The organism is Symplocastrum torsivum (genome assembly GCF_059505465.1).
In genome coordinates, this window is sequence record NZ_JCACKQ010000045.1 from 1 (window position 1) to 53,095 (window position 53,095).

38 protein-coding genes are annotated in these 53,095 nt (G+C 46.0%); 6 read left to right on the forward strand and 32 right to left on the reverse strand.

The genetic code is table 11. The features are described 5' to 3' along the window. Nucleotides 1-98: 98 nt before the first annotated feature. The 19 genes from AC5JL3_RS13920 to purE form a co-directional block, all read right to left on the reverse strand. A complete protein-coding gene (locus AC5JL3_RS13920; protein ID WP_496075041.1) occupies nucleotides 99-650 on the reverse strand; it encodes a pilus assembly FimT family protein in 552 nt (183 codons plus the stop codon). Between the two features lie 157 nt (nucleotides 651-807). Beyond that, the gene (locus AC5JL3_RS13925; RefSeq protein WP_496075042.1) at nucleotides 808-1,500 is read right to left on the reverse strand and encodes a pilus assembly FimT family protein; all 693 of its coding nucleotides are present in this window, start codon (nucleotides 1,498-1,500) and stop codon (nucleotides 808-810) included. 56 nt (nucleotides 1,501-1,556) lie between these two features. After that, the gene (gene hpsC, locus AC5JL3_RS13930; RefSeq protein WP_496075043.1) at nucleotides 1,557-2,648 is read right to left on the reverse strand and encodes a hormogonium polysaccharide secretion pseudopilin HpsC; all 1,092 of its coding nucleotides are present in this window, start codon (nucleotides 2,646-2,648) and stop codon (nucleotides 1,557-1,559) included. Between the two features lie 186 nt (nucleotides 2,649-2,834). Then, complete coding sequence (gene hpsB, locus AC5JL3_RS13935; protein WP_496075044.1) at nucleotides 2,835-3,584, reverse strand: hormogonium polysaccharide secretion pseudopilin HpsB; 750 nt, start codon at nucleotides 3,582-3,584, stop codon at nucleotides 2,835-2,837. Nucleotides 3,585-3,609: 25 nt separating this feature from the next. After that, nucleotides 3,610-9,219, reverse strand: a complete 5,610-nt coding sequence (gene hpsA, locus AC5JL3_RS13940; protein WP_496075045.1) for a hormogonium polysaccharide biosynthesis protein HpsA — start codon at nucleotides 9,217-9,219, stop codon at nucleotides 3,610-3,612. Between the two features lie 638 nt (nucleotides 9,220-9,857). Next, nucleotides 9,858-10,094 (reverse strand): 50S ribosomal protein L28, encoded by a 237-nt coding sequence (rpmB, locus tag AC5JL3_RS13945; protein ID WP_348258997.1) that lies wholly within the window; start codon nucleotides 10,092-10,094, stop codon nucleotides 9,858-9,860. Between the two features lie 310 nt (nucleotides 10,095-10,404). After that, on the reverse strand, nucleotides 10,405-12,435 hold the full coding sequence (htpG, locus tag AC5JL3_RS13950) for a molecular chaperone HtpG (RefSeq protein WP_496075046.1): 2,031 nt from the start codon (nucleotides 12,433-12,435) through the stop codon (nucleotides 10,405-10,407). Nucleotides 12,436-12,644: 209 nt separating this feature from the next. Beyond that, nucleotides 12,645-13,850, reverse strand: coding sequence for a hypothetical protein (locus AC5JL3_RS13955; protein WP_496075047.1), 1,206 nt, complete (start codon nucleotides 13,848-13,850; stop codon nucleotides 12,645-12,647). A gap of 128 nt (nucleotides 13,851-13,978) precedes the next feature. Further along, on the reverse strand, nucleotides 13,979-14,947 hold the full coding sequence (locus tag AC5JL3_RS13960; protein ID WP_496075048.1) for a glycosyltransferase: 969 nt from the start codon (nucleotides 14,945-14,947) through the stop codon (nucleotides 13,979-13,981). A 60-nt stretch (nucleotides 14,948-15,007) separates the two neighbouring features. Next, a complete protein-coding gene (locus AC5JL3_RS13965; protein WP_496075049.1) occupies nucleotides 15,008-15,994 on the reverse strand; it encodes a glycosyltransferase in 987 nt (328 codons plus the stop codon). 15 nt (nucleotides 15,995-16,009) lie between these two features. Further along, nucleotides 16,010-17,017, reverse strand: coding sequence for a glycosyltransferase (locus tag AC5JL3_RS13970; RefSeq protein WP_496075050.1), 1,008 nt, complete (start codon nucleotides 17,015-17,017; stop codon nucleotides 16,010-16,012). Nucleotides 17,018-17,051: 34 nt separating this feature from the next. Further along, nucleotides 17,052-18,038 carry a glycosyltransferase gene (locus AC5JL3_RS13975; protein ID WP_496075051.1) on the reverse strand — a complete coding sequence of 329 codons (987 nt, stop codon included), beginning with the start codon at nucleotides 18,036-18,038 and terminating at the stop codon, nucleotides 17,052-17,054. A 29-nt stretch (nucleotides 18,039-18,067) separates the two neighbouring features. Continuing rightward, nucleotides 18,068-19,063 carry a glycosyltransferase gene (locus AC5JL3_RS13980; protein WP_496075052.1) on the reverse strand — a complete coding sequence of 332 codons (996 nt, stop codon included), beginning with the start codon at nucleotides 19,061-19,063 and terminating at the stop codon, nucleotides 18,068-18,070. A gap of 33 nt (nucleotides 19,064-19,096) precedes the next feature. Continuing rightward, nucleotides 19,097-20,233, reverse strand: coding sequence for a polysaccharide pyruvyl transferase family protein (locus AC5JL3_RS13985; RefSeq protein WP_496075053.1), 1,137 nt, complete (start codon nucleotides 20,231-20,233; stop codon nucleotides 19,097-19,099). A gap of 149 nt (nucleotides 20,234-20,382) precedes the next feature. After that, complete coding sequence (gene clpB / locus AC5JL3_RS13990) at nucleotides 20,383-23,025, reverse strand: ATP-dependent chaperone ClpB (RefSeq protein WP_496075054.1); 2,643 nt, start codon at nucleotides 23,023-23,025, stop codon at nucleotides 20,383-20,385. Between the two features lie 161 nt (nucleotides 23,026-23,186). After that, a complete protein-coding gene (locus AC5JL3_RS13995) occupies nucleotides 23,187-24,392 on the reverse strand; it encodes a 4-hydroxy-3-methylbut-2-enyl diphosphate reductase (protein ID WP_496075055.1) in 1,206 nt (401 codons plus the stop codon). A gap of 151 nt (nucleotides 24,393-24,543) precedes the next feature. Then, complete coding sequence (locus AC5JL3_RS14000) at nucleotides 24,544-25,386, reverse strand: SGNH/GDSL hydrolase family protein (protein WP_496075056.1); 843 nt, start codon at nucleotides 25,384-25,386, stop codon at nucleotides 24,544-24,546. 185 nt (nucleotides 25,387-25,571) lie between these two features. Continuing rightward, nucleotides 25,572-27,197 (reverse strand): ammonium transporter, encoded by a 1,626-nt coding sequence (locus AC5JL3_RS14005; RefSeq protein WP_496075344.1) that lies wholly within the window; start codon nucleotides 27,195-27,197, stop codon nucleotides 25,572-25,574. A 725-nt stretch (nucleotides 27,198-27,922) separates the two neighbouring features. Further along, complete coding sequence (purE, locus tag AC5JL3_RS14010; protein WP_496075057.1) at nucleotides 27,923-28,441, reverse strand: 5-(carboxyamino)imidazole ribonucleotide mutase; 519 nt, start codon at nucleotides 28,439-28,441, stop codon at nucleotides 27,923-27,925. A gap of 80 nt (nucleotides 28,442-28,521) precedes the next feature. Between purE and nagA the strand changes: the two genes are divergently transcribed. After that, nucleotides 28,522-29,784 carry an N-acetylglucosamine-6-phosphate deacetylase gene (gene nagA / locus AC5JL3_RS14015; RefSeq protein WP_496075058.1) on the forward strand — a complete coding sequence of 421 codons (1,263 nt, stop codon included), beginning with the start codon at nucleotides 28,522-28,524 and terminating at the stop codon, nucleotides 29,782-29,784. Between the two features lie 17 nt (nucleotides 29,785-29,801). On the opposite strand, the gene AC5JL3_RS14020 is transcribed toward nagA, so the two are convergent. After that, nucleotides 29,802-30,755, reverse strand: coding sequence for a type II secretion system F family protein (locus AC5JL3_RS14020; protein WP_496075059.1), 954 nt, complete (start codon nucleotides 30,753-30,755; stop codon nucleotides 29,802-29,804). Between the two features lie 203 nt (nucleotides 30,756-30,958). Between AC5JL3_RS14020 and AC5JL3_RS14025 the strand changes: the two genes are divergently transcribed. Both AC5JL3_RS14025 and AC5JL3_RS14030 read left to right on the forward strand, forming a co-directional pair. Next, nucleotides 30,959-31,618: a ferritin-like domain-containing protein gene (locus tag AC5JL3_RS14025; protein WP_496075060.1), complete on the forward strand. Its 660-nt coding sequence runs from the start codon at nucleotides 30,959-30,961 to the stop codon at nucleotides 31,616-31,618. A gap of 355 nt (nucleotides 31,619-31,973) precedes the next feature. Then, a complete protein-coding gene (locus AC5JL3_RS14030) occupies nucleotides 31,974-32,843 on the forward strand; it encodes an FAD-binding domain-containing protein (protein ID WP_496075061.1) in 870 nt (289 codons plus the stop codon). A gap of 16 nt (nucleotides 32,844-32,859) precedes the next feature. Here the strand turns inward: AC5JL3_RS14030 and AC5JL3_RS14035 are convergent, their stop codons facing one another. From AC5JL3_RS14035 to AC5JL3_RS14070, 8 genes are all read right to left on the reverse strand, one after another. Then, nucleotides 32,860-33,867 (reverse strand): GNAT family N-acetyltransferase, encoded by a 1,008-nt coding sequence (locus tag AC5JL3_RS14035; protein WP_496075062.1) that lies wholly within the window; start codon nucleotides 33,865-33,867, stop codon nucleotides 32,860-32,862. A gap of 598 nt (nucleotides 33,868-34,465) precedes the next feature. After that, nucleotides 34,466-34,594, reverse strand: coding sequence for a hypothetical protein (locus AC5JL3_RS14040; RefSeq protein WP_496075345.1), 129 nt, complete (start codon nucleotides 34,592-34,594; stop codon nucleotides 34,466-34,468). A gap of 181 nt (nucleotides 34,595-34,775) precedes the next feature. Continuing rightward, on the reverse strand, nucleotides 34,776-35,462 hold the full coding sequence (locus tag AC5JL3_RS14045) for a response regulator transcription factor (protein ID WP_192219616.1): 687 nt from the start codon (nucleotides 35,460-35,462) through the stop codon (nucleotides 34,776-34,778). A 54-nt stretch (nucleotides 35,463-35,516) separates the two neighbouring features. Next, a complete protein-coding gene (locus tag AC5JL3_RS14050; RefSeq protein WP_496075063.1) occupies nucleotides 35,517-36,506 on the reverse strand; it encodes a glycosyltransferase family 2 protein in 990 nt (329 codons plus the stop codon). A 62-nt stretch (nucleotides 36,507-36,568) separates the two neighbouring features. Beyond that, nucleotides 36,569-37,684, reverse strand: a complete 1,116-nt coding sequence (gene mraY, locus AC5JL3_RS14055) for a phospho-N-acetylmuramoyl-pentapeptide-transferase (protein ID WP_496075064.1) — start codon at nucleotides 37,682-37,684, stop codon at nucleotides 36,569-36,571. Between the two features lie 607 nt (nucleotides 37,685-38,291). After that, nucleotides 38,292-39,851 (reverse strand): gluconokinase, encoded by a 1,560-nt coding sequence (gene gntK / locus AC5JL3_RS14060; RefSeq protein WP_496075065.1) that lies wholly within the window; start codon nucleotides 39,849-39,851, stop codon nucleotides 38,292-38,294. Between the two features lie 16 nt (nucleotides 39,852-39,867). After that, nucleotides 39,868-40,527 (reverse strand): DUF1361 domain-containing protein, encoded by a 660-nt coding sequence (locus AC5JL3_RS14065; protein ID WP_496075066.1) that lies wholly within the window; start codon nucleotides 40,525-40,527, stop codon nucleotides 39,868-39,870. Between the two features lie 117 nt (nucleotides 40,528-40,644). Continuing rightward, nucleotides 40,645-41,862, reverse strand: coding sequence for a glycosyltransferase family 61 protein (locus AC5JL3_RS14070; RefSeq protein ID WP_496075067.1), 1,218 nt, complete (start codon nucleotides 41,860-41,862; stop codon nucleotides 40,645-40,647). 309 nt (nucleotides 41,863-42,171) lie between these two features. Between AC5JL3_RS14070 and AC5JL3_RS14075 the strand changes: the two genes are divergently transcribed. Beyond that, the gene (locus AC5JL3_RS14075) at nucleotides 42,172-43,539 is read left to right on the forward strand and encodes a TldD/PmbA family protein (RefSeq protein ID WP_496075346.1); all 1,368 of its coding nucleotides are present in this window, start codon (nucleotides 42,172-42,174) and stop codon (nucleotides 43,537-43,539) included. A gap of 277 nt (nucleotides 43,540-43,816) precedes the next feature. Here AC5JL3_RS14075 and pirA read toward each other — a convergent pair whose 3' ends face one another. From pirA to AC5JL3_RS14090, 3 genes are all read right to left on the reverse strand, one after another. Then, complete coding sequence (pirA, locus tag AC5JL3_RS14080; protein WP_496075068.1) at nucleotides 43,817-43,987, reverse strand: arginine synthesis PII-interacting regulator PirA; 171 nt, start codon at nucleotides 43,985-43,987, stop codon at nucleotides 43,817-43,819. A 146-nt stretch (nucleotides 43,988-44,133) separates the two neighbouring features. After that, nucleotides 44,134-47,547 carry a PAS domain S-box protein gene (locus tag AC5JL3_RS14085; RefSeq protein ID WP_496075069.1) on the reverse strand — a complete coding sequence of 1,138 codons (3,414 nt, stop codon included), beginning with the start codon at nucleotides 47,545-47,547 and terminating at the stop codon, nucleotides 44,134-44,136. Continuing rightward, entirely contained in the window at nucleotides 47,540-51,427 is a 3,888-nt protein-coding gene (locus tag AC5JL3_RS14090) for an ATP-binding protein (RefSeq protein WP_496075347.1), read from the reverse strand. Before AC5JL3_RS14090 ends, AC5JL3_RS14085 begins: the two co-directional genes overlap by 8 nt. A gap of 265 nt (nucleotides 51,428-51,692) precedes the next feature. Here AC5JL3_RS14090 and AC5JL3_RS14095 point away from each other — a divergent pair, with 265 nt between their 5' ends. Further along, on the forward strand, nucleotides 51,693-52,166 hold the full coding sequence (locus tag AC5JL3_RS14095; RefSeq protein WP_496075070.1) for a hypothetical protein: 474 nt from the start codon (nucleotides 51,693-51,695) through the stop codon (nucleotides 52,164-52,166). 26 nt (nucleotides 52,167-52,192) lie between these two features. On the opposite strand, the gene AC5JL3_RS14100 is transcribed toward AC5JL3_RS14095, so the two are convergent. Then, nucleotides 52,193-52,468, reverse strand: coding sequence for a hypothetical protein (locus AC5JL3_RS14100; protein WP_496075071.1), 276 nt, complete (start codon nucleotides 52,466-52,468; stop codon nucleotides 52,193-52,195). A gap of 7 nt (nucleotides 52,469-52,475) precedes the next feature. On the opposite strand from AC5JL3_RS14100, the gene AC5JL3_RS14105 reads away from it, so the two are divergent. Beyond that, nucleotides 52,476-53,021, forward strand: coding sequence for a two-partner secretion domain-containing protein (locus AC5JL3_RS14105; RefSeq protein ID WP_496075072.1), 546 nt, complete (start codon nucleotides 52,476-52,478; stop codon nucleotides 53,019-53,021). The last annotated feature ends 74 nt before the right edge of the window (nucleotides 53,022-53,095 follow it).

Genomic DNA, 53,095 nt, shown 5'->3' on the forward strand with positions numbered 1-53,095 from the left:
GCTCACACCCAACTTATTTGGGGCAGTATTTCCTTAAGTTGACACCAATGACAGCTGTGCGCCCCTACTAGGTATGGGGCTTGTGCGTAAGTCCTAAATTAGTAACAATACTTCTTGTTACTATTTGCTTTAGGATGCTCTTTACCCATTCGCATGGTTCCGATCAGGGTTGAAACATATACGCAGCGTTTTACTTTGTCGCTGTTATTCGCTACTAGGGTTAGCTGTCCTAGTTGTCCGTTGGTGTTGCCGATGTAGTTAAACTGGACTCGCTGGATGCCATTTCTTTTGTCTTTGTGGAACGTCGTCTCTGGGCGATAGAGGCGGATGTGTGAGTCTAGATTCTGCCAAATGGCGTTAGCAGGGCTTACACTTTTGGGATGAACTGCCCACTGAACAACTGGCTTGTCGTCAACTGTTACTTCCCGAACACTAAATTGCCAGGTTACCTTTTCTAGTACTGCTTGGCTTTTTGCTTCCTGCATACCTCGATAAACTTGGTGTTGGGCAGTATTGAGGCGTTGACGGTTAACGAAGCCAATCCAAGTTGGGGAAGCGATCGCACATAATATTCCTATCATTGTTACTGCAATAATGATTTCGAGTAGTGTAAATCCAGCGTTGTTGGAGTAGTGAGCCTTCAGTCGCATCTAAAATCACCCTGATATTCAGCGTTTTACGTGATACCTGATGTATCTGATTTAATTCGATTGGTTAAAGAAAAAAAATCGTAAAAAGGCTGAATAATAAAAAACCCCAACTTCTTAAAGTCAGGGTTTTCTCGGATGTATTTTAAGGATGAATTGTTTATGGATCTGGACAACCTTGAGGATTAGTGCCCCCATTGTCATCTCTTCTCCCTTTTGTTAAATCCCCTAAAAGTGTTGTGATTTTAACGCAACGCTTCGTTGAGGGAATTGGATTTGCACCTTGAGGTGCAGCAACGGTAATCGTTATCGGAGGCTCTGAATCCCTTGGTAGAACCCCCATATAGTCAAACGTAATAATCTTATAATCTTGGTGTAAGGGTAAAGGTCCATTATTTTCACTTGCCAGGTTCGTATAAAGCATAATCTGCCCTGGCTTAATCTCTAAGTCCCCACCCAAATTTTTCCAGCTAATATCATCAAGGTTACCAGGGTTGATATAAGAAGAAGTCCCATTGGCATCTACAGCTTTAGTTGGGTAAACAGCTATCTGCGGAACTGCATTAAGACTTCTAAAGGCGACGCTGTAGCTAACTTTTTTATTCTTCGCCTGACTTTGGGCTTCCTGTATGGATCTCAATAGAACATCACTAGCAGCATTCACCCGGCGCTGACTCACGAAGCCTAACCAACCAGGAGCAGCAATTGTGGCAAGAACACCGATAATCAACACTACAACGAGCATCTCAATCAGGGTATATCCAGCAGCGCCTTTAGGAGAATGTCTTTTGATAGCTATTTTTTTTAAGTCGAGAAACTGTTTAAATTTCAACAATGAATCTAGATTTTCCATAATTCCCCCAGGTTTCTTTCTGCCTTTAGCCGTTGTTAAACTAAAACGTCAAGAACTTACGGACTTGAATTTACATTAAGTAACCCGCTTCCTTGAGCCTGAATACTTGCTCTGGGAAAATAAGAAGATTGGTTGGCAGCATAGACTGGGGGCGGATTTTTGGGTCTAATGCGAGCCAATGCGTTCCCTCTGATAAAGACTTGTGCTACCGTTTGGTCAGTGCTAACACAAGCGTAAAAGCTATCAATTGGGAATCCAGCGCCAACAGTTGCAGGATCAGGAACTTGTCGGTTTAGATAAGGCGTAGTTTCATTTGGTCGTGGGTTTGGTGAACAAGCAGGTTGAGTGGCTATAGAAGAGCCTGGGGTTTGGTCGATATAATCAATCAGTGTCACAAACTGCGTGTCGCCGTAGTTATAGCTAGCTGAGCGTTGAGCCCTTGTCCAATTAATATTCGTCGGCCAGATAGTTAATTGCTCCTCTAATGAACCAGCTTGTTCAAGGAGTTGCTCAATCGGTACAAGACCGTCGCTTGCCTCATAACCAGCAATAAGTGGGGTTCTATTAGTGCTAGGGTTAGGATTATTAACGTTATATAAAGCATCTTTCAGCTCGATTCGACTAATTCGAGTAGTACAAGACCAGGAAGAGTTGATACAGTTAGCGTCTTTGATTAAGTAGTAGCCAACAAGCGAGTAGACAAAGCCATCATCGCAGTTATTACCAGGGTCATTGTTGGCACACTGAGCTATATTGCTACCGCTAAGCGGGACAGAATTTGGTAAAAACTCGCGTTTCCAAAAAACAAGTACTGGTTCGCCCTGAGCACCTGGATTAGCGACTGCAACACTTGGTAGTCGAGCTTCAATTGCACTCAGTCCCGCACCATCATAGATGAAGAATGCCTGATCTAAATCTCTCGCAATGTAGTCAAGGGCAGCTTGGATTTCTTGTTCAGACGTTGCCTTGGCTTGTTCTTTGCGGTCTGTGTCCATCATGTTAATCACTAACCCCAATAAAGGTGTAATGATTAAAGAGGTCATGATTATACCAACTAGCAGTTCAATCAGGGTAAAACCGCCAGTTTTATGATGGGGTGGAGAGTTTTTTAACTTATGAGTTCTAAAAGATTTAAGTAGTCTCATCATAATGTGGTTTACCCTTTAGCTCATAACCCTTGAGCTATTGAAATTAAACTGAATATTGAGTGCATCCCATGTCATGAGGACATTTTAGTCAGTAGGTGATTTGCCATTAGAAGAGTACTCTTGCTGATACTATTCATCTTTGTTACAAGCGGGCAAACATACTGAAGCTTACTGCGAGATTATTTCTTATTGACAACCCCCTAAGCGATCGCAAAAATCCTTATATTGCTTTTCTGGAGGGGCTTCAGGATCAGGTCTAGCCTGAACCTCTGTAGTCATCTCTACTAATGGCGCTCTATACTCACCCGTTCCACCTGTATTTGTCCTTACTTTTCTCCCTACCTCCTGGGTCGTCTGGAAGTCAGTGTTACCATTAAACGCCGCTGCTCTATAAACCCTAACGCCTAGAAGATAGCCCTTACTACCATCATCCGTTGGATCAGTAGTGCGACTGCGGAATGCCTGAACGATCAAGTCGGTGGTACTCCTATTGCTACAGGCACCATCACCATCAAAGTCAGCACAATACAAGCTCAACCGTGGCTGATTTATACAGTAAGGGAAGGCTTGACGTGTTGAGCGGCAGTTTATATCTGTAATCGTTATTCCTTGAGGCGGTGCGGCTGTGCCGGAGAACAAGCCTCTTTTGGGATTGAAGGTCTTATTTCCAAGGGGATCATCTACCTCGTCAAGAACTATCACGCGCTCAGGAGTAGCGACCTTCCCAGAGCGGACTCCATCAATGTAGGTTCTTGCAGCTTGGGTTGCCTGTTCCACCCGACGCGCCTGTAGACGGGTGGCTACTGAGAGGGTAATCACTGGTGCGATGCCAACGAGTAGAGCCGTCACAATCAGAATCGCAAGTAAACCCTCAATAATTGTGAAACCCGATTGCGTTGATGGCGGTGAAAGTCGTTTGAGTTGGTGTTTCAGCATCAGCTATCATCCCCCTGTTGCTTAGTTAATTGTATTCGGGTCCAGGCGCCCCGGCTTGACAAGAGGCGGGGCGTAGTGATTCGTCAGCAAGCGCCCAGCGATAACTACCGTTTCTTTCCTGAGCAGCACACAGCAAGCCTCGAACCCAGGGGTCATCCCGACTAACTTCTCGGAAGAACTCATTCGGAGTTCCAGCTTCAGGGAGCGCAATCCGTCTGGAGAACAAGTCAGGTGTCTGTTTCAAAAGACCAACATCATAACCCCACGCACGGGTTGGTGGTTGGTAGAAAGGTGCTTTAAATCGCGCTGACGCTTCCTTATATTGGTAGCCTACTGGATCTGGATTTACATCAGGTGGGCTGTACTGCATGTAAAGGGGACGAGGAGTACCGTCAAAGAACAGGGAGTTATCTTGATCTACGAGGTCTACTGTATCAAAGGGACCTGTAGCATATTGACTCTTGGTGTACTGAATCAAACTACCCTTAATCGTTGCTGTGAACCCAAACCAATTTTCTATGAAACGTGGGAAGTTGTGCAAACCACCGTTATTCTCACCGCCACCATTGGGGTATGGTCTTACCGGAGTATCACCCATTACTACTACAGCGTTATAGTCAGTATCTGCCGCTCTTTGCAGCCATTGCCTTGCTCCCGGACCATTAGCAACGCTATTGCTCCTAAAAACGGTGTCGAGGTTGTTACTTGGTTCTCCTGAGGGAGAGTGTAGCTGTAAAACAGGTACTAACAGGGGCTGAGCCGTAGTCGTCAGAGCGGTCATCGAGCCGGAGCTTGGCTGTATAAAACTATAACTAGGACGACCAGGCTTACCAAATCCTAGGATACGTCCTCCTTTGATAGATGCTCCCCCTCGTACTCCCCTTATTTTGATATAACCTGCGGTACGACCAATGAAGTTGCCTGCCAATTTTGCAGTGGGAAAAGTGCTTCTGATTTCCATATCCTGTTTGGCAACCCAAAATATATTATTTGGATCAACTCCATCCAGAGTCAGTACCACATTTGTCAATAACATTGGTGTGAATCTTTGACCTCGGATTACAAAGATAGGGTCTGACTGATTGCCTCTCGCGAGGGTAACATTTCCTGTTATTGCATTTAGTCGCACATCAAGAAAATTGACCTTGGCGGTTGCCTCAATAGGAGCAGTAGAATCAAAATCCCTTACCGTTACTTTGAAAACATTAGAATCTAGGGCATCAGGGGTATTCGCTATCGCGTTACTAGTCAGAGCTGCCCACATTTGTTGAATTTTCTGTCTTACTGCTGCTGGGCAAGGAGGACCACTAAATGAAGGAACCGTATAGTTTTTTGAGCTACGACCCTGAATACACACTGAATAGTCTGAAGGGTCTTCGAGGCTGTCGCCGTTTAATACACTCGAACCGCTAAAGGCGCCGGGATTTATAGCTGCTAGCTCTTCTGGGAATTTAGGAGTCCCCGGTAAGAGCATCTGCCTTTCAGTCGCAACTGTTTCTGGATCGTCAGGCAGGTAGTACAGGAGATTGTTCTTGTTGTAGCTCTCGTTGGTAACAGGAGCCGATGGGTTATTAGGGATGCTTGTCGTCCAGAACCAGAGAGCATTGGGTCTATCAGCAGGTGCATTATCAGTACCATACACAAGTGGGGTACCGCCTCGGTCTAGTGGTTTAGCTGTGCGATTAGTCTCAGATGCCAGTACTAATTGCCCAAAATCATCTCTTTCAAATGCAACTCGGCGGGGGTAATCACGATTTGGAATAGTTGGGGGATCTTCTGCGGCTGTAGTTCCAGCTTCCGGACCATTATTCCATTTTGGTCCACACTCAGACACAGGTAACTTCGTGCAGATTTCCATCTTGTACGCAGGGAATCCTACTCGGCGTTGAATCGGTGTTACCCCATTCATTACATAGGAACTTCCTTCCGTCAGTCCGTCCTGTGCTGGGAACTCAGTATCGCTTGCTCCAAGGAGTTTGATTGGATAGGTTTGAACAGTACCTCCCACATCTGTATATAGGTAATTGGTGCCAAAACCATTCCACCAGAAGCCATTCTTCAGACGAGATTCTACAGCCAAGTTGCCTGCATTGTTGTTGAAGTCATAGTTTCCTTCCTCACGGAAGCCATCTCTGAAGTTGTTAGACAGCAGCGTTATGGCATCAGAAAGAACTCTTGCTGCTCTCCACTGATCTCCAGGATTACAGTTGGGGTTTGAACCGTTACGACAAGCAAAGTTGGGGTTTGTTTGAATTCCACCGCCGTTTCCACGGGTATAAAAATTGTCGTAGTTAGGAGTCAACTGAGCATTAAACTCTTCTACAGCGGTTGTTGTGCCAAATCTGTAGTGACGATTAAAGTCTCCTTTGATGTAAACAGGTAGATTTGAAGCGAGAATTAAACCTTTTTCTGCCGCTAAGTTATTATTAACAGCTCCCCGCGATAATCTTCCGCCATTATTTCCACTACTCCAAAGACGGATTCCATTGGGACGGCGGCTTGGGTCTAACTTGAAGTCTGTAGCTGAAGAGCCACCATCTGTTCGCGTAGTGAGATTGCGATCAGTAATATCGGGTAGCGCATCATCTCGACTAGCATAAATAATGCCGCTAAGGGGCAGGAGATACTCAGTTTCGCCATCTGGATTAGTGTTATATGCTGTAGTTCTGAGTTGCTCTAGGTCAATCTCCGTAACCCGAATTTCTAAGGGCTGACGCTCTTCAATCGGCAGACTGTATTCAGCGGGAGTTGGATTTTTAGCAGTATTAACAGGGGAATTTAATGTCGCTTGAGTCGCAATCTTTATTTGTTCTGGATCGGCGATCAGCACTTTGCTAGTTGTGAGGTCTATCCCGATCGTCTTACGAGAAATTTGTGTGTTTGTAGCTTGAAAGGTAAGCCCATTAGGATCAAACTCAACATCTGGTTTATGCAGGGTCTTAACTTGTCTTGCATCTAAGAAAGCTCTTTCTCTGATTGCACCATTTGGAACTATTCCAGGTACAGGACTTTGTGGCGCAGCCAGAATCGCAAAAGCGCAATTCGCGGCATCAATGGCAGCCTTTTGCTCAAGGGAAAGAGCGCCAAGCCCACCTCTGTCAAATGCCTCAATCGCGTCCTTCAACGGTTTGTTCGCCCAGCGCCCATCCGGGAAAACCATATACGCCTGTCTTCTCAGTGCGTCGGTTACATCTCTTGCCGGAACCCCGTAGTTGATTCCATTATTGGACGCTCCTTCAGGTATTCCATTAGTAACATCAACTATGTCGGAATTTGTAGCTGTGGTCGGGTTAGTCGGGTCGTAATAACTGCTAATGCAGGCAATTGGCTCGTCGCCGTCGCCGTTGGTGTAGTGATAAACGACCGTCGCCCTCATTTGCAGATCGCCATTGAATACTTCAGTCGGCTCAATCGTAGTACTTTGATCTACGTCTATCTCCTGGTACATGGGCATCGTATCTGGCCATACTACCGTAACAAGCGTTGGATCTACTATTTCGGCATTAAGGGCTTGTAACTGTGTCGGGGTAACAGGGGGTTCAGGTAAGAATGATCGCGCATTTGCTGGGACTACTTGGTTCTGTATGTCTTGGCTGGTTAGACGCACACCAGTACTAACACCATCTACATAAATTCCTGCACCTGTGACTACGCGCAAGCCACCAGCGAGTTCTTCATCCCCAGGCACATTGTTCGGGTCGGCTGCTGCTTTCTCCCAGAAGCCATTGCGAGAGGTATCACCCAAATCGTCCAGAATTTTCGCTTGGCTTTCCCGTCCACGAGCGCTGCCATCTATGTAGTTCCCAGCTCCAGGCTGTTCCTCTCCTGGCTCGGCATAGGTAGGGGTACCATAGTCCTTCAACCAGCGGACTGGTAAACCATTACCAACTAAAATGCGATCGCCTATTTCGTCCTCTATTTTCTCGCCCGTAACGTTATTCGGGTTAGTTTGCTCCAGCTCGTTAACTTTCAGCGGTAAAGGATCAGTATTGAGGTCACTAACGTCCATCCACGCCTCAGGAGCCTTAATCGTTCCACCTGCAAAAACTGTGTTTGCATCCACTCCATTCAAAGCCAGATCTGGTTGATCAATCGGAACTTCAGCATAAGGAACGCGGCGGATACGTTCTTTAAAATAAACTGTTATTACTTGCTCAAGAAGATTACGGGCTTCAGCATCTGATAGAGCTAGATTCGGATCAGTGGGGTATTTGTCTTGGAACTTCTCAGGAATCTCTGGGGGGAATCCAGCAACGCCTTGAACCCTAGCAACTGTTGGTGCCTGTCCAGAATAGGCTGCATCATAGGCATCCATCGCCGCTGTCACCAACACGCTCAGGCGTTGAGCATAGGCGTTGGTATTATAAGCAACCTCTCTAGGCGGACTGTTTGTTGTTACATTGCCAGTGTTAACAAATCTAGTATTACCTGGTACGTCATAGATTTGTCTCGGTTCTTTAAATAGATGAACATTTACGCTGTTGTTCCCTTGATTTTCTGGATTGCTAGCACCCGCTATACCGTTGGCTGAGACATTACCTCCAACAATAATTTTGGCGTTCTCTGCCTTATAGAAGCATGACCAGGGGCTACTAACCTGGTAAAACGTAATATCACCAAAGCCACTGCCAAGCATTAAGTTGGCATTAGCTTGTACTCGACCATTGAGTTTGAAGCCACCTCCCTGATCGGGGACATCCGTTATTATCAAGTCATCTTCGTACCACACAGCATTGTTATCGAGAGCCAGTCGTGCCTGGTCTTGCTGCATCTCTAGAGCCGAAAATCCTCTATTACCTACATAGGGTTCAAATCTAGTACCAGGGATGTTAGGGTTGTACCCATTGGCATCTAGATCAGCCTTCTGCTGTGCAGTAATTGGAACAGTTGCCACATAGGTAAAGAAAGCTTTTTTGAGCTGACCGCCGCTTTGTACCCAACCATTCTCCTCACCGGCAGCACCTCCGTTCCCAGCAAGACACACATTGCTAGCTCCTGTATCTTGAGGTCTGGTTCTTGCTTCTAAAATACCTCTGGTTCGCGGGTCTTCACCAGGAGCGGGAACCGGCACACGGAAATAGATACCGTAGAGGGTAAAACTATCGAATAAGCCATTGTTATCAGTATCAACGGGAAACTTCCAAGCTGTTCTTAGCTTTTCATTGTCTTCAATACCATTCGCGTTGTCCAAGTCAGCTACCAGCTTTAGCTGAGTCTCATCACCAAAGGTATATTCATCATCTTCAAAAACCCTAGCAATATCATCATCAGCAGGAGTATTTCCTGGAAGTTCTGTTTCAGCAGCAGAAAATAAGCGATTCAACTTCGCTCTGGCACGGTCAAGTGCTGGGGCTGCCGCATTCAAAACGACTTCATTCACCCGATAATTACTAGCATTTTTGCTTCGGTCAAAAGAGCGAAACAAAATTGCTGTAGTCAGCAATGTCACCACCAGAACCACCATGACAACTGTTGGCAGCACAAAACCTGCTTGGTTTGAGCGTCTCCGGCGCTGCCGCCCTAACGAACTCCGTAAAAGCCAACTGATAAATGTCTTAGTAATGGCATTAAAAAAACGCCAAATGCTTTTGAATAAACGTTGGATAAAATTACTTGGCTTCTTGCGAGTTGACATGGTGACTTTCCTGTCAAACCTTAAATAATTTTTGAGTGAACTTGAGAACAATGCCCCCGCCTTAAGCGGTTTGGCGAAGTTGAGTAACGGCTTACAAGCTTGAATTAATGAGTTGTTTTAGCGTTTACAGAAACTCGTCATCAGCTAGACAGGAAACAAATTTCTCTGTTTAGTTTTGGGTTGTGTTCAACCTTTGTTTAGACAATCCGGAGTAATAGTTACTCCCCATGTATGCTCTAACAGACGTGGAAAAGTTTCTTCTCCACAAAGAAAGATTCACAATTTCCCTCTGCTCAAGGGGTTGGACTCTGACACAACTCAACAACGAGCTTTGATTAAGCTAACTCACCCTATCCTACCCAGCTACTTTAGAAAACCTATCACTCTCTAAAAAATTTAATAGCACTTCCTGAGTCTTGCCCAGGCTACTCACTAGAGTATGAGATTCATTCTAAAAACCATAGCTCAGTCCATTTCAACTGAGGTCTTGCACCATTCTCAATGACGCTCATAATCCGCCCGGAGTTTAAACTCCGGGCTAATAGCTCAAGTCCACTTAAGTGGACTAAAACTCTTATCCAGTCGTTATCGGGTAGATGAGGTTGGAGCAATAATGACTTAAAGAAGGATTCGCTCAACTAGTATTGATTTAAGTCAATCCCAGCTTGCTTCGCCATTGCTTGCAAACCGTTCTTCTCCAATGTCTTGATTGCCTTGGTGGAAAGCCGTAACTTCACCCAACGATTACCTTGTGACCACCAAACCCGCTTCCACTGTAGGTTAACTTCCTGTAGTTTCTTAGTACGTCGGTGTGAGTGAGAGATGGCATAGGCATTGTTTGCTTTTTTGCCCGTTAGCTGACATTTGCGTGACATTGTTAACCTCCAGATTGTCTCCGTCATCTATCATATCTTGCTCGTCCGAAGAAAATAGGCAGGGGGAGGTGGGGCGATTGGAAGGAGCATCCCATTTTGGCAAAAGTACCTGGCGATTGAAAAGATACCGTTAGTCAAATTAGCGAAGGGTATGACCCCTCCCCAAACCCCTCCCCGAAGCGGAGAGGGGCTTCCGGACTCCCCCTTCCCTTCAAGGGAAGGGGGCTGGGGGGTTAGGTTTTCCGAATTCACCAACAACATCTTGAAAATTGCGGCTACAAAACCGTTCGCGTCAGCTCATTGAACGTCTCTAACGTGTAGTCAGGCGTGTGAGTACCTGATTCGAGCGCTCAACGAAAGCTTTCATGCTATCGGCATCGAAGCCTTTTTGAGCCATCAGTGCCAAGTCGTAGACGTGCTGGCAAATCAGGTTAGCGAGTTCACCCGAAGGAGACTGTCCGCTGCCTTGAACAATGCTTCCCTGGCTCAGTTCAGTTAAGTTCTGAATCAATGGGTGAGCTGTGTTCACGACTAAAATATGCTCTTCAGGAAACTGAGCAGATTGCTGCTGCATCAGTGCTGTCATTTCCTGGAGACGCCGCAGCGCTTCTGGTAAGAGGACAATCGCTGGTGGTGTGCCTTGGGGGTCATCAGACTTCAGCGCTTGGGTGCGGATGTTGACTTTTGGCTTGTTGAGGGCTTTCTCAAATATCTCTTTAATCAGTTCATTCCGAGTTTTGTTGGTCTTGGGGTCAACAATTTCTGCTGCCTTATCCTGGTCAATCAGGGTGTTATCCAAGTCTGAGTCCACCCGTGAGAATTTCACATCCGAGTACTCGCGCTCTAGGAAGCTGATGAAGTGGGTGTCGATGAAGGAGTCCATAAACAGGACTTCCAGACCTTGCTTTTTGTGCAGTTCTACATAGGTCGCTTGTGGCGCTTCATCAGTGCAGTAGAAGACTCGGTTTTCATTGCGCTCTTTGTTGCGCTCTAGATACTCTTTGAGGGTGGTGTATTGGGAATTGGGGAGTTGGGAGTTGGGAGTTGGGAGTTGAGATTCGCTGCTTGACGCTGAAGTTACATCTTGCCAAGCGTCTCCTTCTTCAGACTGCACCTGTACGGCTGGCGTTTCGGTGTTGCTGGCTTGTGCTACTTCCTTGTTCTCCTGCACTCCTGGTTGGTAGGTGGTGCGGTAGATGATGATGTCTTCGACTTGCTTTTTGAACTTGTCGTCGTTGAGGGAGCCAAATTTGACAAAGGTGCCTACATCTTGCCAGCTCTGAATGTATTCATCACGCTGCTCGTTGTAGAGGGATTTTAGGCGATCGCCTACTTTCTTGGCAATGAAGTCAGCAATCCGGCGCACTGTTCGGTCATTCGTCAGCGCACTACGAGACACGTTCAGGGGAATATCAGGGCTATCAATCACTCCCCGCAGTGGCATCAGAAACTTGGGAATCACTTCTTCGCAGTGGTCGCTGACAAACACCTGATTGCAGAACAGCTTGATGTTACCTTTGGTCACATCGACATCCGGCTTTAGCTTGGGGAAGTAGAGAATACCGTTAAGCAGGAAGGGATAGTCAGTATTCAAATGCACCCACAACAGCGGCTCATCCTGGAACGGGTAAAGGTAGCGGTAGAAGTCTAAATAATCTTCTTTTGTGAGGCTTTGTGGCGATTCCTTCCACAAGGCTCTTTGTCTATTAACTTGCTCACCATCGAGTTTGATGGGCACTGGCATAAAGTCGCAGTAAGCTGTGACCAACTGCTTAATCCGGATTGGTTCTAGATACTCCTGTTCCTCGTCTTGGAGGGTGAGCGTAACGGTAGTGCCTCGCTGAGTGCGGGAAGAGTCTTCTAGCTGAAACGCGGGTGAACCATCACAAGACCAATGAACCGCTTGTGCCCCCTGTTTGTAGGAGAGTGTATCAATTTCAACCTTACTCGCTACCATGAACGAGGAGTAGAAGCCTAGACCGAAGTGACCGATAATCTGTTGGTCTGCGTCTTTTTGGTATTTTTGGACAAATTCCTCGGCACTGGAGAAAGCAACTTGGTTAATGTACTTCTTTACCTCGTCAACGGTCATGCCGATGCCGTTATCGGAGATGGAGAGGGTCTTTTTGTCCTTATCAATGCTGATTTGAATTTCCGGGGCTTCCAGTTCTCCGTCTACCTCCCCGGCGAAAGAGACCATCTTCAATTTTTGGATGGCATCCACGGCGTTGGAAATCAGCTCCCGCAAGAAGATTTCGTGGTCGGTGTAGAGGGACTTCTTGATAATAGGGAAAATATTCTCAGTATGAATACTGATAGTGCCCTGTTCTAACATCGTCATGGGTGTCACTTAATCCTATCGAAGGTCTTTAAGACGATTCTGTGCGATCGCATGGGGTTTTGCTTCTCGGATTGCTCCCTAAGGGGGATTCGGATCTCCGTACTTGGGCGAAGATAACTTAACTTTTCTTGCTTTGTCGAAGCCTTCAAGTATGAGCGGGTTGCCTTACTCAGAGTTTCCACTCTACCCAATGACTATGCGCTCTTGCCTCATTTTCTAAATAAAAGCGATCGCACTTGACGCAAACGACCTCGCAACGCTGAGGGTCGCTGCTTTGTCGGTATGACACTGCTCTGTTTTGAATTAACCAAGCGCTGGTTGCGTTCGACGCATTGTTCTAAGGCACTTACCCAAGAATCAGATATCCCAGCAGCCATTGCTAACTGTAAGATTTCCTCAAAATAGGTGACTTGAGATTTTTTTGAGGTCTTGATGTCCAGAATCTGTTGGTTTGTGACATCTTGCTCAAAACATGTAGGTAAACCGATACCCATTACTCGGAAACCGAGAATAGTACGGATGCATTTTTCGCAGTGTCCGCAGTTGCGGTCTAGTTGTTCGCCTTCCCAACACACTCTTAGACCTTGCAAAGCGGCGGGAAAATGGGTAAGCTCCTGAATTTTCTCAATCCGCTTAAACGCTGTCCCGTCATGAATGATTTGAAAACCATTACTCGACAGTAATGGGTCAGTCAGGGGATTTGAACCCCAAGGTAGAAACAAAGATTGGTAGGTATAGGAACTGGGCAGCAAACCGACTGTGTAGCCTCCTCGTAACAACATCAGTGTCGAGGCAACTGCTGCACCAAAGACATCTTCCCAATCTTGACCTAGCTCCCGAAAGTTAGTTGCCATCGGGATGAGTTCTACGCCTAAGCTAGCTAGCATGGCTCTTGATTTTTCTGCTGCTCTCTCAAACACCTGTTGCTGTGCCAAGGGGATATCAAAACCATGAACCATCAAACCTGCTTGTAGATTGCGTGTCAGTCTGCCATAGTGACCATTTTTGTGGCGAAACACAGTAAAGCAGCTATCCACGCCACCTGAGAAAGCTGCGATCGCTTTTTCCTCAGGTGTAGTAATAGGTTGTTCACGCTCAACCTCTGCTTGAATCTCAATTTTTCGATACTTCTGAGGACACCAACAGATCCAAGCTGCCTGAAACTCCTCTAAATTCCGTAATAGTGAGGGCGAAACCTCGCCATGAACGACGACATCCGTTGACAGACTCATCGCCAGCATCAGCGTTGCTACGACGAAGGGGTCACAACTGGGGGAAATCAGAGAAGCGTATTTAGAAGGAACCCGATACCAAAGACGAGTTCGAGATTGATCATGATTCTCGATTGTGACACTGACAGTCGTTGAGTCGTTTGCCTCAATCGATTCTTCTAGCCAGAGATGAGTTTTACGCATGACAGTAAAATTATTGAAAAATATACACTTAAAAAGTAACCAAAATTGTTTAAATAATCGCTCTTGTTGAGTTGAGTAACTGCTTTCTTAAAGTTGGTTGACCGTTTACTTAGCTATTGTCGGTTGTCTTAATGGGTGACTGTTTTTCCAGAATCTTTCTTAACCGCCTTTAGTAAGGCTGAAGTCAATTGAGGTGGGAGAAGAATTGCTGCGACGATTTTAAGGCTCACAATTAGCATTAAACGCGATCGCCCCCTCAGTACAGCCGGATCATATTTAACACAGTGCCATAAACACCGAGCGGCTGCTAGAGCATTTTGTTGCCCTAGCGGGCCTGCTAGTCCTCTGAAAAGTAAATATTGGTATAGATTAGCTAGGCTACGTAATTTTAAGTATTGTAGAGACTCAGGAGCCTGATTAAATGCTCGTTCAATTACCTGCAAGCACTGGGTTTCTTGTCGAGAAAGATTGAAAGAGATTGAAGTTGTAGACAGACGATAGAGAATTTGCGATCGCGGTACTACCACAAAAGGATAACGAGCCGCTAAACGAATAAATAATTCCCAATCTTCAGGCCCAAATAAGGATTCATCAAACCCACCAACCTCTCTTAAGGCTTCCCGCCGAATTAAGGGATTAGAACCATTTTCTAAAAAATCATTTACCAACAGTTCTGAGTAAACATCTCCTGTTACCGTTAGATGGTTTCCAGGGTATAGAAATTGACCAAATTCATCAATATAATCAGTCCAGCTATAAGCGACAGCCGCTTGAGGGTTAGCTTGCAGTGCTTGTAACTGCGCCTCTAGCTTATCCGGTGTCCAAAGGTCATCAGAATCTAAAAAAGAAACATATTCACTAGTTGCCTTTGCCAATCCCCGGTTACGACTCGCCGACACACCTGCATTGGGATAGGAAAATACTCTCAATCTTGGGTCTTTGATGAAATCAACAACGTTTAATGTTGTGTCTTGGGAACCATCATTGATTACAATTAATTCAAAATCTGTAAAAGTTTGATTTAAGACAGATTCAATTGTCTCTTGAATTGTTTTTGAAGCGTTGTAAGCGGGAATAACCACAGAAATGACTGGCATATCTCTGCACCCAGGTTATCTACTAACGTGATTCTAAGTGATTGCGTTTAATCAGGGTGGTCAAGATACATCTAATTGCAAGTAACCCAGCAAGGTTGTAGTATTCGCTAATCCTTTAGCTTTAGCTAACAAGGCTTGAGCTTGTTGGGGTGGCAGTAAAGTCACTACCGCAATCTTAAACAATACTTTCAAGATGACACGCGATCGCAACAGTGCTGGATCGTTTTTGATCGAATTCCAAAGTAACCTAGCTGCTGTCAAGCCTCGTTGGCGCTCTAGTGGTTCCTCAAGTGCTTTAAAAGTAAGACCTTTATAGATATTAGCAAGGCTAGATTGTTTCAGGTATTGTAGAAATTCAGGAGCTTGACTAAAAGCTTGTTCAATCACTCGCAAGCTTGCTGCTTCCATCCTCAAAATATTAGCCGATGCTGAATTAGGAGATTGCCTGTATAACACTTGTGGAGATGGCACTGCAACAAAATGATAGCGTGCTGCTAGCCGTAACCACAAATCCCGATCTTCAGAAGGAGTCATCGACTCATCAAAGCCACCGACTTCTGCTATAGCTTGAGCGCGAATTAAAGGGTTAGAGCCGTTTTCAATAAAATCAATTAATAAAAGCTTTGCATAAACATCGCCACTAACACTGATGTGGCTGCCTCGGCGGGAAAAGTTACCTAATTCATCAATACACTTAGTCCAACTATAAGCTACAGCCGCTTGGGAATTATCTTGCAGTGCCCTCAATTGCGCCTCTAATTTATCAGGTGTCCAGAGGTCATCGGCATCAATAAACGAAATATATTCACCACAAGCGTGAGAAATCCCTCGGTTACGACTTGTTGCTTGACCAGCATTGGCGTAAGAAAAAGCTTTCAATCGAGGTTCTTGGATGCGCTCAACAATCTCTAACGTTGCATCTTGTGAGCCATCGTTAATGACAATTAACTCAAAATCTGTAAACGTTTGGTTTAAAACCGATTCAATCGTCTCTTGAATTGTTTTTTCCCCATTGTAAACTGGGATAATCACAGAGATGAGGGGCATAATCGCTTTGCTTCCTTAGGAAATTCCTCTTAATTTGGAAGGCTCTACTTGCATATAACCATGTAAAGCATTGATATTAGATAGATACTTCATTTTAGTTAGCACTTGAGCCTGTTGAGATGGTAATAAAACCATTACGGCAATTTTAAACAAAACTTTCCAGATTACTCGTGCCCGAAGTAGGGAAGGGTCAGTTCTGAAGGAATGCCAGAGCAATCTAGCTGCTGTTAAACCTCCCTGCCTCCCTGGAGTTCTTTCTAAAGCTCTAAAGGTAAGACCCTTGTAATTATTACTCAGGCTAGAGCGCTTCAGGTGTCGTAATGATTCCGGAGCTTGATTGAAGGCTTGTTCAATCACTCGCAAGCTTGATTTCTCCATCCTCAAAACATTAGTAGACTCCGAATTGGCACATTGTCTGTATAACACTTGTGGCGATTGCACAGCGACAAAATGATAGCGTGATGCTAACCGCAACCACAAATCCCTATCTTCAGAAGGGGTCATTGACTTATCAAATCCACCAACTTCAGTTAAAGCTTGCCGACGAATTAAGGGGTTAGAGCCACTTCCTATAAAATCAATCAATAAAAGCTTGGCGTAAACGTCGCCATTGACAGTCATGTAGCTACCTTGCTGTGAAGGTAAAGGTTGACTAAATTCATCAATATAGTTAGTCCAGCTATAAGCCACAGCCGCTTGGGAATTATCTTGCAGTGCCTTCAATTGCGCCTCTAGCTTATCTGGTGTCCAGAGGTCATCGGCATCAATAAACGAAATATATTCACCACAAGCATGGAAAATTCCCCTGTTACGGCTGGCAGCTTGACCAGCATTTGGATAAGAATATACTTTTATTCGAGGGTCTTGGATACGCTCAACAATCTCTAGCGTTGCGTCCTGTGAGCCATCGTTAATGATGATTAGCTCAAAGTCTGTAAACGTTTGGTTTAAAACTGATTCAATTGTCTCTTGAATTGTTTTTTCACCATTATAAACAGGAATAATTACCGAAATTAACGGCATATTAGTTCAGTTAAATTAGAATATTTTTATTAATTTAGAAGGGTTCAAGCCGCATATGTAATAGTATAATATGAAGATTAGATAGTCGTTTTGTTTTCCTGATTACTCTTTGAGCTAATTGAGGTGAAAGTAGAACTACAAGTACGATTGTTAACAATATTTTCCAGGTAACTCGCCTTCGCAGGAGCGAGGGATCATTGCTAGCAGCACTCCAGAGAAATGTTGCAGCTACTAAGGAACGCGATCGCGTGGGGAACCGTTCAAAGCACCTGAAAATGAGATACTTGTATAGATTAGCGAGGCTATGCTTTTTCAAGTGCTGTAGTGAGTTAGGAGCCTGAGTAAACGCCTGTTCAATCACTCGCGCACAGGCTGATGCCATGCGACAAAGATTGGCAGATTCGGAATTGGGAGATTGTCGATATAAGATGTGTGGGTATGGCACCGCGACAAAATGATAGCGTGCAGCCAACCGCAGCCACATATCCCAATCTTCAGCTGGGGGAAGTGACTCATCAAAGCTACCTGCTTCGATTAAAGCTTGCCGACGAATCAACGGGTTAGAGCCATTGTCTAAAAAATCACATAATAAGAGCTTTGGATAAACATCGCCACTGAGAGTACTGTGGCTAGCTTCACGTAAAAATTGCCCCGTTTCATCAATACAGTTACTCCAACTGTAAGCGACAGCAGCTTGAGGGTTGTCCTGAAGTGCTTTGAGTTGAGCCTCTAGCTTATTAGGAGTCCAGAGGTCATCCGCATCTAAAAAGGCGATGAATTCACCTGTGCTATGAGAAAACCCCCGGTTGCGACTCGCAGCTTGTCTGGCATTAGGGTAGGAAAACACCTTCAACCGAGGGTCTTGTATACTATTAACAACCTCTAAAGTTGCATCGTTCGAGCCATCGTCAATAACGATTATTTCAAAATCTTGAAAGCTTTGATTTAAGACAGATTCTATTGTTTCTCGAATCGTTTTCTCTCCGTTGTACACAGGGATAATTACTGAAATAAGTGGCATATCAGCTTAGCTCCATTAGGCGTATCATTTTAAGTCAAAAAAATATCCGTTTTGAAGTGCATCAGTAAATCCGCGTGGATATAGGGTAGAGGAGGAAAGTTATCAATTAGTCTCTGTGCCTTGTGGGGAGGGAGAAGAACCCACACAGCTACTCTAAAAAAGACTTGCCAGGTAGAGTACTGCTTGAGCGAAGCTAAATCATTTTTGATTAGTTGCCAGAGGAATCTGGCGGCTATTAAGCCTCGCTTTCGGTCTGCATAAGCGTCTAAGACTTTGAAGCTTAGATATCTATAAAGGTTAGCCATACTGTACTTTTTTAAGTATTGCAAGGATTCAGGCGCTTGATTAAATGCTCGTTCTAGGACTTTCAAGCAAGCTGTCTCCTGCCTAACAACATGAGCAGACATAGAATTAGCAGATACTCGGTATAAAATTTGAGGATGGGGTACAGCAACAAAAGAATACTGCGCCGCTAACCGCAGCAAGATATCCCAATCTTCAGCCGCAGGAAGTGATTCATCAAAACCGCCAACTTGAATTAAAGCCTGCCGACGAATCAACGGATTAGAGCCATTTTCCAAAAAATCAACTACTAAAAGCTTCGCATAAACATTACCATTGGCAGTAAGGTAGCCACCTCGACGTAAAAATTGACCGGATTCATCAATATAATTAGTCCAGCTATAAGCAACAGCCGCTTCGGGATTGTCTTGGAGTGCTTTGAGTTGAGTTTCTAGTTTATCAGGAGTCCAAAGGTCATCGGCATCTATGAATGAAATATATTCACCAACAGCATGAAAAGTTCCTCGATTACGACTTGCCGCTAGACCTGCATTAGGGTGAGAAAATACTTTTAATCGGGAGTCTTGGATGCTGGACACAACCTCCAAGGTTGAGTCTTGTGAACCATCATTGAGGATGATTAACTCAAAATCTCGAAATGTTTGAGTTAAGACAGATTCAATGGTCTCTCTAATCGTTTTTTCCCCATTGTAAACGGGAATGATTACAGAGATTAATGACATATTGTACTGCCTCTCTAGTTGTTGCTAAAAAGCTTAGGATGATGTCAATAGTTCTTGGATAGCAGTTGGCACTTGTGACGGCTCTTTGACAAATCTAGAGAATGGTATTTGAGAAGTCCAAGTTTTATAGAATGATTCGTTTTTGTAGTAGGAATTCGGCAGTAAGATATTGGGAATTCCTAATAAAAGGCAGAGAAGATGCCCATGTAAGCGGTTGGTAATTACCAAGCGACTTTGGCTTAACTGATAAACGCCTGTGTGCATCAAACTCCACGAGAAGCGAAGGGGAAATGGATTTTTAAAAGCATTAAATTTATCAACATAGGGATGAGAGTGTTCCCATCTATGCCGGAGTCTCCATTCTAGGGGATTGGCTAAGCCTCCTCGCTGCCAGCCTTCCCGAACCAGTAGAACAACACCTGGAAGATTCCAATACCATTCTTTGAGTCCTCCAAATCGTCCTCTCCCTCTATAAATCCAGTTGGTTGAATCAACCCAGTCTTGGACAACTAAATTAGGAATTTCAAGAGCATCTGGCGAGAGTGTTGGATTTAACTCACTGTCCTGCCGACAAAGATACAAAATTGGAGATCTAGGGTTGAACTTGAAGGAGGGAAACGGCATTCCAACCATTTGAAATATCATATCAGGAGCTTTGATGACCTGACAGTTGGAGAAATGTTTACAAGCTAGTTCATAACTATAGTTGTCACGGGTAAACAGAGTTAGATTAGGATGAGCGTTAAAGATAGCTGCTGCTTTATTTAAATTTTCTGGACAGGAAAAGTAGATGCACTGGGGCATTATGATGATAGGGCGATCGCGATATTTTGCAATGATCTGTTCTCGAAACTTTTGATGGTGACTCCAAATGTCCCCTAAGTTTCCGCCCCCTTGGAGGATTATCGGTGCTTTCCCGACCTGTCTTTCCATCAATTCTTCAGAGAAATCATTAAGACTCGCAATATAGTTAATTTTAGTTTTTAGAACATCAGTGAAATAAAAGACTGTGGCGAGACCGATTAGGTGGTCTCCCAAATTAAAGTAGTCAGGATAATCTAACAATGCACACTGCTCAACTGCCCCTAATTCTCCTAAAGCGTTGTGGAGAGCATCTCTAATTTTTTCCGGAGTGGAAAGCTCTAAGGGGGTAGCCTGATTTTGTGACATAGTTTTAATTGTTTTACCTATGCAATCGAGAATCAGGGAGATGGGGGAAATGAAGAAGCAGTGTCTTCCCCATTCTCCCCGCCCTCGCCATTGCCAAACATCTTTATTTAAACTGCAACTGCACTAGCACCTGTTATTTCATCGGCTCTTTAGGAAATCGCTTGAGGTTCCGAGAGTTTAAGGGGTATTTGTTTACTAAAGGTGAGAGCATTATCCACACAATCGATAAAAATGGTGTCGCCCTCGATAAAGGTGTTTTCCAGGATTTTGGTTGCGATCGCGTTTTCGAGTTTCCGCTGAATTGCCCGTTTGAGTGGACGCGCTCCGTACACTGGATCGTACCCAACATCCGCTAGATAAGTAACAGCCTTTGACGAAATTTCAAGCGTAATTTTTTGATCAGCCAAGAGACGCTCAATGCGTTTGAGTTGAATGCTCACAATCTGGCGCAGTTCCTCACGGCTGAGGGTATGGAAGATGATGATGTCATCAACACGGTTGACAAATTCCGGGCGGAAGTGCTTACGCAAAGCACCCGTCACCCGTTTCTGCATTTCTTCGTACTGAGAATCATCTCCAGCAACACTCAGAATATGATCGCTGCCAATGTTGCTGGTCATCACAATGATCGTATTGCGGAAATCTACCACTCGCCCTTGGGAGTCAGTAATCCGTCCGTCATCCAGCACTTGCAGCAAGATGTTGAAAACATCCGGGTGTGCCTTTTCCACTTCATCTAGTAACACCACCGAATAGGGACGACGACGCACAGCTTCTGAGAGTTGTCCGCCTTCCTCATAACCGACATATCCCGGAGGGGCACCAACTAAGCGTGAAACAGCGTGTTTCTCCATGTACTCGGACATATCGATCCGGACTATGGCATCATCGCTGTCAAAGAGAAACTGAGCAAGAGCACGAGCGAGTTCAGTTTTACCAACACCAGTTGGCCCCATAAATAAGAAGGAACCGATAGGACGTCCGAGGTCCTTCATCCCCGCCCTCGCACGACGAATCGCCGCAGCAACAGAGGCAACGGCTTCGGTTTGTCCAATTACCCGTTGATGCAAATGTCCTTCCAACTGCAAGAGCTTTTGACGTTCTGACTCTAGCAGTCGGGTTACTGGAATACCTGTCCAGTTGGCAACAATTTCGGCAATATCCGCTTCGGTGACTTGTTCCCGTAATAAAGCCGTACCACCTGCTTGAATTTCTAACATCAAGGTTTCTTTAGCTTCGCGCTCACGCTGGACAATCTCTAAACGCCCATACTTGAGCTGCGCTGCCTTGTTGAGGTCATAGGCTCGTTCTGCCTGGTCAATCTGCCGCCCCAGTTGTTCTTCTTCTTCTTTGAGCGTACTAATCTCTTGTAATAAATGCTTTTCAGATTCCCATTTAGAGGATAAAGCTTGTTGTCTCTCCGTTAGATTGACGATTTCCTTGTTGATGCGCTGGAGTCGTTCGGCGGTAATGCTACCAGAAGACGTTTTATTTTCTCCTTCTAGGGACAACTTTTCCATCTCTAGCTGCCTTAGCCGTCGGTCGGTTGCCTCCAGTTCTACTGGCTTGGAGGTAATCTCCATTTTGATTTTGGCAGCCGCCTCATCTACTAAGTCGATCGCTTTATCGGGGAGAAAGCGATCGCTAATATAACGATTAGATAAAGTCGCCGCCGCCACTAGGGCAGAGTCGGTGATGTTGACCCCGTGGTGAACTTCATAACGTTCCTTAAGACCGCGTAGGATCGAAATCGTATCCTCAACCGAAGGTTGCTTAACAAGAACGGGTTGAAACCGTCGTTCTAGCGCTGCATCTTTTTCGATGTGCTTGCGGTACTCATCTAAGGTGGTTGCGCCAATACAGCGCAGTTCTCCCCGTGCCAGCATCGGTTTGAGTAAGTTACTCGCATCCATTGCTCCTTGGGTTGCCCCTGCACCAACAACGGTGTGCAACTCATCAATGAATAGGACTATCTGCCCCTCAGAATGGGTAACTTCCCGCAAAACTGCTCTCAGGCGGTCTTCAAATTCTCCCCGATATTTTGCCCCGGCAATCAGGCTACCCATATCGAGAGAAATTAGCTGACGGTCTTTGAGGGATTCAGGAACATCGCCGTTGATAATACGCTGAGCAAGTCCTTCTGCGATCGCAGTTTTACCAACACCTGGTTCTCCAATCAGTACCGGGTTATTTTTCGAGCGACGCGATAGTACCTGCACCACCCGACGAATTTCTTCATCCCGTCCAATCACAGGGTCAAGCTTGCCAGCTTTGGCTTGTTCGGTTAAGTCCCGACCATACTTTGCTAAAGCATCGTAACGCGACTCGGAACTTTGATCGGTAACTTTTTGACTGCCTCGTAGCGCTTTAATCGCCGCTTCTAGCTTTGGAGTATCAACGTTATGTGTCTTTAGCAAGCGCCGTCCTAGTCGGTCATCTTCGGCTAAACCCAAGAGGAGATGATCGACAGCGATGTAGTCGTCTTGCAAGGCGCTTCTGGCTGCCTCGGCTTTGTCCAGCATGATGTCCAAGCCGCGACCCAAATACAACTGGTCTACAATTTGTACTCTGGGTTGGCGGTTGGCAAAGGCTTCGAGTTGTTGCTGAAATTGAGGGATATCAACAGTGACCCGCGTCAGAATATCATTGGCTGAGTCTTCTTGTTCTAGCAGTGCGATCGCAACATGCTCTACCTCTAGCTGTTGATTTTTCAAGCGGCGGGCAACATCTTGGGATTTTACAATCGCGTCCCAAGCTTTATCGGTAAATTTGCTAGAGTCAGTGGGCTGCATTTACTCAGTCGTTAGTTGTTAGTTGTTAGTTGTTAGTTGTCAGTTGTCAGTTGTTCGACGGGTATTGTAGTGGCAGTTTTTGTTTTTTTCTGACTACAACCAACAAGCAACAACTTACATCTTTCTATCCTCTAGTCTAAACCCGCCTTGAGCGCTCTGCCCTAAATCAGCACTGTTGCTGCTTTGATCTCAAAAATCTTCTCAATGACATCCTCCACCACTTTATCGGGGGTCGAAGCTCCAGAGGTGATGCCTACAACTATTGAGCCGGAGGGAAGCCAGTTTTCTGTTACTTCCAAGTCGCGCCCTAAAGGTTTATGCTCCAACTGATTTCCTGCAATCCGTTGGGCGCTATCAATGTGATAGGAAGGAATACCCCGCTCAATGGCAATTTGTTGAAGCTGAGTGGTGTTGGAGGAGTTGAAGCCACCGATTACCACCATCAAGTCTAATTTTTCTTCTACTAGCCCTAGCATGGCATCCTGCCGCTCTTGGGTCGCATCGCAGATGGTATTGAAGTTTTGGAAGTGATTATTCAACTCAGATGGGCCATACTTCTTCATCATCGTGCGCTCAAACAGCTTGCCAATCTGCTCGGTTTCGCTTTTGAGCATAGTAGTTTGGTTGGCAATTCCAATCTGCTCTAAATCTTTATCAGGGTCAAAGCCAACCGAGCAAGCGCGGCTAAACTTCTCCATAAACTCGCTCTTGTTGCCGCCATTGAGGATGTAGTCAGCGACGTACTGGGCTTCTTTCAGATTCAGCACTACTAGGTATTTGCCTGCAAAGGAACTGGTAGCGACTGTTTCTTCGTGCTTGTACTTGCCGTGAATAATCGAGGTGTAGTCTTTTTTCTTGTGCTTCTCTACGGTGTTCCAAACTTTGGACACCCACGGACAAGTCGTATCAACAATCTTGCAGTTTTTGTCGTTCAAGAGCTGCATTTCCTGAACGCTTGCGCCGAAAGCCGGTAAAATCACCACGTCACCAGCACCGACGACGGAAAAGTCTTTTTGAGCTGCCTCAACTGGAACAAACTCTACTTGCATATCCTGCAAACGCTGGTTTACAGAGGGGTTATGAATAATTTCATTGGTCATCCAGATGCGCTCTGTGGGGAAATGTTGACGAGTTTCATACGCCATGGCTACCGCTCGCTCAACACCCCAGCAAAAGCCAAATGCTTCTGCAAGTCTGATGGTGACTTCTCCCCGTTGCAGTCTGTAGTTGTTATCGCGAATTTCTTGAATCAGGTTGCTTTGATACTCCGACTCTAGCTGAGTAGCAACTTCGGCTTCGTGACCAAATCCTTTGCGATGGTAGTTCTCTGAACTGTGGAGTGAGCGTTTGAAGGCTTTTGTATCCATGCCGCGTGTCTACTGAGATTACTGATACAACTCTTACCACCCTTGATCATAAGATGCTCATGGCACGTTGGTTAGGGAATTGGGAATTGGGCATTGGGAATTGGGAGATAAGAAGTTCTTTAAAATCCCCCTACTCCCCAGTCTCTACTCCCTACTCTTTAGCAGCAGGCTCTAGTAGAAGCTGAGTAAGGACTAGGAGTGCATTACGCCAAACCACATAACCTTGGGGATTTAAGTGTAAGCCATCAGTACTTAATTCAGTTTGGAGATTACCGTCTGTGTCAGCAAAGAGGGGATACAGGTCAAGATAAATGATGCCTTCATCTTGAGCGATCGCTTTTATCTGCTGGTTTAGTTCTCGGATGCGGCTGTTGGGGATTGTCAACAAGCGATCGCGCCCTTCCCAAGCTACTTTGTCGGTACTATGGGGCAAAATCGATTGAACAACAATCTTGGCTTGGGGATGCACTTGTTGTAGGTAGCGAACAATTAGCTGTTGGTTTGCCAAAATCGTTTTGTCTTTTACACCCCGTATTAAGTCATTAATGCCGATCATTACAAAAATGACCTCTGGCTGCGTCTTGTCCAACAGTTCTAAGCGGTTCATTAATCCGGCTGAGGTTTCACCAGAAATTCCCTGATTTAGCCACGAACGCTCCTTCGGCAGCAGTTCACTAGGAAACCACAAGCTTAGAGAATCACCAATGAGGATGCTGAGGTTTTCGGGCTTTTGGTCAGCAATTACCTCTGCTTCCTTTTCGAGAAGGGCAACCCACTGTTGGTAATTGAGCTGATGGCGTGGACCCAGTTCAGGAGGTAGTGGGCTAGGTGTCGGATAAGCTAACCCAGTCGTTACGGTGGAGTGGCTGGCAGGAGAGGGTACTGACCATTGGTACTCACGCTGTAGTACCCACGCGATCGCTAACAGCAGCAAGCCATTAGCCGCGAGTGAAAAAAAGAGCCAAGTCGGAATAGTCTTCGAGCGAGTGGACACTTGATTAGATCCAGCATCGGGGTTGAATCAGATTTTAGTGGCATCGCACCCTCGACTCAAATAAACTTCAGCTTCGTTTAGCTTTGAAAAGCAAAAAATACAGCTTGCCCTTTACAACTAATTGTCAAAAGGGCAAGCCGATTTCTCTCTATTTCTTATTAGAAAAGGTAACCAGGAAAGTCTACTTAATAGCTACCAGGAATCTCACCTGCATTACCCTGTAAACCACTCATGCTGCTACGGGACAGACCGCCAGGACCGGCTTCTTTAACAAACCCACTGTAGGCTTCCATACCATGTTCGCCAATATCCAATCCATCCAGTTCCTCTTCAGGAGTCACACGAACACCTAGGGTTGCCTTGAGTGCTACCCAGAAGATTGTACTCAGAAGAACTGTCATTCCCCCCACAGAAAGAATACCGAGGATTTGGGGCCACAATTGGCTAATGCCTCCCCCAAATAACAATCCTGCCGCAGGACCTGTTGTGTATAGCGGAGTGCCTCCATGTAACACGACGTTTGGACCAACGCTAAATAAACCAACGGCTAAGGTTCCCCAGATACCGCAAACCAGGTGAACTGAGGTAGCGCCTACAGGGTCATCAATTCTGAGTTTGTCAAAGAACCCAACTGAGAAAACGACCAAGACACCTGCAATTAGACCAATAATCGCGGCAGATGGAACGTTGATGAACGCACAAGAGGCTGTTACACCGACTAGACCAGCAAGAATACCATTGATGATCATTGAAAGGTCTGGCTTACCAAGGTATAGCCAAGCCGTAACAGTTGCCGCTACGCCACCAAATGCGCCTGCTGTGTTGGTAGTGATGGCGATATGAGCGATCGCATTTGGATCGACTGCCATTGTTGAACCGGGGTTGAAACCAAACCAGCCCAACCAGAGAATCAAACACCCTAGGGTAGCAATGCTCATATTGTGACCTGGTAGGGCTGCTACCTGACCATCTTGATATCTACCCAAACGGGGTCCCAAAAATGCCGCACCCATTAAAGCCGCCCAACCCCCAACGGAGTGAACCACTGTAGAACCCGCAAAATCATAGAAGCCTGCTTGTGCAAGCCAGCCACCGCCCCAAATCCAGTGTCCGGTGATGGGATAAGCAATCCCTACCAGTAAGAGGCTGAAAATTAAGAAGTCAACAAACTTAATCCGTTCAGCAACAGCACCCGAAACAATCGTTGCCGCTGTTCCAGCAAACACCAATTGGAAGAAAAACTTCGCGAGTAGTGGCACCCCTGTCCAATTGAGAGAGCCAAAAACTCCCTGATAGGCATCTCCAGTTGCAGGGCTATTATCCGCTCCACTTAAAAAGAATCCGCCTGTGCCCATGAAACTATTTAAACCACCGCCATCACTGAACATCAAGCCAAAGCCAATAGCCCAGAACGCAATGGTAGATAGAGCAAACACAATCAGGTTCTTTGCCAGAACGTTAACGGCGTTCTTTTGGCGGCAGAAGCCTGTCTCTAACATACCGAAGCCAGCGTTCATGAAAAACACCAGCATTCCAGCAATCATCACCCACATGGTGTCTAAACCCACCTTCAGGTCAGCTGTGGTCGGACCTTCAGCCGCTGGAGCCTGAGCCGATGCAGCATAGCTCCATACCAGCACGATAATTACGGCTAGAGGTATACAAGCTTGCCAACTTGGAGTTAGCCGCTTGATAGCCGTTTTTAATTCTTTAAAAGATGAGGTAACCCGACGAAATTGAGCGGATCGATTGGAAGAGCGTCGCCTACTTTGAGTTGGCAATTTTTTTCTCTTGAGAGTTTTATTGAGCATTAGCCTGGACATCATCTACTGGACTTTCCTTCGTCTGCAAAACACACCCCAACCCTTAGCCAGAAGCCGGAAATCTGGTCATTTTAATCGAGGAGCATATCTTTAATTTGAGGAGCTTCGTTAGGTAGAATGCTGCTCCTATTTAGACATTTTCCTACCAGCTACTAGAACACTTCCCGTCTTAAGAAATCAAGAAGCTTAGTATAAAGCTGAATCGTCAACTTTAGACAAAACCTTACAAACAAGCGAGAACATAGTCAAGAGGTTTAGTTCCCCTTGCAAAAAGACAGTTATGTATTAGAAATCTCCAAATTTTGGATTTTCTTAACCTGAGTTTCTGTATCAGAATATACATTTTTGGGAGGCGTTTGAAGTTCTACAACTGCCAGAAACAATAAAAACGCCTTTAACACTCATAGGTAGCTGTCCATTCATAAGGTGTGTGTTTTGTCAAATAAGTGTCTTAATCGGATAGGAGTTATTAGAGACTTAAAGGCGTGATAAAAAATAAAACTTACTCGACTGCAAGAATGTTAAACTTCCGGCTTAATATTTAATAATTTGCTATTTATAAAGACCACCTTTGTTTATCTAAATCGAACGGGCAGATCTAACAAAACACTCAAGTTATTACTACTTGAAAAAGATTTGCAATTAAATCGGAACTCAGCATTCTAGTAAGCACAATTACAAAGGTAAAACTTGATACGCAGTATTGAGACAGGTTAGGGACTTGCTAAGTATTGTTGGTAGCCGAGTTCATCAAGCTTAGTCTGCTTTTCCATGACAGATTGAGCTAGATTCTGACGGTACTGCTGCACTTGCTCTAGTAATTCGGGTTGATGGGAGGCTAAAATCTGCACAGCCAATAGACCAGCATTTTTAGCATTACCGATCGCAACCGTAGCGACAGGAATTCCTCCTGGCATTTGCACAATCGAGTACAGTGAATCGACACCTTGTAAATGACGGCTGGGTACAGGTACCCCAATCACAGGCAAGGGTGTCAGTGACGCTACCATACCGGGTAGATGAGCCGCTCCCCCAGCACCCGCGATAATGACTTTAATGCCGCGTTGATGGGCTTCTTGGGCGTATTTCACCATCCGTTCTGGTGTCCGGTGAGCAGAGACAATCGCGACTTCGCAAGGGATGCTGAATTCTTCGCAAATTGCGATCGCATCCTGCATGATCGGTAAATCTGAATCACTGCCCATAATGATGCCAATTAACGCTTGAGTCATGTTCCGCTTTTGGATTAAGGGTTGTTCAATGGATTACTGAATTTGTATAGAAGTTTAGGCATTTTGTCGCCAAAGTGATCATGGAAGCAATACGATATGCGATCGCTCAATCAAATTTCACTTGCACTAACGTAGACATTATCAATGCTCAGGTGCCTGGTTACCAAGGTTTACAGCAAATCTGTGTTGATTCACAGGGGATAATTTCACAAATATTGCCAACTGACGCTGTTTTCAAGCGATTGCCTCGTGAGGGTTTACAAACTATCGATGTTGCTGGGGATTGGGTATCACTCGGTGGTATCGATCTCCAAATCAATGGAGCCTTAGGCTTAGCGTTTCCAGACTTGAGTTCGGGTGATGAGGAAAAACTCCAAAAAATTTGCCAATTTCTTTGGCAGCAAGGCATTGATGGCTTTTTACCGACCTTAGTTACAACGTCTGTAGAAAAGATTCATCAGTCACTCTCGGTACTAGCTGAATTTGTGAACTCTCCACCCGATGAGCAACCAATCGCTCAAATTCTGGGTGTGCATCTCGAAGGGCCATTTCTTAATCTCCAAAAGCGAGGGGCGCATCCAGCCGAGTATCTGCTGCCTCTAACCCTAGATAATGTAAAGCGGGTTTTGGGCGATTACGCCGAGCTTGTAAAAGTGATAACCTTAGCACCAGAATTAGACAGCACCGGAGAGGTAATTCCTTACCTACATTCTCTTGGTATCACCATTAGCCTTGGTCACTCCCTCGCTACAGCCGCTCAAGCCCAGCAAGCATTTAAACTCGGAGCCTCAATGGTTACTCATGCGTTTAATGCCATGCCGGGATTACATCATCGGGAACCTGGCTTACTAGGTGCGGCTCTAGTCCATCCAGATGTTCAGTGTGGTCTAATTGCAGATGGTCAGCACGTCTGTCCAACGATGATTCAGTTGCTACTTGGCGCGAGTGGCTATGAGCAAGGGATTTTTCTTGTCAGTGATGCGCTCTCACCTTTAGGGCTACCCGACGGTGTTTACGCCTGGGATACGCGGCAGATTGAGGTAAAAAATGGTACAGCACAGCTACCGGATGGGACTCTGGCGGGGACAACGCTACCGCTATTGGTAGGAGTGCAGAATCTTGTGGAGTGGGGAATTTGTGAGCCAGAAAAAGCGATCGCACTGGCTATAGATGCGCCTCGACACGCAATCAATTTACCTAAAATTGCTGTTGGTCAACCTGCTAAATTGTTGCGCTGGCACTTGGATACAGTAACAAATAAACTAACTTCGCAACGTATGACTTTGGAGGAAAATGAATCTGTATTGACTAGAACAAGAAGAGGAAAAAAAGCTGATAGCTGACCGCTGACCGCTAACTGCTAATCAGGTAATGAGTCGAGTAGAGTTGTTAGTCCTCGGACGCTGACTACAGCCACCAACCCAGCGATCGCTAAAAAGCTGAGAGGTCGTAGACTAAGCTGTAGCCAATTTAGCCGACGCTCTAAGTCTCCTTCATAGAATTCAACTAAGTTTTGTAGGGCAGTGTCGAGATGACCTGTTTCTTCACCTGTGCGAATTATTTCCATCGCAATTGGTGGTAGTTTACCTTGTAAGCTATGGCTCAAGGTTTGACCTGCACGGATTTTGCGAGTAGCACTGGCTAGATTTGCTCTAAGCACTCGGTCAGGGATATACTCTCGCACTAACTCTAGAGCAGTGAGAAGCGTTACTCCACAACTCAAGGGTAATGCCAACTTGCCTAAGTAAATCATTGACCGTGCCTGAATCAGCTTACCCACAACAGGCAACTTCATCGCTAGCTGTTGCGATCGCTCAGTGGAATAGCTAGAGGTAAGAAAACTTATCCCCAGCAACAGCAAAGCGATCGCTAAACTTCTCAGCCAAAACTCTGGTTTCACCAAACCCGTAGGAGTGCGATTAAAAATTGCGGCTACCAGTATCAATACAGCCCAAACCGTTGTAATTGCCAGTCGTCTTACTGAGCGATAAAGCCGTTCCCGTCTCACTTGAGCTTCAAATGCGATCGCCAGTTGTCTACAAGTCTGAGGAAGAGAGCCACTATACTCAGCTAGTCGAAGTAAGCTAATTGTCCAACCATCGAAGTAACTAGAGTTAAGTGCCATCGCAGAAGCCAAATCTTGACCACTACCTACCGCAACACTGACTTGGTGTAAATAGCGCTGGAAGACAGGATTGCAGTCTTTACCTGCCAAAATTAAGCTCTGCTGTACACTCATGCCATTCAGCAAAGCAGCAAGTTGATAAAAGAATTGGGCTTTGTCCCGAATTTTCAAGCGATTAGGTAGAGCCACTGTTTAATACACTTTTATTTTTGTCGCTTATCAGTTGCGAAGAACAACTGAAAGAAAGTAACAACCCCTGTTGGGTAGTTGAGCAAAAAATGAGCAGTTTTTGGTCTGGTAGGTGAACAAACTCCTCTCCTAAACTAAAGCAACTTCATACCGAAACAGCAGAAAGACTGGTATTCGAGTCATCTTTAAGAGGAGACAAGCGCGTGAGCGATATTCAACCTAAATCCACTATCATTTCGCCGCAAAGACGCCAGTTACTCAAACTGGGAGTTCTCACTGGTGCTTCTGGCGCTGTTGCGATCGCAACAGGTAATGCTGGCAAAGTCGTTGCCGCTGGACGTCCTAACCCTAAAGCTGATATCGAAATTATCAATGGTGCGATCCAACTAGAACAAAGAGCTGTCAACACCTACATGGCAGCAGCGGAAAATAACTTACTTCCCACCAAGGCATTTTTAGATGTTGCTGTGCAGTTTGCACAAGATCACACCAATCATCGCGATCGCCTCAAAAGAGTTGTCTCACAAGTCTTTAAAGGCGAACCCGCAGGCACCGAGAATCTGGGTACTTTCCCAATTCCCAAAAATGTCTTGACGGGGGGTGAAGCTGAGGTACTCAGATACGCCTTAACCCTAGAAATGATTGCATCCAAGGCATACCTCGATTTCATTACTAACAAGCTGACATCAGAGGGGGCAAAGAACGTTGCAGCCACAATTATGCCAGTAGAGTCAATGCACGCAGCCGTCTTTCGTACAGTGCTGATGGCGGTACTCAACGAGAAAGGGCTACCAATGGATGACAAAATTGTTCCCCATTCCTTCTTGAGTGAAGAGCCAACGCCACCTGTGCCAGTAGCTTAGAACGGGTTTGTTCTCCTTTTTCATCGACTTGGCGAGCTAGCAAAGTGACTCAGAGAAAATTACTTGACACTGTGTTGCACCTTATCCAGGGTAAAAAAAGAGAGATAGCTGGGTGTAGATAAGCGATCGCATGACAAGCCAATACTCCTTGTGTTGAGACTAAAGTTCACTAACCAGAGCAAAAACTGTACAGTTTTTGCTCATTTTTCTTCCCTCATCTAGAAACTCTTCATTGTTAGTAAACAGTAGTAGGGTGCGTCACGACGCACCCTACCAGTGAAGCTACTGCCTAAGTTTTATCTATAAAAGCTTAAGCTAAATCAAGACTTGAACCCGCTACTCATAAAAAAGCAAGATGAGCGAAACAAATAATCACAATATGCGACGGGATTTTGCTAGCCGCGATGAGCTAATTGCTTACGTCCGTGAGCAGTTCCCAAATGCTGTAGACCGCGACGACCACGTTAGTGAGATACAGGGAGGGCGTAAAGCAGCAGAGGCAGTACTTAGCCACGTAGACCCAGTGCAGTATGCAAAATCCCGGAACTTTCTCAGTGGTAAAGTAACACGACTCTCTCCTTATCTACGTTATGGGCTTCTGAGTCTGGCAGAAGTGCGTGATGCTGTCCTGAGTAAAGTGCAAAGCCTAAATGATGCGGAAAAATTAATTAACGAACTTGGCTGGCGAGATTACTGGCAACGATTGTATGCCCAAAAAGGTGATGACATCTGGAAAGACCAAGAAGACTATAAGACAGGCTACACAGCTAAGAACTACACATCCGAACTCCCAACGGATGTTGAAACGGGAACAACAGGAATGGTTTGCATTGATCACTTTAGCCATGATTTGCGGGAAACTGGCTATCTGCACAACCACGGACGCATGTGGATGGCAGCTTACCTAGTACACTGGCGGCACGTCCATTGGGAGACGGGTGCGCGTTGGTTTTTAGAACATTTACTGGATGGTGACCCTGCTAGCAATATCCTCTCGTGGCAGTGGGTTGCTAGTACCTTCAGCCACAAACCCTATTTCTTCAATCGAGAGAACCTTGAAAAATATAGTAATGGGATATATTGCAAAGCCTGTCCACTCTATGGCAAGTGCGACTTCGAGGGCAGCTATGAACAAATCGAGCAACGGCTGTTTCCTAAAGCTGAGCCATTTGACCGTAGCGGTGGAAGCAAGAGCTTTCAGCGCCCAAAAAAGCAGAAGCGTTAAGTCAGTGCCATTCGACCTAAATCTCCTTGACGTAGGATAACCAAGTGTGGATTGGCTGGAAGCCTAAAGACTCATAAAGTCGTGTTGCATTGGTCAGGCTTTGGGCATCAACACCGAGCTTCACTCGCTCTACACCAATTGCCTTTAGCTGTCTCATCCCAGCCAGTAACATTGCTCGTCCGAGTCCCAGTTTACGGAAGCCGCGTCGTGTACCGAGGAGCTTAATCCAGCCCTCATTGCGCCGACTACGAGCATTTTCTTCTTGGTTGATGTAGCCAACGCAAAATGCGGCAAATGTGTTGTCTGGTGCTACAGCAACTAAATTGAGTTCAGGTTTATAGTGTGGGTTCTTGAGCCAATGTCTTACTGACGCAACCGTTACATCCTGGTGATTCCAATGATCGATGAATGATTCATTGAATAGTTCTACCCAAGCTCTAATATCTCGTTCTCCTCGAAGCGATCGCAACGTGAAGCCATCTGGAAGTTTAAATGAGGGCGATGGCTGAGCGAGTGTACAAGCCATTGTTAAAAAGCGGCGTTCAGTTGTGAAACTCTGTTTTTCTAGAAGCATCCGACGCAAAATTTTGTCGTTCCGGAGACGAGTGCGTAGTTTGACAGGCAAATCCGCCTGTTTTCCGACTTCCCGCATTCGCTGTTCGCTCCACTGAAGAATTTCGGCTTCTATGGCATTGCGGCATTGAGTTGGGTGAACGTCAAAGTACAGATAACCCTCAATCTCATGACTCAGCTCAGGTATCAATAGTTGTCCGAAACCGATAAGTTTACCATTGGAATCTATCCACAACCGCAAATCATGTGCTTTATCTACATTGGGTGCCTCAAAGAACCTTTGCAGATCATAAACAGAGGTGTCTTCATCTAACTGACCCGTTGGCTCATTGAGCTTCACTAAATCAGCAATATCTGCAAAGAGTTTGGTTGTGGTTGCACCAGGCTCAGTAAATGCAAATGCTCGGTGTTTAGCGCCACGAACTGAGGGGCGTATTGTTAAAGTAGTCATACAAAATTGGCAGTCCGTTTTTGAGGACTGTTGACATTCAGGTTAGGTATTGCAAAACAGTAAAAGAAGACTGAATACAGGATGAAAAGTTGGCTCAATCCTGTACAAGCCCAATGGAAATTTTGACTTTGAGTTTGAGTTTGACAAAAATCTCGTAAGCCAAATCAACCCAAAGAGGGCTATTTTTTAATTCAGTCTTGTATCAGTTACAAGCTCTCTTTTTACTCACGCTAATAGAGCTTGTACATACCGATTTGCCACACCTGAAGTCGGTGTAACTGGGGTTCTAAGAAGAAAATACCGTTAGATTCAGGCGAAGCCTCTCGCCTTGGGTAAAACATAAAAATTTCACTTCAGGGTTAATTTCAAACGACCATCAGTGGTAAGGTTTGCACATTTAACTTTGCTAATTTATCTAAGTCAGGAAAGTCTGCCCGTTAAGAGTGTGCAATATTACTTGATTAGATTATACCCTAATTTAGGCATTCCAAAAAAATTAAATATCTGTTAAAAGAAATATAGCTATTTACCTAGTTAAACTAGCCTAAAAAGCCATACTTGCCCAACCTGTACAACTACCAAGCTATAGCAAAGAAAGTCACGGATACGGGCAACTTTCAAGAGCCAAGTTTACTAACTCTATACGGCTACATAAGCCTGTTTTCCTCAACAAGCGATGGGCATACTTCTTGACATTGCGGACGCTGATGTCTAAGCGTCGAGCAATTTATCAGGTTGTAAATGGCGTTACAAAAATAGTGTTAAATCTACAGAAAAGTGCTGCTAGTAGCTAGGTTTTATAGCGTTTCTCTATTTACTGAGGTACAAAGTAGTTAGCCTTAAGGCAGAAGGCAAAGGGCAGAAGTTGAGTGTACTCCACTTATTTGAGAACCGCTATAAGACAATTGCTACTTGGTCAAACCATGTTCAAGAGCATAGCGTACCAATTCTGTGCGGCTATTGGTTCCTGTTTTACTAAACAAGCGACTGACATACTTTTCGACGTTGCGGACACTAGTCTCTAGACGTCGGGCAATTTCTTTATTCATCAGCCCTTCTGCCACCAAATCTAAGACACTTTGCTCTCGCGGTGTAAAGTCAATACGAATCGGTGCAGGCGTTTGGACAATACCATTCCCTTTGGTAATCAACCCCCGGATTTCAGCAATCTGCTGGGCAATTTTCTCAAGCTCTGTACTACTGGCATCTCCGGAGTTGGGGGAACGACGCTCTAATAAATTCTCAACAATGGCGACGAGTTCATCTGGGTCAAACGGCTTGGCGAGGTAAGCGTCAACACCTGATTGATAACCCAGAATACGGTCAGATGTCATCCCTCTAGCCGTCAGAAATACTACTGGCAGCGACTTGAAACGAGGGTCTTCTCGCAGCTTCTTCAGGAACTGATACCCATCTACTTGGGGCATCATGACATCAGAGATTACAAGGTCAGGTGTTTGTTGCTGCAACAGTTGCCAAGCTTCATCGGCACTACTGGCAACCCGTACCTTGAAATCACCAATTTCCTGTAAATATTCTTTGACGGATAACCGTACTCCTGGTTCGTCGTCTACCAATAATACTTGGGCTGACATCTATCTTTCTTTACTGCTATTTATTCCAACTGTAACGAAAATCGTCAGCTTCTGTTACTGGGTGGGCTGATTAAAACCGATGCCTTGCACATTTTGCAGCCACTCAATCTCTTTTGCTTTTTCTGGTAGCTTGGCTTGTCGTTGTCCAGTGGTTCGTGCCCAAGCTCCAAAAAGACCGATGGGTGTACTGATGATATCAATAGGAGGGCTTTTACGAGCGATCGCTTTTATCGTATTCATCGGTACTTCCTTCACTAACCAACGACTGAGACGATAGAAATATTCCTGTTGCGTCAGTTCACGCATCAACTCGACACCGTGCAGTTCGTGCAAGTAGCGGTTAGAGCGACCATACCGATGCCATTGTTTTTGGTATTCCTGAAGAGTAGAACGGTGCCGATGCTGAACAACAGCAGTTGGGGCAAAGTGAAGTGTCCAATCACTTTGCTGTTGGATGCGCCAACACATATCAGCATCACCACCTGAGGTTAGGTAGGGACGGAACAACCCCACTTGTTCCAATACCTGCCGCCGAATTGCTAGGTTGGCTGTTTGACCATAGGGACGAAAGGGGTGATTTAAGGTGTGTTGCTGAGATAAAACTTGATGACGCTCGGCGTGTTGTTCTAGCAGACTTTTACCGGGTAGAGCAACAATCTCTCCAGCCACGACACCAATCCTGGAGTCAGTAAATGGCGCAATGAGAGCATCTAACCAACTCGACTGAGGGCGACAATCAGCATCTGTAAAGGCAAGAATTTCTCCACTTGCTGCTCGGATGCCAGCATTACGAGCGGCATAAGAGCTTTGGTTTTCAGTTTCCCGAAGGTATTGAAATATTATCCCAAGAGCTGCTGCCTCTTGGACAGCCGTTTGGAGGAGAAGGCTTGTGCGATCGCAACTAGCATTATCCACCAACAAATACTCTACCTGGTCAACTGGGTAAGTCTGCGCCTTTAAACACTGAATTAAATCAGGTACGTCAGCTTCGCCATTGTAGACCGGGACAATCACGCTCGTCTTGGGCAAGACTTTCTGGTTCATTGCTAACGGCTAGTAGTTCATTGCTCATTGTCCTATTAGCCGCTAGCTATCAGCCAACTCTACTAATGAACGGTCAAACACAACAAAGCCAGAATCGCATTAGTTAAGTAAAACGCACCAACAATCCGCGTTTCTGACCAACCCGTCAGTTCAAGATGGTTATGAAACGGTGACATTTTAAACAAGCGCTTACCGATTCCATTAGGGCCTTTTGTCGCTTTGTAGTAGCTAACTTGGGCAATTACTGAGACTGATTCAAAACAGAAAATTACACTGACAATAAATAAGCCCCAGAGATTCTGACTTAAAAGCCCGACTGCTGCGAGTGCGCCTCCCAAGGCAAGGGAACCCGTATCACCCATAAACACGGTTGCTGGGTTGCGGTTATGGACAACAAAACCCAAGCAACTGCCACTCAAACAGGCACAGAAAACCATTAAACCTGCTGAGGTTGGGGCAACGAGGGCGGCGAGTCCCAATAATGCGATCGCACAAGTTCCCGCCGCTAGTCCATCTACACCATCCGTGAGATTTGTGGCATTACTTTCTGCCACCAGCACGAATACAGCCAGAGGCCAAAACAGTAATCCCAAGGGTAAGACAAAGTTTAAAGGCAGGTTAATAGTTGTAATACTTACTGGCTGACTCCACGCTAACCATAAGCAAAATAGAGAGCCAACGCTTACTTGTAGCGCTAGTTTCATTCGGGGTGAAATCCCTTTATTCGACCGATGTCGGACAATTTGCCAATCATCCAACAAGCCGATTCCGGCATAAGCCAGGGTTACCACTGACACCGCCAGGACAGGGATAAAGTCTTGCCCCCGCATGAAAAGCCCTGACCAGACTAGAGCAACAACCACTGCCACTGGTACAAAAAACACTCCACCCATTGTTGGAGTGCCAGCCTTTTGTAAATGGGTTTGTGGCCCATCCTCGCGGATAACTTGCCCCAGTTTGAGGGCTTGTAAAAGCGGAACCGCCCAGTATCCCAGTGCAGCAGTAATTAGAGAACAAACTAACAACGGCAAGGCTATTGAGCTACCTAAAAAGAGCATTCGTCCTGCTGTCCAATCAAGAATTAATGCTCCTAGGCTCAAACCGACTGTTAGTAACGTCAGAAGTCTGGGTCCGGTCAAGCTAAACGACCGCCCAGAAGATATTTTTGCGTCTACCACAGACTCTCCATTCCTTTGTCGAACATTCCTCACACAAACGCGATGCACAGCGCCTCGACAATTCCCGTTTGACCTACGGTACTCAGGGGAATCGTAGCATCAATGAGGCACTTTCATTCACTTGATCAAGCAAATTTACTCAGGGATTTTTCTTAAATAAGTAACCACAGATATAACAGCAGAGCAATGTAATAGCGGGAAACTACCGCTAGTAGTAATTCAGCTATGACCTTACCCGGTTCTACAGCCACGATGGTTGTGCTGCTTTAGGAGAGTATGAATCGCTGTAAAACCCAATCAATCTTCATCGCTCATCTGTTATAAAAGCTCATCCAACTGCACCATGTTGCTCGGTGGGTCAAATCCACTCCCCTGAGTAATGTCTTCCTGCAACAAACAATGAATCAAGTTGCTGCGAGTAAGCCGTCATGTTTACTTCTTTCAGCGATAATCCACTTACTCCTGATGGTTTACAAAAATTTTCTGTTCAAAAAAGGTAAGTAGTATATGGCGTTCTCCTCAAGGATGGGGTACAAGGTTCTGGGTTTTCGGGAATTGGGAATTGGTAGGAAACTTTCACGGTGAAGGTCTACTACAGGCTGGCAGGCTACTGTCTGGATTGCTCCTGGGTTAGTTCGGCTTGGAGTCTGGCAATGCTTTCGTACTCTCCTTGAAGATGTTGCAGGACACGAGTGTAGATGGGGAGAATCTTTCTATAAGTTTGGGCATTAGCGGCGATGGGGTGATGCCGATAGGTTGCGCCAATCATTTCGGAAACGATATCGAGTGATGAGATTTCTTGAAGGGCATAAAGCCCTAGCACAGCCGCACCCAGACAGGAACTCTCATACTGTTCTGGGACAGTGACTTCTTGCTCGAATACATCTGCCATCATTTGTCGCCAAAGATTCGAGCGGGCAAAGCCACCAGTGGCTTGGATTCTTTTGGCTTTACCTGTGAAATCTTCGAGTGCTTGTAAAACAAGGGATAAATTGAACACAATACCTTCTAGTACAGCTCTAACCAGATGTGCTTTCGTATGGTTCAAACTCAGACCAAAAAACGAGCCTCTAGCGTTGGCATCCCAAATTGGCGATCGCTCTCCCATTAAGTAGGGGTGAAAAATCAGTCCTTCTGAACCTGGTGGAACGGTTTCGGCAAGCATGGTTATTAGGTCGTAGGGGTCTTTCCCCAATCGTTGGGCTGCCCTTACTTCCGTTTCCGTAAGTTGATCCCGCACCCACCGCAAGGCGATCCCACCGTTATTAACTGCCCCACCGACTACCCATTGGTTCTCAGTAAAGGCATAGCAAAAGAGACGTGCTTGGGGGTCTGTAACTGGGCGATCGACAACCGCACGAACCGCACCACTCGTACCAACAGTAACCGCAACAATACCAGGTGCGATCGCGCCCACACCCAGATTCGACAGCACACCATCACTTGCCCCAATTACTGTTTGTGTATCTGCCCGAATACCCAGGGATTGAGCTAGTTCTGCCTGAATTGGCTGTAGTACGTGGGTTGTAGGCACCAATTCCGATAGCTGGGCTTCTGTAATGCCAGCAATCTCCAGTGCTTCCTGATCCCAGGTGAGTCTTTCAAGGTTCAGCAAGCCTGTTGCGGATGCGATCGAGTAATCGACAACATATGTCTGGAAAAATTGATAAAAAACGTACTCCTTGATCGAAATGAACTTCGCTGTTCGTTCAAAGAGTTCAGGTTGTTCGTTGCGTAGCCAAACGAGCTTTACAAATGGGGACATGGGATGGATTGGAGTACCTGTCCTCAGGTAAATCTCATGTCCATGCTGTTCTCGCTTAATTTTTTCTGCCCACTTGGCACTGCGATTATCCGCCCACGTAATGCTTCTCGTTAACGGCTGTCCCCCGGCATCAACAGCAATTAAGCTATGCATGGCAGCGCTAAAGGACAAACCCATCAAGCTAGCCGAATCAATCCCACTTTTAGCAACAACTTGTCTGATCGTAGTGACTACCGCTGAAAAGATTTCTTCAATGTCTTGTTCGGCAGCAGCAGTTATTGGTGCATACAACGGATATCCAAGGGCATGGCTACAAACCGTCTTGCCTTTGTCTGTAAACAGAACAGCTTTTGTACTAGTAGTGCCAATATCGATCCCAATGATATAACGCAGAGTATTCATCCAAACGATGCATAGTTTAAAGAACTCTGGAAGCGTCTGTATCTTGATCAGTGTCTCCAGAGGTAATGCTACCGCGTCTATAACGGATTAAGAGTACAAGCCCCAATGTTACCTGCTTCATCAACCAGTACAAGACAGTAAGCACCACAAACGTTACTGCCATCACCAGCACTGGACGTTTAGCCGTTAAATCGTCCATTACACTTCTTGCTAAATCATTCGGTTGAGTTATAAAGTCCCAAGTGTTGAACCGTTTGAATCGCCCTAAATAGACACCAACAGCACATAGGGCGTGAGTCATCAACTCAGCCCAAATGACAAATTTACCCACCCCCTGCCTCTGCAAGTAGTAACTTAAGTTAATTAACGACAGGACATAGGCTTCAAACCCAGCCGCGATCGCTACTATGTGTGGGGGAATCAGCACCAGGGTAATGATCCACACTGAGTAGTAATCACGAATTGCTTCGATCAGGTGAATGATGTCGGTTAGCAGGTAAGGCGCATTGGGCAAAAAGGCAATAAAAACCAAAAACGCAACCCACCACAGAATAGAGCGTGATTGAGAACGTCTACGGAATAGCCAAAAACTCAAGGCTAAAGGGATGAAGGCAAGAAACAAATTCCAAACGATCCAACCACTGTGGATGCTCCAAGCTTTCCAAGCCTCAGTCATTAGCGCTCTCATAGGCATTTCTTATGCTTTGAATCTACAATTGTGCGTCTGATTAGTGGAGTTGAACCACTAGTATAGCTACCACATCTGTATTCTGGCTTCTATACAATTTAAGCTTCAGCCAAATGCTTCTTGGCAAATTTCCTCTAGCTTTTGAATATCTATGTATATATCAAGGAATTGTGGATCAACATTAGCTTGCATTGTATTTTCCCCTTGCAGACAAAAGTACTCAGCTTCCCCGTAGCTTGCCATTGCATAGAAGAAACTGTTTACATATCCATAAGGAATCAATTCAAGGACTTTTACTCCTGGTTGTATAAATAATAAGTTAACCAGTGCAGAGCCATGAGGGGCAACTATTGCTTCTGCTTGATAAAAAATACTTATTTCTTCTGGCAGCGTTTTGTCATTCATCTCTACTGGTTCAAACCCATATTTATCAAGTACAGCAAGGACAGATGATTCATTGATAACTTTCCTTCTGATTACTTTTCCTCTTTTTACATAGATACGTTTTTTCTTCTTGATTTCTGTATCATATTTTTCATGAAATAGATTTCTTACAAAGAGATAGTCTTCTTGGATGATAGGAGCGTATTCAATATACTTAATTTGATTAATTGTCGCTATTCGATTATTAATTACTGCAAGTAGCCTGTCAGCCGTACAAGGTTCCTGAATTATTTTGCTCATGGCTATACCTGCTTTTTCCAAGCTTTCTCGATGCCAGCTAGTTAAAGGAGATGAGCCGACATAAAAAAAGTCAATTTGGCTTAAACGAAAAAAATTATCGTATATTCTTAATAGTGGTAGGGTTAGACACATCCAGTGACCGTAGTTGGAAATTTCGGTATTAGATAGATAAGCGACTGTCCCTTGAATCTTCTTGATTTTCCTTGGAAGTATCTCTCTATATATTGGCAATTTCTGGAAATCGACATAGCGTTCATAAATAACATTCATGTCCTTATCTAATAAATGATTGTTGCGGAAAGAGAAGCGAGAATTATTTACATCTAGGATAGTAATTTCATTTCTGGCACTAAGTTGTTTTATTTCTTTGATGTTTTGACTGGCGAGATGAGCGACAGACTTAGTTGTCGATTTATTCTCTTCTACTAGATTGTAAAATCTTAGCTCTATGTCATGCCTTTTGAGGGTTTCTTCTGCATTATCAATCCCAATTTGTATATTACTTCTACAAGTAAGAATTCCAGCTTTTCTCAATAGGCTGATATAGCCTACTTTTCTTAAAATTTTAAATCTTATATAGTTGATTTTATCGCGGAGAATGTCTGGAATTAACCGATATAAAAGTTTAAGTAAGTTCATCAGAGCAGCTAAATATAGTAGATAAAATCAAAAAGATTTTTCTATAATAGTTTGCTTAAACGAAGGTTATAAATACTTTCGACGTAGTAAATTCTCTCGGATTAGCTCTAAGCAAAAGCTCGATGTCAGTTCGATAGCGTATTTACAGCCTGTGTTGGTAGCCCGATCGCATCGTTACGGCCCCTGCTGATAAGGCGGATTAACTCGCTACAATACTGAAAACAGGGATTGTTAATTATAAAGTTCGCATCATTATCTAAATCTGTCTAACAAAAAGAACCAGGAAGAGTTAAGAGTGTGGATATCTCAATGCAGGAACAGTTACAGGCTGCGATCGCTTCTTCTCGTGATGCGATTGACTACCTAGAAATTCGGGTTGAGCAGAGTGAGTCAACGGCAATTTCCTTTCGTGGGCATCAGCTAGATGCAGTAGACCGTAGTTTCAACCTGGCTGGTGGTATCCGCGCTTGTCATAAAGGCGGCTGGAGTTTTGTGACGTTTAATGGGTTGGCGGAGTTACAAGACCGAATTTCGGAAGCCATCTCTCAAGCCCACTTAGTCGGTAAAGAGCAGACGTTACTCGCTCCCTTAGAGCCTATTCAAGATTATGTCGCTGTGGAACTGGGTCGTGACCCTCGTGGCGTTTCACTAGCAGACAAGCGACGGTTAATGGAAGAATATAACCAACTGTTGCTGGATTTTGACCCCCGAATTCAGACAACAATGGTGGGTTTACGCGATCGCTTTGGTATTACCTATTTTGTTAACTCCACTGGCACCTGCATTGCCCAAGAACGACTGGATGTATCGGGACGATTTGGGGTAATTGCCCTTACAGATGCGGGTGTAGTTCGCCAAGGCTTCGAGTCTATCCACTCTCGTTCTGATTACAATGCTCTCGTTGGTATTGAAGACCAAGTGATTGGTGCGGCAAAACGGGCTGTTGGTCAGCTAGAAGCCAAACCTGTTAAAGGCGGACAATATACGGTAGTTTTAGACCCCTATCTCGCAGGAGTCTTCATTCACGAAGCCTTTGGGCATCTTTCGGAAGCTGATTTTGTCTACGAAAATCCCAGGATGCAAGACTTGCTGACTCTAGGTAAGCCGTTGGCAATCGAGCAGCTAAACGTTGTTGATGATGCAACTCTCGCTGGTTTACCAGGCTCTCTTAAGTATGACGATGAGGGCGTACCTGCTCAACGGAAGTATCTGATTAAAGACGGTATTTTGCAGCAACGTCTACATTCTCGTGAAACGGCTGGGAAGATGCACGAGTCACCCACTGGTAATGCTAGGGCAATTAGTGCAACGTATCCACCGATTGTGCGGATGACAAATACAGGGATTGAAGCAGGAGACTGCTCGTTTGAAGAGATGATTGGTGATATTGAAGAGGGGGTCTACGCTGTACGGATGCTAGGGGGACAGACGAATGGCGAGATGTTCACCTTTGCGGCGGCGGAAGGTTATATGATTCGCAACGGTCAGATTGCTGAACCTGTTAGTGATGTCACGCTCAGTGGTAATGTTTTCCAAACCCTCAAAGACATTGAAGCGATCGGGAATGATTCTCTCTATGTTAGTGGCGGTTGCGGTAAGGGCGGACAGTCACCGCTTGCCGTAAGTGTGGGTGGGCCTCATGTGCGGATTAACGGTGTCGTTGTCGGTGGACGTTAGTGCGATCGCAACTTATGGCAAAAGGCAGAGGACAGAGGGCAGAAGGGAATCGATTGACTGGTCTTGGTTTCAGTATTTGGTAAGAGTCAAGACTCGCCAAGGTGACTGTTATAACTTGTTTAGACATAATTGAGTCATAACAAAAACAGGGATGTCACAAGCTTCGACTGACATCCCTGTTAAATTTTTATGACATCCTACAAGATTGTTAGCGTTTCATGACATTATGGGCTACAAAGCATAGCTCTAAGGTGTCAGGATTCTGCTTCTGAAAAATTTAGTTCAGGCGGAGGTAGCTTGCTTCTTGTTCTAGCTGACGAATCAAGTCCTCATCTCCGTTGGCTCTAGCGACTTCTAGACGATGCTCTAAGCTTTTTTGCAGGCTATCGCGGTGAGCAGAAGCAGCTTTTTGCACCTTGCTATTTTGATTTTTGTTCACTCTAAACATTCCTTTCCGCTTCATTAAGGTATTTTATCCACTCCTCAAACATAACATGACCAGAATCGGAATGCATAGACAAATCGTGTATTTTGATACAGAAATTAGCGAACGATTTAGAGTAATAGCCGAACTCTGAATACTGGGCTGCTGCTCTAGAGACTCCTTCCTACCAAGGCTGCAATTGTTTTCACTAGCTCATTGGGTTCGACTGGCTTAGTAATATGCTTTTGAAATCCTGCCTCAAGAGCCTGCTGTTGGTTCAACTCTCCTGCGTAAGCCGTCAACGCGATCGCCCGAATCAGTCCCCCTTGTTGTGGCGGTAACTGTCTCACCTGCTGCATGAGCATATAGCCATCGACATCTGGCATACCAATATCGCTAATCAAGACATCGGGCTTGAACTGGTCTAGAAGAATTAAGACTTCTGCGGCTGAGGCAGCGACATTCACCTGTGCTCCATACTCTGAGAGAATCGCGACCAATAACTCTCGCATGTCAGCTTCATCGTCTACCACTAAAATTCGCAACTGGTTCAGATTAACGGCTGTAACCCGTGACTCACTTTCAAAATCTGGTTCTTTGCCAAGCCTTGTTAAGGGTAATTTCACTATGAAGGTTGCCCCCTGCCCCTCGCCTGGACTTTCGGCTTGAACTGTGCCACCATGCAATTCGACTAAATGACGCACGATCGCTAATCCCAATCCGAGTCCACCAAAATTTCGCGTTGTCCTGCCGTCTTCTTGGCGGAAGCGCTCAAACACATAGGGTAAAAATTCTGGATTGATGCCTTTGCCTGTATCACTGACACTGATTTGAGTACAGCTTGCCTCTTGTTCAACATGGATTTCCACCCGTCCACCTGATGGTGTGAATTTGACCGCGTTGGAAAGCAAGTTCCAAACCACTTGTTGCAGGCGAGCCGAGTCTGCTGACACGAGTCCTACATTTGGGGCAAGACTTGTTTTAATCTCAATGCCTTTTGCTTCGGCAGCTAACCATACCGTTTCCAAAGCGGCTTCAATCGTCGTTGCTAGGTTGACTGGACTCACACTCAAGACCATTTTGCCGCGTAGGATACGAGAGACATCTAATAGATCTTCAATCAACTTCGTTTGCAACGTGGCATTGCGTTCGATGGTTTCTAGTGCCCGATTAGTCGCCTGCTCGTCAAATTTACGAGTTCGCAGCAGTCTCGTCCAACCCAGAATGGGATTGAGGGGCGATCGCAATTCATGCGATAGTACTGCCAAAAACTCATCCTTAATACGGTTGGCGGCTTCGGCATCTGCTCTAGCTTGTTTTTCTGCTTCATAGAGTTGAGAACGAGCAATCGCTTGAGCGCACTGCTGAGCAAGTGCAAGCATGAACGCCCGGTCATCCTCACTCAAGGGTGAGAATTCAGTGAAGTTGATAGATATTCCTCCAACTGCCCGACCTTCAACCATTAGGGGTAACGAAATCCAAGCCGCATAGTTCAACGCTGCATAGGCATCAGCCAAGTGAGGATAACGAGCAATTCGCTCTTGGGTTGATTCTTCCCAAATCGGTTCTCCAGTTCGTACAGCTTCTGCCAGTGGGACTGGTGTAGTAATCGGAAAACGACGCCACTGTTCAGTTAAATCCTGCTGGTAGCCAACGTGGTGTACGATTTCAAGTTCAGTACCACTTTCACTCACAATCACTACCATAGCGGAGGAGGCATTCAGCACAGCAATACTCTGTTCCACAATCACTTCAGCAACTTGAGCTGGGGTGAGTGGTTCGGATAGTGCAGCCGTGACTGCCTGGAGACGAGCGTTGCGGTCAGCGGTTTGCACAGCCTGCTGACGTGCCTGTTGAGCCTGTTGATAGAGTCGGGCATTTGCGATCGCCATCGCCGCCCGATCTGCCAAATCTTGAAACAAACTCTGGTCATCAGTATTGTGGGGTTCTCCGGGATGATTGCGAGTCAGGCTCAATACTCCAATCGCTTGTCCTCGCACCTTCAGTGGTATAAGCAAGGTACTGTATACCCGGAAGCGCTCTAAGTAAACCTGGTACTCTGGTTTAATGGCGGCACGCAACTCCTCCTCGGATGTCACTGGCATCAGAAGTGGCTCTCCTGTCTGTATCACTCGCCCACTAATCCCCTCATCGGCACGGCGAGGATAATTTTTCAGCAGTTCCCTGACGAACTGGAGTACCTCTGGGTCAACATGGTAACAGGAAACCGGATCGAGCCATTGTCTATCTTCCGAAAGCAGGCTCAGTACGCACACATCACCTGTAAATTCACTGGCAAGCTGCGTGATGGTATCCAAAACAGTTTGTAAATCCAAGCTTGCCGCCCCAAAGGTTTGCGAAGCCTTAGCAAGAAAACGCTCTTGTTGCTCGGTGCGTTTTCGGTCATCAATATCTGTTGCAGTTCCTAACCAACCAACAATCCTGTCTTCTTCTGCTTTGATTGGGACAATTCTGCTCAAGTGCCAGCGGTAGACTCCATCGACTCGTCTTACCCGCAATTCGAGGGAGTAGTCGTTGCTCGTTTTTCGCGTCTGTGTCCATCGCTCAATTGCTAAGGGCAGATCGTCAGGATGGATAGCTTGTTGCCAACCTGTGCCTTGGGTTTGCTCTAGCGTTAACCCAGTGTAGTTTGTCCAGCTTTGATTGCAGTAATGGGTCATCCCATCCGCACCAGCCATACATAAAAGTTGCGGTAGGGATTCTGCTAATGAGCGATAACGCTCCTGACTCAGACGCAGGGCTTCCTCAGCTCGTTTGCGATCGCTAATGTCCAAAAAGGCACCAACAGCCCCTGTACTATTACCCTGTTCATCCAATAAGGGTGCAGCATAACCATATAGATTAAACACCGCGCCATCACGCCGCACAATGTCAACCTCCACTCCTTCCAAGGTGACACCCTGAATAGCCGCATATCGCAGAGGTGTTTCATCCGGTGTTATTTCCTTACCATTACGCAAGACTTTGTACGAAGGGTGGGAACTGCTATTAACTGGTGTGCTAGAGGCGTTTGCTTCGGGTGAGATACCCAAAATTTGAGCAAAGGCAGGATTTGCTTTAATGTTTCTGAACTCTAGATCGTTGGTGATGAGAATTCCAATAGGGACAACATCAAATAACGTTTGTAGTTCGTTGACTCGGTTTTGTAAGTCTTGATTGAGAGTCCAAATGGTTTTCTCAGTTTGCTTGCGAGCAGTAATATCGCGGAAGTAAATAGATAAACCCTCTTCAAAAGGGTAGAAGCGGACTTCAAACCAAGTCTCGAACGGAGGGTAAAACGCTTCTAGCTCAATGGTTTTCTGTTGTTCGCTAGCTTGGCGTAACCCTGTCTCAAAGGGTGAGTCTATCACTTCGGGAAATTCATTCCAGATTGTCTTACCCAGTAGTTGCGATCGCTGTTTTCGCAACAGGGTCTCTGCTTGTTTGTTGATGTAAGTGTAGCGCCACTCGCGATCTAGAGCAACAAAGGCATCTGTGATACTTTCTAGAAGGTTGTTCAAAAGCATCTCACCACCCCCTGCAAGCCAATCTGCGGTTTTATCTCCAGGCATCGGTTCAGACATCACCACTCCTTCCAACTAAGGTTGCGATCGCCTTGGCTAACTCTGCTGGTTCTACTGGCTTGGAAATATGCAATTGAAATCCAGCAGCAAGTGCTTGCTGCTGGTTGAACTCTCCGGCATAGGCTGTGAGGGCGACTGCCGGAATTCCCCTTCCTTGTTCGGGCAATCGGCTTCTTATTTGACGCATCAGCATGTAACCATCCACATCTGGCATTCCAATATCGCAAATCAAAACATCTAGCTTGAATTGATCGAGTGCCATTAATGCCTCCATTGCTGACGCAGCAACCCTCACCACGGCTCCATACTCCTCTAAAATTGTGACGGCTAACTCCCGCATATCCGCTTCATCGTCCACCACTAAAATTTGCAACTGACTCAAGTCAGTCGTATTTGCAGGTAGTGGTTTGCTCTGTTGCACCTCTAAAGCTGCCACCATCAGAGGCAATTGAACAGTAAACGTTGAGCCTAGCCCAACGCCGGGACTGTCTGCCGAGACGGTTCCACCATGCAGTTCGACTAAATGACGCACGATCGCTAGTCCTAACCCTAGCCCTCCAAATTTGCGCGTGGTCTTACCATCTTCCTGACGGAAATAGTCAAACACATGAGGTAGGAAATCCGGGTGAATACCCTTGCCCGTGTCACGAACTGTAATTTGAGCCTGAGTGTCAACTTGCTCTAATCGCACCATAACGCGATCGCCTGCTGATGTAAATTTGACGGCGTTGGAGAGGAGATTCCACACCACTTGCTGCAAGCGAGTTGCGTCACCCGCAACCCGTTCCACCTGTGAGTCAAGGATTACCTCTACCTCAATTGACTTGGCTTGTGCCGCTAGACGCACAGTTTCTAGGGCGGATTGGATCGTCGTTACTAAGTTAACTGGGCGAACATTTAGGTTGAGCTTCCCTTGCAAAATCCGGGATACATCCAAAAGGTCTTCAATCAGTTCGGCTTGCAGCTTAGCGTTTCGTTCGATCGTAGAGAGAGCCTGTGCAGTCTTTGCCTCGTCCAGCTTACGAGTCTGGAGCAGCTTTGACCAACCAAGAATCGGGTTGAGAGGCGATCGCAATTCATGAGACAGCACCGCCAAGAATTCATCCTTAACTCGGTTCGCTGCCTCGGCTGCCTCCCGTGCTGCCTGTGCTCGTGCCAAAAGCTGTTCCCGTTCTACCTCAGCGCGTTTGCGCTCGGTAATGTCTGCCAGGGCACCGGGAAACACCACAGGATTGCCAGCACTATCATATTCAACCTGACCGCGTGCGAAAAGCCACCGCTCCTCACCTGTGGCAGTACGAACGCGGTACTCAGCAACATACTCTTCGCCAGATGCGATCGCCCGGTCGATGGCGGCAAAAACTAGTGGACGGTCTTCTTCATGAATCGCATTCATAAACACTTCAAAAGGCAATCCCTCGGCTGCCTCTATAGGGTCTACCGCAAACAAGTGGGCAAATGCCGCATTGACCATGAGGCGCTCTTCAGGAATGTTCCACCGCCAGGTATAAACCGATCCTGCCACCAAAGCCGATTCCAATTGTATCTGTGCCTCTCGCAGGGCGGCGGCAGCTTCCTGCCGAATTTGCGTTAGTTTCAAATTCGCTTCAACTCGCGCCAATAATTCACGGGCAGCGAAGGGCTTAATCAAATAATCATCCGCTCCGCTTTCCAACCCTTCGACACGGGATTCTTCCCCAGCACGAGCAGACAGCAAAATGATCGGAATCTCTTTCGTCGTTGGATCAGCCCGTAGTTCCCGCAGCAATCCAAAGCCATCTAGCCTGGGCATCATCACATCCGTCAGCACAAGATTGGGTCGTTGTCGTCGAACGGCTTCCAGTGCCGCTATGCCGTCTGCCACAGTTTCTACTTCATACTGCTGGCTTAAAAGGCGCTTCACGTAGTCGCGCATATCGGCGTTGTCATCCGCCAGGAGAATGCGAGCAGGAGGAGAGGAGGTTGGGGAGGCAGAGGAGGCAGATATAGGCAGATTATCTATATGAATTTCTGCTTCTCTCCCTGCTTCTCCTTTCCCCCTGCTCCCTCTAGTCTGTTCCTGATGAAAAATTTCTCCCTCTGCTTCTCTTCTCCCCCCCTGCTCCCCATCTCCATCGGGTAACCAGCGCAGTGCTTCCTCAACGTAAGGAGATGCACCCGTTGCTGTAGAGGCAAGGGTACGAGTTGCGTTGATCTGATAGCTGGGCAAATGAGCCACCCCAGTTGGTACCGACACCACAAAGCACGTCCCGCGATCTACTTCACTAGTGACCGAAATCGTGCCTCCATGCAGTTTGACTAATTCCTGTACGAGGGATAAACCAATACCCGAACCCTCATAAGTGCGTCCTCGTGCCCCTGGCACCCGATGGAACCGCTCAAACAGATGGGGGATTTCTTCAGCCGGAATGCCCGTACCCGTATCCTGAACGACTAACTCAACCTGGTTGTCCATCCACCGCATTGAGACAGAGATTTCGCCCTCAAACGTAAACTTAAAGGCATTCGAGAGCAGATTGAACACAATCTTCTCCCACATTTCCCGGTCTACATATACCGATTCTGGCAATGAAGGACAATCAACGAGCAGCCGCATTCCTGCCCGTTCGATCGCAGAGCGAAACACACTGGCTAATTCTGCGGTAAAGGCTGATAAATTAGTAGGTTCGTAAACAGCTTGAATGCGTCCAGCTTCGATGCGGGAGAAATCCAGCAGGGTATTGACCAACTTCAGCAGGCGTAAGGAGTTCCGATGTACCGTTTCTATTTGTTCACGTCCCCCCACTGGCAAGGCTTCTTTTCGATGGGTCAACAAATCTTCTAAGGGACCCAACATCAGCGTCAGGGGAGTGCGAAATTCGTGGCTGACATTGCTGAAGAAGACCGTTTTGGCGCGGTCAAGTTCTGCTAGTGCTTCGGCACGTTTGCGCTCTTCTTCATAAGCTTGGGCGTTGGCGATACTGGCGGCAATCTGAGCCGCAACCAGATCGATGAAGCCTCGGTAAGAGTCGTTAAAGAGCCTGAATGGGTTTAAGCCAACGATCAATATCCCGGCTCTCCCTGTCTGTCCAGAGGGCGCAATGGGTACAGCAACGGCTTGATCGGGCGATCGCTCCCAGGCTCCTGTTGGCAAACCCTCAAACGTTGATGCCAAATTAGAAATTAGAACAGTCTTCTGGGTTTTGAGGACTTCTGCAAATGACCATACCGAATCGGCATCGAGATTGACAGTTTCAGGAACGGCGACGTGAGTGCGATCGATACAGCTGGTTCCCGCCAGAACAACGCGCTGCTGCTCTGGATCGTCCAGATAGATCATCGCGAAGGGTAGATCGTAAGGATTAGTTTCCAAACATCTTGCACTCAACGTACAAGCATTATCGAATGTCCGAGCGTCCGCCGTCTTAGCTGCCAGTTCCCGCAACAGTGCCAACTGACGCTCACCAATAATACGCTGCGTGTCATCGGTATTCGCACAGATGATGCCACCCGTGCCACCCTCGTCATTTGGAACCGGACTATAGGAAAAGGTATAGTAGGTTTCCTCTGGGTAGCCGTTGCGCTCCATGATCAGGAGCAGCGCCTCGTCGTAGGTGCCCTCATTCTTGAGGATGGCGGATTCTGCCCGAGGCCCAATCTGCTCCCAAATCTCTCGCCACACGTAGGAAGCTGGCTGTCCAAGGGCTTCTGGATGTTTTCCACCCATGATCGCTTTGTAAGCGTCATTGTATAGGTTAATTAGTTCCTCACCCCACCAGACAAACATCGCCTGACGGGAAGTGAGCATAATCCGCACGGCAGTCTTCAAGCTCTGTTGCCATTGCGTTGGAGAACCTAGCGGTGTTTTCGCCCAGTCCCTTTCTCGCATCCGTGCGCCCATCTCTCCGCCCCCAGCAAAAAGCTTTTCAGAAATCGTCACTTCTTGCTCTGCATTCACAACTCTGATGTCCTTTCTGGAAAATATTTCACTCGCAGTGCCTCACCGCGCTCTCCTACCTGACTTAATAGGGTATCAATTATATTTCTATGACTTTTGGTTAAGTTCAGCCAGATGTCTATCTCAAGACAGTTTGTGTTAGCCATTTATGCAAGCGGATTGCCTTCCTTAAAAGCTAAGATATGTTCGCCCTATTAGCCAACGAACGATGACAGCTACGGTAAGGATTCAGCCTCAAGGATTCTGTGTTCAATACCCCAAAACGCCTTGGCGTGTCATCTTCATTGAGGATGCTTCTGGTAAGTTTCAGTTTCGTCTAAGTGGAACAGACTTCAAATTTGAACCGCGCGATCGCTACTGCTATCCTACTCATGATGCGGCTAGACGTGCGGCATTCTGTTTTCTGGAACTGCTGAAGCGTTTGGAACGCTCACGAATGAAACTAAGCGTTTTGGCGGAAATCGGTCTACTTAAATTTCCCCAGCAAACTTATCGCTGTTGTGAGCTTTGGCTTGTTATTGACCGTGAGCGCTACACCTGGGAGATACTGACAGCCAGTGGACATTGCTTTCGCTCACAACGCTGGTACAAGCAACCCGATACGGCTATCGCGAAGGCTAAGGCACATATTGATCGGGAAATCGCGATTTCTCAAATCAAGGAAGTTGTTGGCTGGGTTTAGCCTTAGGGCAACAATTCGCGATCGCGCTATTTTCTGAGGCTTGAAGAAATTATGTGTGTTGAAAAGGCTCCAACTATACCAATAACTAAAAAAACTATCCCATCACTAGGTTTTTGAAAGGTATCTGTTGCCACCCAATATCCAATGCTTGCCATCCCTGCCAAAACAGCAAGTCTTAGGAAGTCCATCCCTAATTGGCTTCGGCTATCGCTTCTTCTTAATTCTCTCCAAAAATCAATCGTATCTGAAAAAAGAAATGAGCCAATACTTGAAAAGACTATTAACCCAACTAAATATTTCATAAATTTAATGATGGCTAAATTTGTTCAGGGTTGTGTGCAACTGACTGTTGATAAGAAAAACTTGACTAGACCTACTATTAGGCGGTGTGTGAGTTCGCGTTTAGGGATGGTGTTGGTGTTTGGGATAGTTGGAGCGATCGCCTACACGGGCGAACCCACCGTAGCTCAGATTACACCTGATGCCACTCTCGGCGCTGAAAGCTCTGTGATTACGCCGAACGATAATGTCAGAGGTTTTCCTGCCGACTTGATTGAAGGTGGAGCAACTCGCGGCGTTAACCTCTTCCACAGTTTCTCAGAATTTAATATTGACGACCAACAGCGGGTTTATTTTGCCAATCATGAGGGAATTGAGAACATTCTGACACGGGTAACGGGCGATACCCTTAGTGGTTCAACTCAAAGACCATTGGTAGAAGCACAAGGATGGGTAATTAATGAGAGAGGGGAAGTTGTTCTCACTGAGCAAGTGCCGACAGTAAGTCCTCATGAGAGTGGTTTCCAGGTGCTAAAATGCAACGCTCCTGCTGCTAAAAACCCACCTCGTTCATAACGGTTATAGCAAAAGGCAAAAGGCAGAAGGCAGAAGGCAGAAGGCAGAAGGCAGAAGGCAGAAGGCAGAAGGCA

Bases quoted from the DNA above. Each gene is read 5' to 3' on its own strand.
- AC5JL3_RS14035 (WP_496075062.1), bottom strand. From the start codon at position 33,867: ATGACTACTTTAACAATACGCCCCTCAGTTCGTGGCGCTAAACACCGA.
- purE (WP_496075057.1), bottom strand. From the start codon at position 28,441: ATGACTCAAGCGTTAATTGGCATCATTATGGGCAGTGATTCAGATTTA.
- AC5JL3_RS14050 (WP_496075063.1), bottom strand. From the start codon at position 36,506: ATGAACCAGAAAGTCTTGCCCAAGACGAGCGTGATTGTCCCGGTCTAC.
- clpB (WP_496075054.1), bottom strand. From the start codon at position 23,025: ATGCAGCCCACTGACTCTAGCAAATTTACCGATAAAGCTTGGGACGCG.
- AC5JL3_RS13920 (WP_496075041.1), bottom strand. From the start codon at position 650: ATGCGACTGAAGGCTCACTACTCCAACAACGCTGGATTTACACTACTC.
- AC5JL3_RS13980 (WP_496075052.1), bottom strand. From the start codon at position 19,063: ATGTCATTAATCTCTGTAATCATTCCCGTTTACAATGGGGAAAAAACG.
- AC5JL3_RS14105 (WP_496075072.1), top strand. From the start codon at position 52,476: ATGATGGCTAAATTTGTTCAGGGTTGTGTGCAACTGACTGTTGATAAG.
- AC5JL3_RS13960 (WP_496075048.1), bottom strand. From the start codon at position 14,947: ATGCCAGTCATTTCTGTGGTTATTCCCGCTTACAACGCTTCAAAAACA.
- AC5JL3_RS14085 (WP_496075069.1), bottom strand. From the start codon at position 47,547: ATGTCTGAACCGATGCCTGGAGATAAAACCGCAGATTGGCTTGCAGGG.
- hpsA (WP_496075045.1), bottom strand. From the start codon at position 9,219: ATGTCAACTCGCAAGAAGCCAAGTAATTTTATCCAACGTTTATTCAAA.
- AC5JL3_RS14045 (WP_192219616.1), bottom strand. From the start codon at position 35,462: ATGTCAGCCCAAGTATTATTGGTAGACGACGAACCAGGAGTACGGTTA.
- AC5JL3_RS14030 (WP_496075061.1), top strand. From the start codon at position 31,974: ATGAGCGAAACAAATAATCACAATATGCGACGGGATTTTGCTAGCCGC.
- AC5JL3_RS13985 (WP_496075053.1), bottom strand. From the start codon at position 20,233: ATGTCACAAAATCAGGCTACCCCCTTAGAGCTTTCCACTCCGGAAAAA.
- AC5JL3_RS13955 (WP_496075047.1), bottom strand. From the start codon at position 13,850: ATGCGTAAAACTCATCTCTGGCTAGAAGAATCGATTGAGGCAAACGAC.
- AC5JL3_RS14070 (WP_496075067.1), bottom strand. From the start codon at position 41,862: ATGAACTTACTTAAACTTTTATATCGGTTAATTCCAGACATTCTCCGC.
- AC5JL3_RS14095 (WP_496075070.1), top strand. From the start codon at position 51,693: ATGACAGCTACGGTAAGGATTCAGCCTCAAGGATTCTGTGTTCAATAC.
- AC5JL3_RS14090 (WP_496075347.1), bottom strand. From the start codon at position 51,427: ATGGGCGCACGGATGCGAGAAAGGGACTGGGCGAAAACACCGCTAGGT.
- AC5JL3_RS14065 (WP_496075066.1), bottom strand. From the start codon at position 40,527: ATGACTGAGGCTTGGAAAGCTTGGAGCATCCACAGTGGTTGGATCGTT.
- AC5JL3_RS13970 (WP_496075050.1), bottom strand. From the start codon at position 17,017: ATGCCGTTAATTTCGGTAATTATTCCTGTTTATAATGGTGAAAAAACA.
- pirA (WP_496075068.1), bottom strand. From the start codon at position 43,987: ATGTTTAGAGTGAACAAAAATCAAAATAGCAAGGTGCAAAAAGCTGCT.
- rpmB (WP_348258997.1), bottom strand. From the start codon at position 10,094: ATGTCACGCAAATGTCAGCTAACGGGCAAAAAAGCAAACAATGCCTAT.
- AC5JL3_RS13965 (WP_496075049.1), bottom strand. From the start codon at position 15,994: ATGCCCCTCATCTCTGTGATTATCCCAGTTTACAATGGGGAAAAAACA.
- AC5JL3_RS14100 (WP_496075071.1), bottom strand. From the start codon at position 52,468: ATGAAATATTTAGTTGGGTTAATAGTCTTTTCAAGTATTGGCTCATTT.
- AC5JL3_RS13925 (WP_496075042.1), bottom strand. From the start codon at position 1,500: ATGGAAAATCTAGATTCATTGTTGAAATTTAAACAGTTTCTCGACTTA.
- hpsB (WP_496075044.1), bottom strand. From the start codon at position 3,584: ATGCTGAAACACCAACTCAAACGACTTTCACCGCCATCAACGCAATCG.
- nagA (WP_496075058.1), top strand. From the start codon at position 28,522: ATGGAAGCAATACGATATGCGATCGCTCAATCAAATTTCACTTGCACT.
- hpsC (WP_496075043.1), bottom strand. From the start codon at position 2,648: ATGATGAGACTACTTAAATCTTTTAGAACTCATAAGTTAAAAAACTCT.
- AC5JL3_RS13995 (WP_496075055.1), bottom strand. From the start codon at position 24,392: ATGGATACAAAAGCCTTCAAACGCTCACTCCACAGTTCAGAGAACTAC.
- AC5JL3_RS14005 (WP_496075344.1), bottom strand. From the start codon at position 27,197: ATGCTCAATAAAACTCTCAAGAGAAAAAAATTGCCAACTCAAAGTAGG.
- htpG (WP_496075046.1), bottom strand. From the start codon at position 12,435: ATGACGATGTTAGAACAGGGCACTATCAGTATTCATACTGAGAATATT.
- gntK (WP_496075065.1), bottom strand. From the start codon at position 39,851: ATGAATACTCTGCGTTATATCATTGGGATCGATATTGGCACTACTAGT.
- AC5JL3_RS14075 (WP_496075346.1), top strand. From the start codon at position 42,172: ATGCAGGAACAGTTACAGGCTGCGATCGCTTCTTCTCGTGATGCGATT.
- AC5JL3_RS13975 (WP_496075051.1), bottom strand. From the start codon at position 18,038: ATGCCACTTATTTCAGTAATTATCCCTGTGTACAACGGAGAGAAAACG.